This is a genomic window from Pseudomonas sp. S2_A05, from assembly GCF_054668485.1.
Genome location: NZ_CP162775.1, coordinates 5,896,030 through 5,953,700, shown reverse-complemented (window position 1 = coordinate 5,953,700; position 57,671 = coordinate 5,896,030). Strand labels below are relative to the sequence as shown.

Annotated in this window: 45 protein-coding genes and 3 pseudogenes; 17 read left to right on the top strand and 31 right to left on the bottom strand. The window is 58.2% G+C overall.

What is annotated here, in order from left to right; all coding sequences use genetic code 11:
* Positions 1 to 91: 91 nt before the first annotated feature.
* On the bottom strand, positions 92 to 2,722 hold the full coding sequence (ppc, locus tag AB4O12_RS26805) for a phosphoenolpyruvate carboxylase (protein ID WP_150636285.1): 2,631 nt from the start codon (positions 2,720 to 2,722) through the stop codon (positions 92 to 94).
* A 213-nt stretch (positions 2,723 to 2,935) separates the two neighbouring features.
* On the opposite strand from ppc, the gene AB4O12_RS26800 reads away from it, so the two are divergent.
* From AB4O12_RS26800 to AB4O12_RS26785, 4 genes are all read left to right on the top strand, one after another.
* Positions 2,936 to 3,280: a hypothetical protein gene (locus tag AB4O12_RS26800; RefSeq protein ID WP_016771500.1), complete on the top strand. Its 345-nt coding sequence runs from the start codon at positions 2,936 to 2,938 to the stop codon at positions 3,278 to 3,280.
* Positions 3,281 to 3,658: 378 nt separating this feature from the next.
* Entirely contained in the window at positions 3,659 to 4,063 is a 405-nt protein-coding gene (locus AB4O12_RS26795) for a DUF4398 domain-containing protein (protein WP_024011747.1), read from the top strand.
* A 55-nt stretch (positions 4,064 to 4,118) separates the two neighbouring features.
* Complete coding sequence (locus AB4O12_RS26790; protein WP_024011746.1) at positions 4,119 to 4,907, top strand: OmpA family protein; 789 nt, start codon at positions 4,119 to 4,121, stop codon at positions 4,905 to 4,907.
* Positions 4,908 to 5,108: 201 nt separating this feature from the next.
* The gene (locus tag AB4O12_RS26785; protein ID WP_460060013.1) at positions 5,109 to 7,352 is read left to right on the top strand and encodes a metallopeptidase domain-containing protein; all 2,244 of its coding nucleotides are present in this window, start codon (positions 5,109 to 5,111) and stop codon (positions 7,350 to 7,352) included.
* Positions 7,353 to 7,591: 239 nt separating this feature from the next.
* On the opposite strand, the gene AB4O12_RS26780 is transcribed toward AB4O12_RS26785, so the two are convergent.
* The 13 genes and pseudogenes from AB4O12_RS26780 to AB4O12_RS26720 all read right to left on the bottom strand — a co-directional run bounded on the left by AB4O12_RS26780 (position 7,592) and on the right by AB4O12_RS26720 (position 22,684).
* Complete coding sequence (locus AB4O12_RS26780) at positions 7,592 to 7,921, bottom strand: hypothetical protein (RefSeq protein ID WP_095180465.1); 330 nt, start codon at positions 7,919 to 7,921, stop codon at positions 7,592 to 7,594.
* The gene (locus AB4O12_RS26775; protein ID WP_406228365.1) at positions 7,918 to 8,823 is read right to left on the bottom strand and encodes an alpha/beta hydrolase; all 906 of its coding nucleotides are present in this window, start codon (positions 8,821 to 8,823) and stop codon (positions 7,918 to 7,920) included. The genes AB4O12_RS26780 and AB4O12_RS26775 overlap by 4 nt, the downstream gene beginning before the upstream one ends.
* A gap of 152 nt (positions 8,824 to 8,975) precedes the next feature.
* Positions 8,976 to 10,226 (bottom strand): flavohemoglobin expression-modulating QEGLA motif protein, encoded by a 1,251-nt coding sequence (locus AB4O12_RS26770; RefSeq protein WP_166554750.1) that lies wholly within the window; start codon positions 10,224 to 10,226, stop codon positions 8,976 to 8,978.
* A gap of 221 nt (positions 10,227 to 10,447) precedes the next feature.
* Entirely contained in the window at positions 10,448 to 11,161 is a 714-nt protein-coding gene (locus AB4O12_RS26765) for a TetR/AcrR family transcriptional regulator (RefSeq protein ID WP_056783159.1), read from the bottom strand.
* Positions 11,162 to 11,266: 105 nt separating this feature from the next.
* Complete coding sequence (gene lysS / locus AB4O12_RS26760; RefSeq protein WP_024011743.1) at positions 11,267 to 12,769, bottom strand: lysine--tRNA ligase; 1,503 nt, start codon at positions 12,767 to 12,769, stop codon at positions 11,267 to 11,269.
* Between the two features lie 79 nt (positions 12,770 to 12,848).
* Positions 12,849 to 13,944 (bottom strand): peptide chain release factor 2 gene (gene prfB / locus AB4O12_RS26755; protein WP_099758102.1). Its coding sequence is split into 2 segments (ribosomal slippage): positions 12,849 to 13,871 and positions 13,873 to 13,944, totalling 1,095 coding nucleotides; the frame shifts between segments, so codons are not numbered across the junction.
* 307 nt (positions 13,945 to 14,251) lie between these two features.
* Positions 14,252 to 15,253 (bottom strand): response regulator, encoded by a 1,002-nt coding sequence (locus AB4O12_RS26750; protein WP_041478162.1) that lies wholly within the window; start codon positions 15,251 to 15,253, stop codon positions 14,252 to 14,254.
* A gap of 48 nt (positions 15,254 to 15,301) precedes the next feature.
* The gene (gene cheB, locus AB4O12_RS26745; protein WP_095180462.1) at positions 15,302 to 16,312 is read right to left on the bottom strand and encodes a chemotaxis response regulator protein-glutamate methylesterase; all 1,011 of its coding nucleotides are present in this window, start codon (positions 16,310 to 16,312) and stop codon (positions 15,302 to 15,304) included.
* Positions 16,309 to 18,579 carry a response regulator gene (locus tag AB4O12_RS26740; protein WP_460060010.1) on the bottom strand — a complete coding sequence of 757 codons (2,271 nt, stop codon included), beginning with the start codon at positions 18,577 to 18,579 and terminating at the stop codon, positions 16,309 to 16,311. Before AB4O12_RS26740 ends, cheB begins: the two co-directional genes overlap by 4 nt.
* On the bottom strand, positions 18,576 to 19,259 hold the full coding sequence (locus AB4O12_RS26735) for a chemotaxis protein CheW (protein WP_236168080.1): 684 nt from the start codon (positions 19,257 to 19,259) through the stop codon (positions 18,576 to 18,578). The genes AB4O12_RS26740 and AB4O12_RS26735 overlap by 4 nt, the downstream gene beginning before the upstream one ends.
* A pseudogene (locus AB4O12_RS26730) lies at positions 19,256 to 20,529 on the bottom strand (CheR family methyltransferase). Before AB4O12_RS26730 ends, AB4O12_RS26735 begins: the two are co-directional and overlap by 4 nt.
* Positions 20,526 to 21,062 carry a chemotaxis protein CheW gene (locus tag AB4O12_RS26725; protein WP_305382287.1) on the bottom strand — a complete coding sequence of 179 codons (537 nt, stop codon included), beginning with the start codon at positions 21,060 to 21,062 and terminating at the stop codon, positions 20,526 to 20,528. Before AB4O12_RS26725 ends, AB4O12_RS26730 begins: the two are co-directional and overlap by 4 nt.
* The gene (locus tag AB4O12_RS26720) at positions 21,062 to 22,684 is read right to left on the bottom strand and encodes a methyl-accepting chemotaxis protein (protein WP_460060008.1); all 1,623 of its coding nucleotides are present in this window, start codon (positions 22,682 to 22,684) and stop codon (positions 21,062 to 21,064) included. The genes AB4O12_RS26725 and AB4O12_RS26720 overlap by 1 nt, the downstream gene beginning before the upstream one ends.
* A 439-nt stretch (positions 22,685 to 23,123) precedes the next feature.
* Here AB4O12_RS26720 and AB4O12_RS26715 point away from each other — a divergent pair, with 439 nt between their 5' ends.
* The 9 genes and pseudogenes from AB4O12_RS26715 to AB4O12_RS26675 all read left to right on the top strand — a co-directional run bounded on the left by AB4O12_RS26715 (position 23,124) and on the right by AB4O12_RS26675 (position 34,635).
* The gene (locus AB4O12_RS26715) at positions 23,124 to 23,639 is read left to right on the top strand and encodes an Hcp family type VI secretion system effector (protein ID WP_007949952.1); all 516 of its coding nucleotides are present in this window, start codon (positions 23,124 to 23,126) and stop codon (positions 23,637 to 23,639) included.
* Positions 23,640 to 23,773: 134 nt separating this feature from the next.
* Positions 23,774 to 25,816 (top strand): type VI secretion system Vgr family protein, encoded by a 2,043-nt coding sequence (locus AB4O12_RS26710; RefSeq protein ID WP_460060006.1) that lies wholly within the window; start codon positions 23,774 to 23,776, stop codon positions 25,814 to 25,816.
* The gene (locus AB4O12_RS26705) at positions 25,806 to 26,543 is read left to right on the top strand and encodes a DUF4123 domain-containing protein (protein ID WP_323621863.1); all 738 of its coding nucleotides are present in this window, start codon (positions 25,806 to 25,808) and stop codon (positions 26,541 to 26,543) included. The genes AB4O12_RS26710 and AB4O12_RS26705 overlap by 11 nt, the downstream gene beginning before the upstream one ends.
* A complete protein-coding gene (locus AB4O12_RS26700) occupies positions 26,543 to 26,974 on the top strand; it encodes a hypothetical protein (RefSeq protein ID WP_460060005.1) in 432 nt (143 codons plus the stop codon). Before AB4O12_RS26705 ends, AB4O12_RS26700 begins: the two co-directional genes overlap by 1 nt.
* Positions 26,975 to 27,105: 131 nt before the next feature.
* Positions 27,106 to 31,209, top strand: coding sequence for an RHS repeat-associated core domain-containing protein (locus AB4O12_RS26695; RefSeq protein WP_460060004.1), 4,104 nt, complete (start codon positions 27,106 to 27,108; stop codon positions 31,207 to 31,209).
* 3 nt (positions 31,210 to 31,212) lie between these two features.
* Positions 31,213 to 31,545: a hypothetical protein gene (locus tag AB4O12_RS26690; RefSeq protein ID WP_039759068.1), complete on the top strand. Its 333-nt coding sequence runs from the start codon at positions 31,213 to 31,215 to the stop codon at positions 31,543 to 31,545.
* Between the two features lie 22 nt (positions 31,546 to 31,567).
* Positions 31,568 to 32,300: pseudogene (locus AB4O12_RS26685) on the top strand (RHS repeat-associated core domain-containing protein); the annotation flags it as partial.
* A gap of 607 nt (positions 32,301 to 32,907) precedes the next feature.
* Positions 32,908 to 33,321, top strand: a complete 414-nt coding sequence (locus AB4O12_RS26680) for a hypothetical protein (RefSeq protein ID WP_305382281.1) — start codon at positions 32,908 to 32,910, stop codon at positions 33,319 to 33,321.
* Between the two features lie 1,008 nt (positions 33,322 to 34,329).
* Entirely contained in the window at positions 34,330 to 34,635 is a 306-nt protein-coding gene (locus AB4O12_RS26675; RefSeq protein ID WP_305382280.1) for a hypothetical protein, read from the top strand.
* Positions 34,636 to 35,629: 994 nt separating this feature from the next.
* Here AB4O12_RS26675 and AB4O12_RS26670 read toward each other — a convergent pair.
* The gene (locus AB4O12_RS26670) at positions 35,630 to 36,361 is read right to left on the bottom strand and encodes a tellurite resistance TerB family protein (protein WP_375123175.1); all 732 of its coding nucleotides are present in this window, start codon (positions 36,359 to 36,361) and stop codon (positions 35,630 to 35,632) included.
* Positions 36,362 to 36,540: 179 nt separating this feature from the next.
* Positions 36,541 to 36,726 carry a hypothetical protein gene (locus tag AB4O12_RS26665; protein WP_041478186.1) on the bottom strand — a complete coding sequence of 62 codons (186 nt, stop codon included), beginning with the start codon at positions 36,724 to 36,726 and terminating at the stop codon, positions 36,541 to 36,543.
* A gap of 403 nt (positions 36,727 to 37,129) precedes the next feature.
* Between AB4O12_RS26665 and AB4O12_RS26660 the strand changes: the two genes are divergently transcribed.
* Positions 37,130 to 38,758 (top strand): glucan biosynthesis protein D, encoded by a 1,629-nt coding sequence (locus tag AB4O12_RS26660; protein ID WP_095180451.1) that lies wholly within the window; start codon positions 37,130 to 37,132, stop codon positions 38,756 to 38,758.
* Positions 38,759 to 38,936: 178 nt separating this feature from the next.
* Here the strand turns inward: AB4O12_RS26660 and AB4O12_RS26655 are convergent, their stop codons facing one another.
* The 3 genes from AB4O12_RS26655 to AB4O12_RS26645 form a co-directional block, all read right to left on the bottom strand.
* Positions 38,937 to 40,043, bottom strand: a complete 1,107-nt coding sequence (locus tag AB4O12_RS26655; RefSeq protein WP_039759093.1) for an NADH:flavin oxidoreductase/NADH oxidase — start codon at positions 40,041 to 40,043, stop codon at positions 38,937 to 38,939.
* Positions 40,044 to 40,309: 266 nt separating this feature from the next.
* Positions 40,310 to 42,019 carry a single-stranded-DNA-specific exonuclease RecJ gene (gene recJ, locus AB4O12_RS26650; protein ID WP_258707645.1) on the bottom strand — a complete coding sequence of 570 codons (1,710 nt, stop codon included), beginning with the start codon at positions 42,017 to 42,019 and terminating at the stop codon, positions 40,310 to 40,312.
* 54 nt (positions 42,020 to 42,073) lie between these two features.
* A complete protein-coding gene (locus AB4O12_RS26645; protein WP_007908961.1) occupies positions 42,074 to 42,616 on the bottom strand; it encodes a YaeQ family protein in 543 nt (180 codons plus the stop codon).
* A 146-nt stretch (positions 42,617 to 42,762) separates the two neighbouring features.
* Here AB4O12_RS26645 and AB4O12_RS26640 point away from each other — a divergent pair, with 146 nt between their 5' ends.
* A complete protein-coding gene (locus tag AB4O12_RS26640) occupies positions 42,763 to 43,962 on the top strand; it encodes a CaiB/BaiF CoA transferase family protein (protein ID WP_310214378.1) in 1,200 nt (399 codons plus the stop codon).
* 221 nt (positions 43,963 to 44,183) lie between these two features.
* Here AB4O12_RS26640 and AB4O12_RS26635 read toward each other — a convergent pair whose 3' ends face one another.
* The 12 genes from AB4O12_RS26635 to ffh all read right to left on the bottom strand — a co-directional run bounded on the left by AB4O12_RS26635 (position 44,184) and on the right by ffh (position 55,350).
* Positions 44,184 to 44,465 (bottom strand): DUF3509 domain-containing protein, encoded by a 282-nt coding sequence (locus AB4O12_RS26635; protein ID WP_016771530.1) that lies wholly within the window; start codon positions 44,463 to 44,465, stop codon positions 44,184 to 44,186.
* Between the two features lie 162 nt (positions 44,466 to 44,627).
* Complete coding sequence (locus AB4O12_RS26630; RefSeq protein WP_041478191.1) at positions 44,628 to 45,035, bottom strand: response regulator; 408 nt, start codon at positions 45,033 to 45,035, stop codon at positions 44,628 to 44,630.
* 117 nt (positions 45,036 to 45,152) lie between these two features.
* A complete protein-coding gene (locus AB4O12_RS26625; protein ID WP_056783127.1) occupies positions 45,153 to 46,526 on the bottom strand; it encodes a transporter substrate-binding domain-containing protein in 1,374 nt (457 codons plus the stop codon).
* 120 nt (positions 46,527 to 46,646) lie between these two features.
* Positions 46,647 to 48,056, bottom strand: coding sequence for a threonine synthase (gene thrC / locus AB4O12_RS26620; protein ID WP_460060000.1), 1,410 nt, complete (start codon positions 48,054 to 48,056; stop codon positions 46,647 to 46,649).
* Between the two features lie 106 nt (positions 48,057 to 48,162).
* Entirely contained in the window at positions 48,163 to 49,467 is a 1,305-nt protein-coding gene (locus AB4O12_RS26615; protein WP_252885418.1) for a homoserine dehydrogenase, read from the bottom strand.
* A gap of 131 nt (positions 49,468 to 49,598) precedes the next feature.
* Entirely contained in the window at positions 49,599 to 50,330 is a 732-nt protein-coding gene (gene dsbC / locus AB4O12_RS26610; protein ID WP_252885417.1) for a bifunctional protein-disulfide isomerase/oxidoreductase DsbC, read from the bottom strand.
* Between the two features lie 365 nt (positions 50,331 to 50,695).
* Positions 50,696 to 51,592, bottom strand: coding sequence for a site-specific tyrosine recombinase XerD (gene xerD / locus AB4O12_RS26605; RefSeq protein ID WP_460059998.1), 897 nt, complete (start codon positions 51,590 to 51,592; stop codon positions 50,696 to 50,698).
* Positions 51,593 to 51,779: 187 nt separating this feature from the next.
* Positions 51,780 to 52,130: a 50S ribosomal protein L19 gene (rplS, locus tag AB4O12_RS26600; RefSeq protein ID WP_041478196.1), complete on the bottom strand. Its 351-nt coding sequence runs from the start codon at positions 52,128 to 52,130 to the stop codon at positions 51,780 to 51,782.
* A gap of 45 nt (positions 52,131 to 52,175) precedes the next feature.
* The gene (trmD, locus tag AB4O12_RS26595; protein WP_231507574.1) at positions 52,176 to 52,886 is read right to left on the bottom strand and encodes a tRNA (guanosine(37)-N1)-methyltransferase TrmD; all 711 of its coding nucleotides are present in this window, start codon (positions 52,884 to 52,886) and stop codon (positions 52,176 to 52,178) included.
* Positions 52,887 to 52,930: 44 nt separating this feature from the next.
* Positions 52,931 to 53,467 (bottom strand): ribosome maturation factor RimM, encoded by a 537-nt coding sequence (gene rimM / locus AB4O12_RS26590; RefSeq protein ID WP_016771538.1) that lies wholly within the window; start codon positions 53,465 to 53,467, stop codon positions 52,931 to 52,933.
* Positions 53,468 to 53,472: 5 nt separating this feature from the next.
* Positions 53,473 to 53,724 carry a 30S ribosomal protein S16 gene (rpsP, locus tag AB4O12_RS26585; RefSeq protein ID WP_003185073.1) on the bottom strand — a complete coding sequence of 84 codons (252 nt, stop codon included), beginning with the start codon at positions 53,722 to 53,724 and terminating at the stop codon, positions 53,473 to 53,475.
* 249 nt (positions 53,725 to 53,973) lie between these two features.
* Entirely contained in the window at positions 53,974 to 55,350 is a 1,377-nt protein-coding gene (gene ffh, locus AB4O12_RS26580) for a signal recognition particle protein (RefSeq protein WP_252885415.1), read from the bottom strand.
* Positions 55,351 to 55,560: 210 nt separating this feature from the next.
* Between ffh and AB4O12_RS26575 the strand changes: the two genes are divergently transcribed.
* Together AB4O12_RS26575 and AB4O12_RS26570 are read left to right on the top strand one after the other, a co-directional pair.
* A complete protein-coding gene (locus AB4O12_RS26575; RefSeq protein WP_016771539.1) occupies positions 55,561 to 56,373 on the top strand; it encodes a cytochrome C assembly family protein in 813 nt (270 codons plus the stop codon).
* 12 nt (positions 56,374 to 56,385) lie between these two features.
* Positions 56,386 to 57,626: pseudogene (locus AB4O12_RS26570) on the top strand (CNNM domain-containing protein).
* The last annotated feature ends 45 nt before the right edge of the window (positions 57,627 to 57,671 follow it).

Below are 57,671 nucleotides of genomic sequence, written 5' to 3'. Positions count from 1 at the left end.
TACATTAACTGTCGCCTCGCGGCACTTTCCTACAGCAGGAGAAGCAGCATCCGACCCTTGTCGCGAATGCCGCCTGAGGTGCTCAGCAACCTTAGCCGGTATTGCGCAATCCGGCGGCAATCCCCGCCACAGACACCAGCAGCGCCTGTTCCACCGGGCTGCCCTGCTCGACATCCTGCTGCCGCGAACGCGCCAACAGTTCCGCCTGCAATAGATGCAGCGGGTCGAGGTAGGTGTTGCGCAAGCGGATGAATTCGAGGGTGTCCGGACTGTGCGCCAGCAGCTGCGACTGCCCGGTCAGACCGAGCACGACGGTGCATGCCTGCGACAATAGGTCGCGTAACTGCGCGCCCAATGGCAGCAGATCAGCTTCAACCAGACGCTCGTCGTAGGACTGCGCAATATCCGCATCAGCCTTGGCCAGAACCATTTCCAGCATATCGATACGGGTGCGGAAGAACGGCCATTGTTCGCGCATCTGCCCCAGCAACTCACCTTCGCCGCGCTCCAGCGCCTTGCTCAGCGCCGTCTCCCAGCCCAGCCAGGCCGGCAGCATCAATCGGGTTTGGGTCCAGCCGAAGATCCACGGGATCGCCCGCAGGCTTTCGATACCGCCGGCGCGACGTTTGGCCGGGCGACTGCCCAGAGGCAAACGTCCCAATTCCTGCTCCGGGGTCGACTGCCGGAAGTACTCAACGAATTGCGGATTTTCCCGCACCACCTGGCGGTAAGCGCTGACACCGTCCGCCGCCAATTCGTCCATCAGATGGCGCCATTCCGGAGTCGGCGGCGGCGGTGGCAGCAAGGTCGCTTCGAGCACGGCGGCCAGATACAGATTGAGGTTTTGCTCGGCGATGTCCGGCAGGCCGAATTTGAAACGAATCATTTCTCCCTGCTCGGTGGTGCGGAAACGTCCCGCCACCGAACCCGGTGGTTGCGACAGAATCGCCGCGTGCGCCGGACCGCCGCCACGCCCCACGGTGCCGCCGCGACCGTGGAACAACAGCAGCTCGACTTGCTGCTCACGGCAGATTTCCACCAGACGTTCCTGCGCCCGATATTGCGCCCACGCCGCAGCGGTGGTGCCGGCATCCTTGGCCGAGTCGGAATAGCCGATCATCACTTCCTGCGGGCCGTGCAAACGCGCGCGATAGCCCGGCAACAGCAGCAGACGTTCCATCACCGGCCCGGCGTTGTCGAGGTCGGCGAGGGTTTCGAACAGCGGCACCACGCGCATCGGCCGCAGTACGCCGGATTCCTTGAGCAGCAGTTGCACCGCGAGCACATCGGAAGCGGCGCCGGCCATGGAGATCACATAGGAGCCCAGCGACGCAGCGGGTGCGGCGGCGATTTCCTTGCAGGTGTTGAGCACTTCAGCGGTGTCCGCCGACGGTTTGAAATGCGCGGGCAGCAACGGACGACGGTTGCTCAGCTCCTCGGTAAGGAAGTCGATGCGCTGTTCTTCGTCCCAATCCTCATAGCGGCCGAGGCCGAGGTAATCGGTGATTTCTGTCATCGCCGAGCTGTGCCGGGTCGAATCCTGACGCACATCGAGGCGCACCAGGAACAGGCCGAACGTCACCGCCCGACGCAGGCAATCGAGCAACGGCCCGTCGGCGATGACGCCCATGCCGCATTCGTGCAGCGAGTTGAAACACAACTGCAAAGGCTCGAGCAGGTCGCGATTGTCGTGCAGCACATCGGCGGTTGCCGGGGTCGGCGCGGTCAACGCGGCATGCGCCCAGTTGCGTGTGGCGCGCAGGCGTTCGCGCAATTGCTTGAGCACCGCGCGATAGGGTTCGGCGCTGTCGCCGGCCTTGGCCTTCAGCGCATCGCTGGCCTGCTGCATCGACAGTTCGGCAGCGAGATGATCGACATCGCGCAGGTACAAATCAGCGGCCATCCAGCGCGCCAGCAGCAAGACTTCGCGAGTGACAGCGGCGGTGACATTGGGGTTGCCGTCACGGTCGCCGCCCATCCACGAAGCGAAGCGGATCGGCGCGGCTTCCAGCGGCAAGCGCAGGCCCGTGGCGGCGAACAGCGCCTGATCGGCCTTGCGCATATGGTTGGGGATTGCCTGCCACAACGAATGCTCGATCACCGCGAAGCCCCACTTGGCTTCATCGACCGGCGTCGGGCGGGTGCGGCGGATTTCTTCGGTGTGCCAGGCTTCGGCGATCAGCCGTTGCAGTTTGCTCTGGATCTGCTCGCGCTCGGCGCTGGTCAGGTCGCGATGATCCTGAGCGGCCAGTTGCGCGGCGATCGCGTCGTACTTCTGGATCAACGTGCGTCGCGCCACTTCGGTCGGATGCGCGGTCAGCACCAGTTCGATTTCCAGCCGCGCCAGTTGCCGGGCCAGAGATTCGGCGCTGTGCCCTTCGCTGCGCAGGCGCGCGAGCAGTTCCGGCAACACCCGCGACTCGAACGGCGCCGGTTGCGACTCCTCGCGGCGATGGATCAACTGATACTGCTCGGCAATGTTCGCCAGGTTGAGAAACTGATTGAAGGCCCGCGCGACCGGGAGCAATTCGTCTTCACTCAATTGATTGAGGCTGGCGCTCAGTTCAGCGTCCATCGAGCCGCGCCGGTCGGCCTTGGCGCCTTTGCGAATCTGCTCGATCTTGTCGAGGAACGCCTCGCCGTACTGGTCTCGAATGGTGTTGCCCAACAGCTCTCCGAGCAGGTGAACATCTTCGCGCAAGCGTGCATCAATATCGGTCATCAGCAGTTCTCCAGCGGTAATCGGGGACAGCGCAGAAACGAATGCTTTGCCAGAGAGTGCCGCTCTGCGCCGCTTCTTACAAGCAGGCGACGAATTGACTTTAAACCTTGCCGGCGAAAGCTAGTCTCAACAGTAAGCCGTACGACGGCCCGCCGCCGGCGCTGCCGGACACTCACCCAGGCCTGCCATCAGCAGGCGCTAAATGAGGTCATCATGAAAATTCGTGAACTCGCCCAGCATTGGGAAGAAAACGCCAAAGGTCGCCTGACCGACACCGGCTACACGATTCATCTGGACGTCGAAGCCGCCGCAAGGCTGGCGGCGATTGCCGAAATGTACCCCAAGCGTCACCCCGAGGAACTGCTCGGCGAGCTGATCGGCGCCGCGCTTGAGGAGTTCGAAGCGAGCCTGCCGTATGTGAAGGGTTCAACAGTGGTGGCGACGGATGAGGAAGGTGATCCGTTGTATGAAGATGTCGGCCCGACGCCGCGTTTTCTGGCGTTATCGCGGCGGCATTTGCATGATTTGTCCTCGGCTGAGAACAAACAGAAGCACTGATTCGACACACATCAAAACCGTGGGAGCGAGCCTGCTCGCGAATGCGGATTTTCATTCAGCATTTGCGCTGACTGACACATCTCATTCGCGAGCAGGCTCGCTCCCACATAGGCTGTATTCCAGTTCGCAAATTAGTTTATCAACAGACAAAATACACCCGCGCGTACCGCTCCAAAGCCCCAAAGTTCCCGCCCCAGAGCCTTGTCCAAACGGTCAATTAAATTTTTGGCGATAGGCCATCTTTTCTGAACTTTTCAAAAATGCCGCCGGTCGGAACAGGTAACCACGCCTGGAACGAGCGTTTCAATTCGCGTCTACAAGCGATGCTTTCGCCTCCTCTGCCAGGATGGATTCAGTTGTATTTTCAGGAGATGCCTAATGGAGTTGAAGACCATGAAAACCCAAACCTCGTTTTCCCACCTGCGCGGTCTGAAACTGGCCGCTCTGGCCATCGGCACCAGCTTCGTACTGGCCGGTTGCGCCGGTAACCCACCGACCGAGCAGTACGCCGTGACCCAATCGGCTGTGAACAGCGCCGTCAGCGCTGGCGGTACCGAATTCGCTGCGGTGGAAATGAAGCAGGCTCAGGACAAACTGAAACAAGCTGAAATCGCCATGCACGACAAGAAGTATGACGAGGCCCGTCGCCTGTCCGAACAGGCTGAATGGGACGCTCGCGTCGCTGAACGCAAGGCTCAGGCCGCCAAGGCCGAACAGGCTGTGAAGGATTCCCAGAAAGGTGTTCAGGAACTGCGTCAGGAAAGCCAGCGCACTGTGCAGTAAGCGCGCATCCCGACCGCAAAGCTGAAACTCTTACCGATAGAAAGGACGAAAAATTATGCGTAAGCAACTGATGATTCCCGCTCTTCTGGCCGCAAGCGTTGCACTGGCTGCCTGCTCCACCCCGCCTAACCCGAACCTGGAACAGGCGCGCACCAACTACGCCGGCCTGCAGGCCAACCCACAGGCGAGCAAAGTCGCGGCACTGGAAACCAAAGACGCCAGCGATTACCTGGACAAGGCTGACAAGGCCTATCTGGACAAAGAAGACGCAGCCAAGGTTGACCAACTGGCTTACCTGACCAACCAGCGCGTGGAAGTGGCCAAGCAGACCATCGCGCTGCGCACCGCTGAAAACAACCTGAAAAACGCCGCTGCGCAACGCGCCCAGGCTCGTCTGGATGCCCGTGACCAGCAGATCAAACAGCTGCAGGACAGCCTCAACGCCAAGCAGACCGATCGCGGTACGCTGGTGACTTTCGGTGACGTGCTGTTCGCCACCAACAAGGCTGATCTGAAATCCAGCGGTCTGGTGAACATCAACAAACTGGCGCAATTCCTCCAGGAAAACCCGGATCGCAAAGTGATCGTCGAGGGTTACACCGACAGCACTGGCACCGCGAGCTACAACCAGTCGCTGTCCGAGCGTCGCGCGACTTCCGTGCAGATGGCCCTGATCAAGATGGGCGTCGACCCTTCGCGCATCGTCGCTCAGGGTTATGGCAAGGAATATCCGGTAGCGGATAACGGCAGCGTCTCGGGCCGTGCGATGAACCGTCGTGTGGAAGTGACCATTTCCAACGACAACCAGCCAGTAGCACCGCGTTCTTCGGTGAGCTCGAACTAAGCTTCAGCCGGTAACGCAAAAGCCCCGCCTGAGTTGATCTGGCGGGGCTTTTTTTGTGGAAGTGTGAAAGTCGGTTGACTCAATTCCCATGACCGTTTCGTCTTCCGAAGGCGAAGTCCACTGTCAACTATGACAGTGGACGAGGATCGGTACATGGAAGAGGCTGTTACCTGTCAGCCTGATCCTCACAAGGATTCCCCGATGAAACGAGCAATCATCGCAGTCGGATTTTTGTCGACACTTCTCCATGCAGCGATGAGCTGGAGCAACGCGGCAATCCCACCAGAGCCTTTGTATGATCCCGATGACATGGTCATCAGCACCGATCCCGAACTACTGACTCCCTCGATAAAACGCCCCATCACAGGCGTTCAAAAGGTATTGCTGGTGGTCGGGCACTGGTCAGGCGAACCGGGCCTGGACTCCGGAAAAATTGCTGAGCAAACTTTCTCAACGCACTGGAATTCATTGCGCTCCTACATCCTCGCTGCCTCCGGCAATAAACTGAAACTGGAAGGCACACAGATCGAGGCAGATTTCGGTCCAAAACCTGCAACATGCTCCGCTTCAGGCAGTCTCGACGCAGGACGCAAAGCGGCCCGTGCACAAAACATTGATCCCGCAGGTTTTCCATTCCTCTTTGTGGCGGTCCCCTGTGGCGGCGGCGCAATCGCTACGGTGCCGGGAAACTGGATTTGGGTTAAAGGTATGCCGGGCTCACCGCATACATGGAAGCACGAATTCGGCCACAATCTGGGATACCCACATGGCGGCACTTATACCAAATGTCCGGTGAGTAACGACGTTGTTCAGGCTCCTGAAGAGTGCAGCCCGGTCGGGTATGGTGATACTGGAGACTCGGTATCGGGTGGCGGAACACTCTATCCGGCAATCAACCGGTGGTTTTCCGGCTGGCTAGATGACTCGCAAGCCGCCGTGATCAGTAAGACAGGTCTGTACCGCCTGGGGGTATTGGGTAAGGAAGGGCCTCAACTTTACATGATCAATCGGCCCACAGAACCTCAGTTGATAGCGCTTGAGTACCGCCAGCCCACACCATTCGACGAATTTTCTCCCAACGATAATCGCGTGACCGGCGTCTGGATCAGGTACTCGTCACTGAACGGGACGGTGCGCAACGTGCAATTGGATGCCTCGCCAGAAACTGCCACAACGAACGATCCTACCCTGCAGCCAGGACGGACGCTGGAAGACGCGACGGCAAAAATCAAAATCAAAGTCTGTGCGACGGATAAGGCTGGTGCATCGCTCGCAATTGCAATAAACGGACAAGGCCTCCCATATTGCACAACGACAGTCGTGCCACCGCTGGTCATGACACCCGAGCAGAACGCTACAACAACGCTGAAACCTTTGATCACTGGAACGGCGCGACCGGGAGCAACGATCAAGGTAGCAGAAGCCGCAACCCCGGAGACTTTCTTCGCAACAGCTATCGCGGATGTACAAGGCAGGTGGTCAATAACCCCTCCTACCGATAGGCCATCAGGCCCCAATGCACTTGTGCTTCGGCAGTACTTTGGCGACAGAGTCTCGGGGCCGTCCGAGCAGCGTTTATTCAACGTTGTTGATATCGTGAATGTGCCTCCCCCGGTTATCTCCAGGCCAGTGGAAAACGCTGACTCCGGTTACAACCCTTTGCTTTCAGGCACAGCATTGCCTGGCGCCCATATTCGCGTAACCCGCGTTTACGGCCCTTACGAAATACTGGCGGAAACAGACGCTGATGCCTATGGCAAATGGTCAGTGCGAAGTGTCTGGACATTACCCTCAGGGCCTTTTTCCATGACAGCCTGGCAAAGCATTGATGGTAAGCGCTCGCCGTGGAGTGCCAATAGAACAATCAAGGTAATTGATACGCTCGAGGCGCCAGTCATAGAAACCCCACTAGAGGGTAGTGACAGTGGTCAAAACCCTCTGCTCTCCGGCAAAGCTGTTCCGCGCGCACATATCCGTGTGTCCAAGGTCTACGGCCCTTACGAGGTACTGGCGGAAACAGACGCCGATGACTATGGCAACTGGTCGGTGCGAAGTGTCTGGACTTTACCCGTCGGCCCGTTTTCCATGACTGCATGGCAAAGTATCGATGGCCATCGCTCACCTTGGAGCGCCAATCGAAAAATCACGGTAACTGACGCACCCGCAGCGCCTGTTATCGACACACCGGTGGAGGGCAGTGAAAGCGGCCAAAATCCGCTGCTCTCGGGAAAAGCGCTGCCGGGTGCCCATATCCGGGTCACCAAGGTTAACGGCCCTTACAACATACTGGCGGAAACAGATGCCGATGCTTACGGCAACTGGTCGGTGCAAAGTGTCTGGAGCTTACCCGTCGGCCCGTTTTCCATGACTGCATGGCAAAGCATTGACGGTAAGCGCTCGCCGTGGAGTGCCAATCGAAAAATCACGGTGACACCCAGCCCTTAGCTGTAAAAGCTCCTTCGTTCAAATGGAGGGGCTCTTTGTTTAGTTTCATACTGTAGCCCCTCACCCCAACCCTTCCCCGAGGGAGAGGGAGCCGATTGGGGGATGCTCTAGAGATACATCGATCTGAAAGTGCTTTATTGAATCCATAATCGACACGGTCTCTCAGGTCGATGTATGGCGGAATACACCTCGGTCAGTCCCCTCTCCCAATGGGAGAGGGGGAAAGTGATCCAGCAGAATCACTGCTCCAGCTTCTGCGGCGTCTCCTCCCCCATGCAGCGCACAGCCTTTTTCTGGCCATTGATCAACACACCGGTCAACCCTTTCTGCTCGGTATCAAACAACACCAGCACACCATCAATGCACTGCGCCACTTGCGGCGCGGGGGTCAGCGAGACTTTGTAGTCCTCGCCCGGCACCGTCTTGAGCATGGTGAATTCGCTGAGCAGCAATGCATCCTCCGGCTTGGCAAAGTGCAGGTAGCCGTAGTACCACAGCGCCCCGACGGTGCCGAGGATGCTGCAGATACCGGTGATGATCAGCGGGATGGCATTACGTTCTTCACTCATTGCGGGCTCTCATCTTCAGAATTCGGGGGCGGCGGATAGTTGGGGATTTCGCCGAGGCGGCGCAGGCCGTCGAAGTGTTCGGGATCATCAAGGTAGCGCAGCATGACCTGACGCCACACCGGGTCGCCGAAGGTTTGCACATGACCGCCACGGGTCAGCTGCAACACGCGCGGCGGCGGCGCCGCTTGATACAGGCGAATGCCGTTGGCCATCGGCACCAGCGGATCGTCGATGCTGTGGAAGATCAGCTTGGGCACGCCGGTCAGCTGCGCCATCGAGTTGATCGCGCTGTCGCCATCCGGCACCAGCCACGACAGCGGCACCTGCAACGGCCAGGTCAGCCACGAAGTGCTGAGGGCGAATTGGCCGACACTGCGATAACTGGCCGGCACACCATCCAGCACCAGGGCCTTGAGTTGTTTTTGCCGTTCCGGGTGCTGCGCCAGCCAATGCACCGACATCGCGCCGCCGAGGCTCTGCCCGAGCAGCACCAGCGGTTTGCCTTTGACCTCGGGCGCGTTGTCGAGCCAGGCGAACGCGGCGTCGATGTCCTGATAGATCGCCGGCAGGCTCGGCTTGCCCTCGGACAAACCGTAACCGCGATAGTCGACCAGCAGTACCTGATAGCCATTCTTCGGCAACCACCAGCTGCCGCCCAGATGCATCGGCAGATTGCCGCCGTTTCCGTGCAGATGCAGGACCGTGCCTTTGACCTCGACGCCTGGTTTGGCCGGTAGCCACCAGGCGTTGAGCTTCAAGCCATCAGCGGTGATCAGAGTGACAGTGCGGTATTCGAGTTTGGCTTTGTCCGGGGTGAAGATCTGGCCCGGTTCAGGGTAGAACAGCAGCGAACTGCAACCGCCGAGGGTCAAGAGCAGGCAAAGGATGCCGAGGATTCTCATCCGGTGAAACCTCGCAAAGAAGAGAACTGAACACAAATCAAACCTGTGGGAGCGAGCCTGCTCGCGAAAGCGGTGTATCAGCCGACATCAATGTTGAAGGTGAAATCGCATTCGCGAGCAGGCTCGCTCCCACAAGGGGTTCGGTGGTGGGTCTAGAGGATATTGGAGTAATCCGCCTCAATCCGGTCCAGGCTCAAATGGTTGAGGAAGTTGGAGAAACACATCCACGCCGACAACGCATTCAAGTCACGGAACTGATCCGGTAGATATTTCGGCGGCACCACCAGCCCTTCATCCACCAGTTGCCGCAAGGTTCGCATGTCTTCCAGTGTGGTCTTGCCACAGAACAACAGCGGAATCTGCTCGAGCTTGCCCTTGCGCACGGCCAACTGAATGTAGTTGTAAACCATGATGAAGCCCTTGAGGTAGGACAAGTCTTTGGTGAATGGCAGACCGGTGGGCGTCGAGCCACGGAACACCCGGCTGGCATTGCCGTAGCTTTCGGCCATCTCGAAACCCTGCTCGCGGAAGAATTCGTAAATCTGCAAAAAGTCGGCGCCCTCCTCGACCATATGAATCGCACGGGTGCGGTTGGTCAGTTTGCGCAGGCGACTCGGGTAAGAAGCGAAGGTGATGATTTCCATCAGGATCGCCAGCCCTTCCTGGGTGACCGTTGACGAGGGCGGGCCTTTGGACAGGAAAGTGCAGATAGGCTGGTTCAAGCCATTGAGCGTAGTGCCGACGTGCACCAGACCTTCGTGGACTTCCAGTGCGCGCACGTCGCGGTCGTTGAACAGCGCATCCGTGCGGATCTTGATGTAGTCGGCGCCCGCCGCGGCGTCGGCGACGATGCCGTCGGACTCGAACACGCGAATGGTTTCTTCGGCCTCACCGAATACCTTGTTCAGTCGGGTTTGCAGCAGGTGCACCGCGTCTTTGGCGGTAAGGATCTTCGGCTCGTCCTTCAGATCGCCGCGCCCGTCGATGTTATTCAGGTAGTCGGACATCATCAGGCCGAGGTCGGCCAATGTCGGGTCACCGGCGTGGAAGGCATCGGACGCCGCGCCGTACAGCTCCTGCGAGATCAGTCCGAAGTCCTCGGTGCCACGCGCTTCGAGCATGCGCACCACCATGCGGTATTCCTTGCACATGCGCCGCATGATCTGCCCGACCGGGTTGAATTGGCCGAGCTGGCGGGTGATGTCGCGCTCGATGTTCTGGAATTCCAGTTTGACCTGGCTCGAATCGAACGACAGCGGGCGGTTGAGGTAGTAGTCGCGATCCACCGCCGGCATTTCCTTGCCTTTGGCCTTGAGAAAACCCTTGCGCACGTTGTCGTCCCACTTGACCGCATCGAGCACGCGGATCGGCGTCTGCGCCAGCACAATGCGATCGGACAACATGCGTATCGTCTGCTGGTAATCGTCCACCCGAAACTCCTGTAGAAAACGTGACGTGCTGAAACTCAGACTCTTGATCGTTCCCACGCTCTGCGTGGGAATGTAGCCCGGGACGCTCCGCGTCCCTTTTTGCTGCGTGACGCAGAGCGTCACAGGATGCATTCCCACGCGGAGCGAGGGAACGATCATCAACGGCTCGCTCCCGCAGGGTGTAGCGTGAAATGCTAGACCGACGCCAGCACCAGGTGCATATACCGCGTCAGAATCCCGAGCATGTCCTCTTCGGCCAGAGGCTCGGCGTCATTGAGCAGGCCCTGATATTCCATCCGGCCGATAATCGCCGTCAACACCTTGGCATCCTGCTGTGGTTCGCGCGAGCCCAGTACCTGGAACAACTGGCAGGTGCCCTGCAACAGAATCTGCTGATGGGAGCGCACCAGAATGGCCAGACGCGGATTGAGCAGCGCTTCCTGACGGAACGCCTGCTCGGCCATCAGATGCTCGCGGCGGTTGATCAGTTGCCGGTGCACGTAATCGGCCATCAGCCGCGCGATGTCATCGGCCAGTTGCGAGCGCGACTCCGGGCTGCCGTCGGCGCTGACCACCATTTCGCGCAGCAGACCTTCGTTATTGATCCACAACTTGGCCATGTACGCCGCGCTGCGTTCAACGTATTGGGCGAAGGTATCGGTGAGCAGGTCATCGATGTCCTTGAAATAATACGTGGTCGCCGACAGCGGCACACCGGCCTCCGCCGCGACCGCACGATGGCGCACGGCTCGCACGCCGTCGCGCACGACAATGCGCATCGCTGCGTCGAGAATGTCCTGGCGACGCTGCTCACTGCCCTGTCGGCTGGCCTTGCGGCCCTGGTACTGAACACTTTCAGCGACCGCAGTGGCGATACCCGCTGCACCTTCTTGAGCTATTGCACCCATCACGACAGCACTTCCTCTGCTATTTGCAAATTAACCAATTGATACATTTGTACCAGACAGGCAATAAAAAGCCGCCTGTTTTAGGCGGCTTTTCAACTGAAACGTTTACGCTTGCGGTCGCATGTGCGGGAACAGGATCACATCACGGATCGACGGCGAGTTGGTCAGCAACATCACCAGACGATCGATGCCGATACCTTCACCGGCTGTTGGCGGCATGCCGTACTCCAGCGCACGGACGAAGTCGGCGTCGTAGTGCATGGCTTCGTCGTCACCGGCGTCCTTGTCGGCCACCTGCGCCATGAAGCGCTCGGCCTGGTCTTCGGCGTCGTTCAGCTCGGAGTAGGCGTTGGCGATTTCACGACCACCGATGAACAGCTCGAAGCGGTCGGTGACGTTCGGGTTCTCGTCATTGCGACGGGCCAGCGGCGACACTTCGAACGGGTACTGAGTGATGAAGTGCGGCTGCTCCAGCTTGTGCTCGACCAGCTCTTCGAAAATCATCACCTGCAATTTGCCCAGACCTTCGAAGCCCAGCACCTTGGCGCCGGCCTTCTTGGCGATGGCGCGAGCCTTGTCGATGTCGTTCAGATCATCGGCAGTCAGCTCAGGGTTGTACTTGAGGATCGAGTCGAACACCGACAGCCGCACGAACGGCTCGCCGAAGTGGAACACCTTGTCGCCGTACGGCACGTCGGTGCTGCCCAGCACCAGCTGCGCCAGCTCGCGGAACAATTCCTCGGTGAGGTCCATGTTGTCTTCGTAATCGGCGTACGCCTGATAGAACTCCAACATGGTGAATTCAGGGTTGTGACGAGTCGAAACGCCTTCGTTACGGAAGTTACGGTTGATCTCGAAGACTTTCTCGAAACCACCGACCACCAGACGCTTCAGATACAGCTCTGGCGCGATACGCAGGAACATTTCCATGTCCAGCGCGTTGTGGTGAGTTTCGAACGGCTTGGCCGCAGCGCCGCCGGGAATGGTCTGCAGCATCGGTGTTTCGACTTCGAGGAAGTCGCGCTTCATCAGGAAGCTGCGGATGTGCGCGATCACTTGCGAACGCACGCGGAAGGTCTGGCGCACGTCTTCGTTGACGATCAGGTCGACGTAACGCTGACGGTAGCGCTGTTCGGTGTCGGTCAGGCCGTGGTGCTTGTCCGGCAGCGGACGCAGCGACTTGGTCAGCAGACGCACGTTGGTCATTTCAACGTACAGGTCGCCCTTGCCGGAACGCGCCAGGGTGCCTTCGGCAGCAATGATGTCGCCCATGTCCCAGGTTTTCACCGCAGCCAGGGTTTCTTCGGACAGCGTCTTGCGGTTGACGTAGACCTGGATGCGCCCGGTCATGTCCTGGATCACCATGAACGAGCCACGGTTGAGCATGATGCGACCGGCAACCTTGACCGGGATTGCAGCCTCTGCCAGCTCTTCCTTGGTCTTGTCCGCGTACTGTTTCTGCAAGGCATCGCAGTAGTTGTCGCGGCGGAAGTCGTTCGGGAAGGCATTGCCCTTGGCGCGCTCGGCAGCAAGCTTTTCCTTGCGCAGGGCGATCAGGGAGTTTTCTTCCTGTTGCAGGGCTTGCGGGTCGAGTTGTAGGTCGCTCATGTCTTTAAGTATTCCATCAGGTTCGTTGCCCCCAGCCTTCGGCTGGGGATCGCGGGCGAGCCCGCTCCCACAGAGGGTGTTACAGGCCGGATTTCAGGCTCGCTTCCAGGTACTCATCGATGTCGCCATCGAGCACCTTGTCGCAATCGCTGCGTTCGATGTTGGTACGCAGATCCTTGATCCGCGAGGCATCGAGCACGTAAGAGCGGATCTGGTGACCCCAGCCGATATCGGACTTGGTGTCTTCCAGCGCCTGCGAGGCCGCATTGCGCTTCTGCATTTCCTGCTCGTACAACTTGGCCCGCAGCATTTTCATGGCGGTGTCCTTGTTGGCGTGCTGGGAACGTTCGTTCTGGCAGCTGACCACGGTGTTGGTCGGTACGTGGGTGATACGTACGGCCGAGTCGGTGGTGTTTACGTGCTGACCACCGGCACCGGAGGAACGATAGGTGTCGATCCGCAGGTCTGCCGGGTTGATTTCGATTTCCACCTTGTCATCGATCTCTGGCGAGACGAAAACAGCGGAGAACGAGGTATGGCGACGGTTGCCGGAGTCGAACGGGCTCTTGCGCACCAGACGGTGCACGCCGATCTCGGTACGCAGCCAGCCAAAGGCGTATTCGCCCTTGATGTGCACGGTCGCGCCCTTGATCCCGGCGACTTCACCGGCGGACAGTTCCATGATGGTTGCGTCGAAACCGCGTTTGTCAGCCCAGCGCAGGTACATGCGCAGCAGGATGTTGGCCCAGTCCTGCGCTTCAGTACCGCCGGAACCGGCCTGGATGTCCAGGTAGGCGTTGTTCGGGTCCATTTCATGGCTGAACATGCGGCGGAATTCCAGCTTGGCCAGATTTTCCTCGAGACGGGCCAGCTCGGCGACGACATCGCCCACTGCGCCTTCGTCGTTCTCTTCGACGGCCATGTCCAGCAGGTCGCGGCAATCGGCCAGACCGCCGTTCAGTTCGTCGAGCGTGTCGACGATCTGCGCCAGCGCGGCACGCTCGCGGCCCAGCTCCTGGGCGTATTCAGGTTTGTTCCAGACACTCGGATCTTCAAGCTCGCGATTGACCTCGGTCAGACGCTCATGCTTTTGATCGTAGTCAAAGATACCCCCGAATAGTTTCGGAGCGCTCGGACAGGTCCTTGATGGTGTTCAGGATCGGGTTGATTTCCATGACGGGCAGCACTCGTTGGCGAACTTTTGAAAGCCGGCGAGTATAACGTAAACAGGCTGTCGCGGCAGCCCGTCTGGCGGTGAATGGGCCGAGATTGCTGCCCTCACCCTAACCCTCTCCCGGAGGGAGAGGGGACCGATCGGGGGATATTTGAAACATACGCAGAATAGAATGGCTTCACCGAATCCGTGATCGCCAAGCCTGAAGATCCATAATCGCTGCGATCTCTCAGGTCGATGTCTGGCCCGAGACACCTCGGTCGGCCCCCTCTCCCTCCGGGAGAGGGCTGGGGTGAGGGCAACGGCCGTTACTCGATCCCGACCTGATTGCGCCCATTGTTCTTGGCCAGATACAAGCCGCGATCCGCCGCCGAAATCAGCAGCCGGCAATCACTGCCCGCCTGCGGCACCATGGTCGCCAGACCAATGCTGATGGTCAGACTGGAGCCCTCGGCCGGCGTGTTATGCGGAATTTTCAGCGCCGCCACGGTCTGGCGCAGTTTCTCGGCCAACAGCCGCGCGCCGCCCGGCGAAGTGTTCGGCAGCACCAGCACAAACTCCTCGCCGCCGTAACGCGCCGGCAGGTCCGACGGTCGCGCACTGGCCTCGCGGATCGCCGTGGCGACCTTGCGCAAGGCTTCGTCGCCTTCAACGTGGCCAAAACTGTCGTTGTACGACTTGAAGTAATCGACGTCGATCATCAGCAATGACAGCTGCGTCTGATCACGCAGCGAACGGCGCCACTCCAGTTCCAGGTACTCGTCGAAGTGCCGTCGGTTGGACAGCCCGGTCAGGCCATCGGAGTTCATCAGCCGTTGCAGCACCAGATTGGTGTCGAGCAATTGCTGCTGGCTGACCCGCAACGCTCGGTACGCGGCGTCGCGTTGCAGCAATGTCATGTAGGACCGCGAGTGGTAGCGAATGCGCGCGACCAGTTCGATGGTGTCCGGCAGTTTCACAAGATAGTCGTTGGCGCCAGCGGAGAACGCCGCGCTTTTGATCAGCGGGTCTTCCTTGGTCGAGAGAACGATGATCGGGATGTCCTTGGTCGCCGGATGATTGCGGTATTCGCGCACCAGGCTCAGGCCATCGAGGCCGGGCATCACCAGGTCCTGGAGAATCACCGTCGGTTTGATCCGCACCGCCTGGGCGATGGCCTGCTGCGGGTCGGAGCAGAAGTGGAAGTCGATGTTTTCCTGATTCGACAGCCCACGGCGCACCGCTTCGCCGATCATCGCCTGATCATCCACCAACAACACCATGGCGGCGTTTTCGTCGGTTTTAATGTCGTCGATCTGTAAATCATTCATGAGCGGTCACCTGAGTACTGCGGGGGCCTGGATTGCCGATCAACCTGTTCATTTGGGGAAAATCTCCAGCAATCGTGGCGCTATCTTTTCCAGCGGACGGATTTCCACCGCGGCATCGATCGCCGCGGCAGCCTTGGGCATGCCGTACACCGCACTGCTGTGCTGATCCTGCGCAATGGTCAAATAACCCTGCTGGCGCATGAGCTTAAGCCCTTGCGCGCCATCGCGCCCCATCCCGGTCAATAAAACCCCGACCGCGTCACCGTTCCAGTAACTGGCAACGCTCTCGAAAAACACGTCGATCGAGGGGCGATAGATCTCGTTGACCGGTTCGGCGGTGTAGGCCAGCGTGCCGTTTTTCAACAGGCGAATATGGTGATTGGTCCCGGCCAGCAGCACCGCGCCACTTTGCGGCGGCTCGCCTTCACGGGCCAGACGCACATCGAGGCCGCTGGCGCTGGCCAGCCATTCGGCCATGCCGGCGGCGAACACCTGATCGACATGCTGCACCAGCACGATCGCGGCGGAAAAATCCTTCGGCAGGCCTTTGAGCAACACTTCCAGCGCCGCCGGCCCACCGGCAGACGAACCGATCGCCACCAGCCGCTGACGTGACGGCGAACTGCGCGGCGAACTCGGCGCCGGGCGCGAACGTGGCGCCTTGTCGCCGATCAGCCAGCCGATGTTGAGGATCTTGCGCAACAACGGCGCCGCCGCTTCCTGGGCATTGCCGGCGCCGATCGCCGGCGTGTCGACCACGTCCAGCGCGCCGTGGCCCATGGCCTCGAACACGCGGTGCACGTTCTGCTGGCGGTCGACGGTGACGATGACGATCGCGCATGGGGTCTCGGCCATGATCCGCCGCGTGGCTTCGACACCGTCCATGATCGGCATGATCAGGTCCATCAGAATCAGGTCTGGCGTGCACTCGGCGCAGCGTTGCACCGCCTCGGCGCCGTTGCTGGCGACCCAGATCACCTGATGCGCCGGCTCGAAGGCCAGCGCTCGGCGCAGGGCCTCCACCGCCAGGGGCATGTCATTGACGATTGCGATCCTCATGCCCGCGCTCCCCCGATGAGCTCGACCACTGCATCGAGCAGGGCGTCGTCATGAAAACTGGCTTTGGCCAGATAATAGTCGGCGCCGGCGTCCAGTCCACGGCGGCGGTCTTCTTCGCGATCCTTGTACGACACGACCATCACCGGCAACGATTGCAAACGGTTGTCGCGGCGCAGCAGCGTAACCAGCTCGATGCCGTCCATGCGTGGCATGTCGATGTCGGTGATCAGCAGATCGAAGTTCTCCGAACGCAGCGCATTCCAGCCATCCATGCCGTCCACCGCCACCGCGACGTCATAGCCGCGATTGAGCAGCAGTTTGCGTTGCAGCTCGCGCACGGTCAGCGAATCGTCGACCACCAGCACCCGCTTGCGCGCCACTTCGGCAGCTTGATTGCCGTGGCGGGCAATGCGCTCCAGACGCCCGGTGTTGAGCAGCTTGTCTACCGAACGCAGCATGTCTTCGACATCGACGATCAGCACCACCGAACCATCATCGAGCAAGGCCCCGGCGGAAATATCCTGAACCTTGCCCAGACGCTCGTCCAGCGGCAACACCACCAGCGTGCGCTCACCCACGAAGCGCTCGACAGCCACCCCATAAATCGCCTCGCGCTCGCGGATCACCACGACTTTCAGGGTAGCGCCATCGTTCTGACTGGCCGGGCGATTGAGCAACTGGCTGGCCGCAACCAGCCCGACATGCTGGCCTTCGTGCCAGAAATGCTGGCGTCCTTCGACCTGCACGATGTCTTCGGGGGCCAGATCGCACATGCGTTCGATGTGCGCCAAGGGGAATGCGTAAGCCTCTTCGCCGACTTCCACCACGAGGCTGCGTACCACCGAAAGCGTCAACGGCACCTCCAGATGGAAACGGCTGCCCTCGCCCGCCGTCTGCTCCAGCACCACGGCCCCACGCAATTGGCGGACCATATGCTGAACAGCGTCCAGGCCGACGCCACGCCCGGACACTTCGGTAACCTTGTCGCGCAGGCTGAATCCCGGCAGAAACAGGAAGGTCAGCAGTTCTTCTTCGCTCAATTGCGCTGCGGTTTCGGCTGGGGATAACTGCCGTTCGACGATGCTGCGGCGGACTTTCTCCAGATCGACGCCACCGCCGTCATCGCTGAGTTCCAGCACCAGCAAACCGGCTTGGTGGGAGGCGCGCAGGCGAATCAGGCCTTCTTCGGGCTTGCCCTTGAGCAAGCGTTGTTCCGGGGTTTCGATGCCGTGATCGACGGCGTTGCGCAGCAGATGAGTCAGCGGTGCTTCAAGCTTTTCCAGCACGTCGCGATCGACCTGGGTTTTCTCACCTTCGATCTCCAGGCGCACTTGTTTGCCGAGGCTGCGACCGAGATCGCGAACCATGCGCGCCTGCCCGCTCAACACGTCGGCGAACGGACGCATGCGACAGGCCAGCGCGGTGTCATAGAGCACTTGTGCACGCTGGCTGGCCTGCCAGGCGAATTCGTCGAGTTCGGCGTTTTTCTCGCTGAGCAATTGCTGCGACTCGGCGAGCAAGCGCCGCGCATCTTCCAGTGACTCGAGCGCTTCCAGGCTCAGTGCGTGGTCCTTCAGGTGCACATTGAGATTTTCCAGTGCGCGCAGGCCATTGTTCTGCATGCGCTTGAGACGCTGCATGGTGGCCAGATGCGGCTTGAGACGCTGGGTTTCCACCAGCGATTTGCTCGACAGATCGAGCAGGCTGTTCAGGCGTTCGGCAGTGACGCGCAAAACGCGCTCGCCGCCTTCGGTGGTGCGTTTGTTTTTGCGCGGGGTCGGTTCGGCGGGCTCGTCCATGATCGGCGCTGTCGCCGTTGGCGCGGGCTCGATCTGCAACTCGGCCATTGGCGGCGTGGCAACCACAGCGGCTGGCGCCGAAGGATCGAGCAGACGCCCCATCAACGCGACGTAGGCTTCAATGTCCGTGGGTTGCGGCGCATTGGCCGGCGTGGCGATGCGCATCAGCAGGTCGGTGCCCTGCAACAACGCGTCGATGTGTTCGGGACGCAGCAACAAACGGCCTTCCTGCGCACTGACCAGGCAATCCTCCATGACGTGGGCGACGCTGACGCCGCTGTCGATGCCAACAATGCGCGCCGCACCTTTGAGCGAGTGCGCCGCACGCATGCACGACTCCAGCTGATCGGCCTGGGTCGGATTGCGCTCCAGCGCCAACAGCCCGGCGCTGAGCACTTGGGTCTGGGCTTCGGCTTCGAGACTGAACAGCTCGAGCAGAGAGGCGTCGCGCATTTGCTCGGGGGTCATGTCAGGCTCCGGGTCACGGCGGACAACAGCTGTTCTTCATCCAGCCAGCGCAGGCTGCGACCGCGATATTGCAGAACGCCACGGGTGTACTTGGCACTGTTCTGCGCACCGGACTGCGACGCGGCGTCGAGGATGCGCTCGTCGATGGCATGGATGCCGTCCACCTCATCCACCGGCACCACCACCGGCCCGCCGTGCGCGGCGATGATCAGCATGCGCGGCATGACGCGTCCGCCGCTGGCCGGCGCAACGCTGGCGCCGAGGTCGAGCAGCTCCACCAGCGACAGGCACGCGACCAGTGCGCCACGGACATTGGCCACACCGAGCAAGGCCCGCGAGCGCTGGTGCGGCAGCGAATGTATCGCCTGCAACGGCGCAACTTCGACAAGCGTGCGCGTGGCCAGTCCGAGCCATTCCTCGCCGAGGCGGAACATCAGCAGCGAGCGGGTCTTGACGTCGGTTTCGACTTTGCTGACCACTGCTTCGCGCTGGTTCTGCTGCAACGAATAACGGTCGAGCAGGCGTGTGGCGGCGGCGGAATACACCGAGCAGTTGCGGCAATGAATGTGCTCTTCCAGCAACGGGCAGGACTTGTCGCCATGAATGCCGATGCGGTTCCAGCAATCGTCGATGGCGCGGGCGTCTTCGTGGGTAACGTTCAAGGTGTCGGACGCGCTCATCGTTTACGCTCACTGTCGGCGGTGCGCCCGCTGCGGGCGGCGCGCTCCTGCAATCGTCGGGCACCCGCCGTATCGCCCTGAGCCTGCAGCAATACGGCCAGGTGCATCAGCGCTTCGGGGTGTTGCGGTTCGAGGTACAACGCTTTGCGGTAATACCCCTGGGCTTCGAGGCTCAACCCGGCGACATCGCTGAGCAGGCCCAGCCAATAGAACACCTGCGCCACGGGTTCATGGCTGCGCAGATAGTGTTCGCACGCGGCACGGGCCTCGGCGCTTTTGCCTTCGTTGGCCAGTGCAGCAATCTGCGCCAACAGCGTTGCGGCGTCCGGGTCGGCAGTTTTTTCGTCACCGGCAAAGCCGTCACGGCAGCGAACGGCCGATTGCGCACTGGCGCTGGCGGCGGCGCGCTGCGCAGTGGTTGGCTGATCGGCACGGCGACCGGTTTGGGCGTCGGCAGCGGTTCGGGGTGCGGCTCGCTATGGCGGCTGAAAGCGAACGACTGCGGGATGCCGATCGAGCGCATGCCCAAGCGCCCGAGCAGACTGCCCTCCGCCGGGCCGATAAACAGCACGCCGTCGACGTGGGTCAGGCGCTTGAGCACTTCGAACACCTGCTTTTGCGTCGGCTGGTCGAAATAGATCAGCAGGTTGCGGCAGAACACGAAATCGAAGGCTGGCTCGCTCGCCAACAGCGTCGGATCGAGGACATTGCCGACCTGCCAGCGCACTTGTTCGCGAACGTATTCGTTGACCCGGTGGCCGTCCTGCTCAGGCATGAAATGCCGATCGCGAAACTGCAGATCCTGCCCGCGAAACGAGTTCTTGCCGTAAACAGCGCGGCGCGCCTTGTCCACCGACAACGGGCTGATGTCCATGCCGTCGACCTTGAATTGATGCGGCTGCAATCCGGCATCAAGCAAGGCCATGGCAATCGAGTAGGGTTCTTCGCCGGTCGAGCACGGCAGGCTCAGAATTCGCAGCGCGCGCATATTATTGAGTTCTTTAAGCCGACCTCGCGCCAGTTTGCCCAGCGTCGCGAAAGATTCCGGATAACGGAAAAACCACGTTTCCGGAACGATCACCGCTTCGATCAGCGCCTGCTGCTCGTCCCGCGAGCCTTGCAACAGCTGCCAATATTCGTCGGCGTGGGCGGCCTGGGACAGGGTCGTGCGCTGGCGCACGGCACGCTCGATGATCGCCGCGCCCACCGACGCGACATCAAGGCCGATGCGTTCCTTGAGGAAATCGAAAAAGCGCTGCTCACTGCTCATGGCTGCGCCTCAAGCTGCGCCGGATCACGCGGCGGATCGGGGAACAGCAAGCTGCGCACGGCGTCATCGAGCAAGTCATTGACCCGCACCCATTGCAGCAATCCCTGCGCATCTTCGCGCACCGGGCCGAGGTACGGCGCCTCACGGTTGTCGAGGCCGTAAGGCTGGAAATCTTGCGGATGACAGCGCAGCGTGTCGGTGGCCTGCTCGAGAATCAGCCCGAGCCATTGCGCTGCTTGCGATTGATCCGGCTGATAATTGACCAGCACCAGCCGCGTGCTGGTGCGCGCCTCGGCGGGCTGGCCAAAAGTCAGCGCACTGAGGTCGATCACCGGCACCACCGCCCCGCGATAGGCGAACACCCCGGCCACCCAGTGCGGCGCCCGGGCAATCGGCTTCAACGGCAGGCGCGGCAGCACTTCGGCCACTTCCGTGGCGCGCAGGGCATAGCGCTCGTTGCCGATGCGAAACAGCAGAAACAGCGCCTGCTTCGCCACTGGCGCGGCGCCACGTTTGGCGATGATTTCGCTCATCAGACTTTGAATCGCGAAACGCCGCTGCGCAGGCCGACGGCCACCTGGCTCAGTTCGTCGATAGCGAAACTGGCCTGACGCAGCGATTCGACGGTCTGGCTGCTGGCATCGCCCAACTGCACCAGCGCATGGTTGATCTGCTCGGCGCCAGTGGCCTGGGCCTGCATGCCTTCGTTGACCATCAGCACGCGCGGCGCCAGCGCCTGCACCTGATGGATGATCTGCGACAGCTGCTCGCCGACCTGCTGCACTTCCGACATGCCGCGGCGCACTTCTTCGGAAAACTTGTCCATGCCCATCACCCCGGCCGACACCGCCGACTGGATCTCGCGAACCATCTGTTCGATGTCGTAGGTGGCCACGGCGGTCTGATCGGCCAGACGCCGGACTTCGGTGGCGACCACGGCAAAACCGCGACCGTACTCGCCGGCCTTCTCGGCTTCGATCGCTGCGTTGAGCGACAGCAGGTTGGTCTGGTCAGCCACTTTGACGATGGTCACCACCACCTGATTGATGTTGCCGGCCTTCTCGTTGAGGATCGCCAGTTTGGCGTTGACCAGATCCGCCGCGCCCATGACCGAGTGCATGGTGTCTTCCATGCGCGCCAGGCCTTGCTGGCCGGAGCCGGCGAGCACCGAGGCCTGATCGGCAGCGGTGGACACTTCGGTCATGGTGCGCACCAGATCCCGCGAAGTCGCGGCGATCTCACGGGAGGTTGCGCCGATTTCGGTGGTGGTCGCTGCGGTTTCGGTGGCGGTGGCCTGTTGCTGCTTGGAAGTGGCGGCGATCTCGGTCACCGAGGTGGTCACCTGCACCGAGGAGCGCTGGGCCTGGGACACCAGCGACGTCAGCTCGGTCATCATGTCGTTGAAGCCGGTTTCGACCGCGCCGAATTCGTCCTTGCGATCGAGGTTCAGGCGCGAGCTCAGATCACCGGTGCGCATGATGTCGAGGATGGTCACGATGCGGTTCATCGGCGCCATGATCGCGCGCATCAACAGCAGACCGCAGAGGCCGGCGGCCAGCACCGCAACCAGCAGGGAAATGACCATGCTGACTTTGGCCGTTGCCACCGCGTCGTCGATATTGGCCATGGCGGTATCAGCGACGACTTTGTTCTCGCCAATGATGTCGTTGAGTTTCATGCGCCCGGTGTACCACGCCGGGGTCAGTTTCTCGTTGAACAGCTTGATGGCATCGGCTTCCAGATTGCGCTTGTGCAGGTCCAGCACGGCATCCTGAATCTGCATGTAGGTATCGTGGTACTTCTCGAACAGGGCGAATTCGGAACGGTCTTCATCCGTGGCCATGGTCTTGCGATAGTTGGCCATCTGCTCTTGCAGACGCGCCTCGAACGCCTTGTAGTCCGCTTCGTCTTCGCTGGAAACGCCCTGGCCTTCCTTGAGGCCGAGCAGCTCCTGGGTCTGCAAATAACTGTCGACCCAAGCGCCGCGAATCATCGAGCTGTAATAGACGCCGGGGATGGCATCGTCGCGCACGCTGTTTTCACTGGCCTCGATTTTCAACAACCGCGAGTAGGACAGCACCACCATCAACAGCATGATGGCGATAATCACCGCAAAGCTCGCCAAAATGCGTTGGCGCAACGTCCAGTTCTTCACAGTGAATCCTCGTGCCTGATCGAAATGCGGGGAGTATAGCCGAGGGCGGTGTTTCATTTATAAGACGCTTTCGCTGGCAGTACTGTCCTTGTGGGAGCGAGCCTGCTCGCGAAGGCAACACCGCGATCCCGGCAAATCCCCAACTGCGCAAGAAGTTGCGCAGTAGGTCGTAATATTCCAGGGCCTAAATCCTCTGCAGCTCAAGCGGCGCAAGCCCTGCAGCCAAGTGCGCAAGAAGTTGCGCAGTACTGCGCAACTTCTTGCGCACTTTCTCCCGACTTTCCCGCTGAAAATCGCCCCGAATGATCACCGACTACCGTGGCGCCCCCCGCCATCCGGGCACCGCGCAAAACCTGGCACGCTCCTTGATAACTCTCAGCCACCCACCGGGCGATTTCGCCTCCGGGCACCCTAACTTTATCCGCAAGGAGAGCACCCCATGGCAACACCAGCGTACATGTCGGTTACCGGCGAAAAACAAGGCCTGATCACTGCCGGCGCTTTCACCGCCGACTCCGTTGGCAACACCTACCAGGAAGGCCACGAAGACCAGGTTATGGTTCAGGCTTTCACCCACGACGTGATCATCCCGCGTGACCCGCAATCCGGTCAGCCAACCGGTCAGCGCGTACACAAGCCAGTTGTGATCACCAAGGTCTACGACAAGGCTTCGCCACTGCTGCAAGCAGCTCTGACTTCCGGCGAGCGCATGAGCGAAATCGTTATCCAGTGGTACCGCACTTCGGCCCAAGGCACCCAAGAGCACTACTACACCACCAAACTGGAAGACGCGATCATCGTCGCCATCAACAACAAAATGCACAACTGCCAGGATCCAGGCAACGCGCACTTCACCCACCTGGAAGAAGTGCAGTTCACCTACCGCAAAATCACCTGGACCCACGAAGTATCCGGTACTTCGGGTTCCGATGACTGGCGTGCTCCAGTCGTTTAATTACGGCTGACCGTTACACGCATCGGCCAGCTCTGCTGGTCGATGTTGTTTACGCCCCTCCAGAATTTCGCGTACGTTGAGCCGCTTTTTTGCGGCCGTCGACGAGCGCCGCTGTACAGCACGAGGAACAAGGGATGTTCGCGCCGGCCAATGAAACCCACTTTGCCCTGACCATCGAAGGGCTTTCCGCCGACTTTCAGGTGTTTACCCTCACCGGCCGGGAAGCCATCAGCCAGCCTTTTGTCTTTGAGGTGGAGCTGGTCAGTGAGCAGCCGTCGCTGGACCTCGAAACCCTGCTGCACAAACCGGCCTTCCTGCAGCTGTCGCCCGACGGCAGCGGCATCCATGGCCAGATCTACCGCGCCGCGCAAGGCGATTCCGGCAAGCGTCTGACCCGATATTCGGTGACGCTGCGCCCACAACTGGCGTACCTGGCGCACCGCATCAACCAGCGCATCTTCCAGAACCTCAGCGTGCCGAAAATCATCGGCCAAGTGCTGGAAGAGCACGGTATTCAAGGCAACGCCTACGAATTCAAGACCGGCTCGATCTATCCCGAACGCATCTACTGCGTGCAATACGACGAGTCGGATCTGCACTTCATCCAGCGCCTGTGCGAGGAAGAAGGCATTCACTTCCACTTCCAGCACAGCGCCAACGCGCACAAGCTGGTGTTCGGCGACGACCAAACGGTATTCCCGAAACTGGCACCTGTGCCCTATCAGCAAGACTCCGGCATGGTCGCCAGCAACCCGGTGATCAAGCGCTTCGACCTGCGCCTGGAAACCCGCACCAGCCGCACCACCCGCCGCGACTACGACTTCGAAAAACCGCGCCTGACCCTGGAAAGCGAAAACCGTGGCGACGCCCTGCCCGACCTCGAAGACTACGATTACCCGGGCCGCTTCATCGACCGCGAGCGCGGCAAACATTTGGCCAAACGCGCCCTCGAACGCCACCGCAGCGACTTCCAGCTCGCCGAAGGCAAGAGTGATCAGCCACTGCTGGTCAGCGGCCATTTCCTCGCCTTGACCGAACACCCGAAAGCCAAGTGGAACGACCTCTGGCTGCTCACCGAAGTCCTGCATGAAGGCAAGCAGCCGCAAGTGCTCGAGGAGTCGGTGATCAGTGACACCACCGCACTCAAAGACGATTTCCACCAGGGCTACCGCAACCGCTTCCAGGCCACGCCATGGGACGTACCCAACCGCCCGCCGCTGCGCCACCCGAAACCGCGCATCCTCGGCAGCCAGAGCGCAGTAGTCACCGGCCCGAAAGGCGAAGAAATCCACTGCGACGAATACGGCCGGGTCAAAGTCCAGTTTCACTGGGATCGCGAGGGTCAGGCCGACGACAAGACCAGCTGCTGGCTGCGCGTCTCCAGCGCCTGGGCCGGCGCCCAGTACGGCGGCATCGCCATCCCGCGCATTGGCATGGAAGTCCTCGTCACGTTCCTTGAAGGCGACCCCGATCAACCGCTGATCAGCGGCTGCCTGTACCACAAGGAAAACACCGTCCCCTATCCACTGCCGGCGAACAAGACCCGCAGCACCTTCAAGACCCTGAGTTCGATGGGTGGTGGAGGCTACAACGAACTGCGCATCGAAGACAAAAAAGGCCAGGAACAAATCTACCTGCACGCCCAGCGCGACTGGGACGAAAACATCGAGCACGACCAGAAAATCCGCGTCGGCAACGAACGCCACGACACCGTCGAGCAAAACAGCTACAGCGAATTCAAGGCCGAAGAACACCACACCGTCTACGCCGACCGCAAAGTCGAAACCCGCGCCAACGACCACCTCACCGTCGGCGTGAATCAGCACATCAAGATCGGCACCGGCCAGTTCATCGACGCAGGCCAGGAAATCCACCTGAGCAGCGGCATGAAAGTGGTGATGGAAGCTGGTGCAGAGCTGACCTTGGTCGGCGGCGGCAGCTTTATCAAGATTGATGCTGGTGGCGTGACCATGAGCGGGCCGGTGATCAACATGAACTCCGGCGGCAGCCCGGGCGTTGGCACGGGCGCCGCGCCGTTGATGCCCGGCGTGCTGAAACAGGCGGATGCCGACAAGGCTGGCCAAGTCCTGACCCCGGCGCAGATCAACACCCTCAAACGTAACGCGCCGTTCTGCGAAGAATGCGAAAAATGCAAGGCAGGTGCCTGTGCCATCTGAACGAATCACCCCCAAAGACTGGCTGGCGCAACAGCCGCTGCAAAGCGGCGAGCGCTTGTATCTGGTCGTCAGCGCGGCCAGCGATGCCGACGCCCTGAAAACCCTGTACCTCACCGAACCCACCGCCCAGCTCATCCCGATCTGGGGCGGCACGCCCTACTCCACCTGGCAACCGGTGATGCCCTACCTCACCGAACTCAAAGCCAACTCCGCCTTCCTGCCATGGATCGCCGAAACCGACGCCCTCGACTGGGGCTGGCTGGCCGTATCGCGCTCAGAGCCAAACGAAGTGTTCGAACATCTGCGCAGCCTGACGCAGGTGAAAATGCCGGATGGCACCGAGGTGTTTTTCCGGTTTTGGGATGGCCGGCATATTTATCCGATTCTGCGGGGGCTTGGGGAGAAGGCTGGAGAAGTGCTGCCGGTGTTTGAGCGGTATCTGATCAATGGGCAGGCGCTGGAAGTGGGCACGCGAGTTGTGCCGAAGGTGCGGGACTGGCCGTGGTGGGAGGTGCCGAAGGGGTTGTTGGAAGGGTTGAGCAAGGACAATCCGGCGACGCTGGTCAGCAACCTGATGCAGTGGCTGGAAGAAGACCGCCCGGACCTCTACACCGCATGGCCCGAGAACAATCTGAAGCTGAAAATCACCCGCTTCGTGCGCCGCCCGGATGCGCCGCAAAATCTTAAAGAAGCATTGATAAACCACCTGATTCTGGAGCAAGGCTGATGGATCGCGTTGCCTTTGTTGACACACAACTCTCTGCCTTCCCCGACAGTTTGAATGATTATCGCAAACTGACCGAAAGCAAATATGCCGAATGGCTAGACGCAGGACCCCAATTCTTCGATAAACCAGCTTTCTTTGGATTGAGCAGAACCATAAAGCTTGGCAGCGCAAATGCTACCGTCAGCGTAAAGGATAATGAATTTGAATCCACGGTCGCACAGTGCCCTAAAGACGGAAGACTGTTAATTGAAAGTAAGTTTGTTTCCGTAAACGACATTCCCGTAGGCAACATAACGGTTGAGGTCACTCCAAAGGAAGGTGGTCCGTCAACCTCAATCACGCTCGACGCTGAAGGCAAAGGCGTTTACAAGGGTATACCAGGAAAAAGTACTACGTCCGCGTACAAAGCTCAGTCACGAAAAATCAGCTGAACGAATTGTTTAATTCTTATGAAAGTTTAACTGAGCACCTGAACCGGTGGCTGAATTCCGAATGGAGTAAATATAGACCACTCTGGCCAAACGAGACATTCACTTCCTCTTACATTGCCCAGCAAAAGGGAATGATCATAGGCAGCTGGGAGGCAATAAAGTCAGCGTTTGACGGAATTAAACGTATATTCGAGATACTGAAAGATCCAAAAAAATTCGCGGAAGAATTAGGAGACAGCGCGCAAGATCTCCTAAAGCTGGCCAAAGAAACACCAGCTGCAATGGAAAAGCTGATGTTGTTAGCTAGCGACCAAGCCGCACTATTCCTAGTTCTCAAGGCGTCGGGAATCTGGTTAGCACAGCTTCCTCCGAGCTTGATTTCAGGAAAAACAGCTGAGCAGCTGTCCAGCGCTATTGTAACAGTCCTGATCGATATACTGTTGGCGATAGTCTTAACTTTTGCAGCGGAGGGCTCGGGGATTGCATACCTGGGCGTCCGCCTTATCAATTATGGCAGCAAAGTCGTCGAAGCTGTTTCTGGGTTCGTAAGATCAATATTCAGCATCCTCAAAAAATTCATGGAAGCAATCGAGGGTTACAAAAAACTTGCTACGAGAGCTGCTGCTGGAACGTTTGCCAAAGGCAAGGTGAGACTTGGTTGGGATCGACAAGATCACGCGAAGGTAGCGAGTACCGAACACGTTGACGACAAATCAAAACAATCGACGAACCATGATGACAAAGCTGTTGCATGCACCCAAGACACTTGTGTTAACGGATGCCCTGTATCAATGGTTACCGGAGAAGAGCTTCTAACTCTTACTGACGGACAGTTAAACGGAACCCTTCCATTCGCATGGACCCGCCTATACCGTACCAGTTCAGTAGAGGTGGATTGTGGGCTTGGCTACGGATGGAGTCATGCTTTGGCGCAAAGACTCCAGGTTAATCAAGATGGGATAGTTTGGACGGATCATGAAAACCGTGTTACTCATTTTCCGCACCCTAGCAGTCAACGACCAGCTATTACCAACAGCCTAGCCAAAGCTGCCATTTTTTTAGGTGATGATCCCTCTGAACTAATTCTCACCCAGGCCGGGGAGCGCCCACTGTTCTATCATTTTAAGTACGACAACATGGGCGCAACCCTTATCGCAATAACTGACCGGTATCACAATCGGCTGCATATTGGCAGGGATATTCACGGAAGAATCAAACGGGTAGATAACGGAGCAGGACGAGGCCTGCTATTAAGATATGATCGACAACATATCGTGTCTGTGGATATTCAACAATTCACTCCTGCAGACAATCTGGAAGACGCTTGGATTACCATTCAGACACTTGTCACCTACAAATACGACGAACGCAATCGCCTTATAGAAGTAAAAAATGCCGCTGGTGAAAGTGAACTATATAGCTACGACCATCTGAACGTGATTCAGGAGCGACAACTTGCGGGCGGGGCAAGCTTCTTTTGGGAATGGGAAAAGGAAGGTAAATCCGCTCGATGCATTCATCACTGGGCAAATTTTACTCAAATGGATGCCCGCTATTCTTGGGATGACGACGGAAGCGTTACCGTCACTAATGTTGACGGGAGTGAGGAAGTCTACACTCATGATGATCATGCAAGGCTCATAAGTAAGATCGAGCCAGATGGTGCTGAACACATCAACGTTTATGACGACAAAGGGCGATTGATTGCCGAAAAAGACCCGATGGGTGCAGTCACCGAATACCAATACAATGACGCGGGCCGAATGGAAGCGCTCATTCCTCCTGAGGATACACCCACTCTCTACGATTACTCCTTTGGATTTCTGTCTGAGGTTCGTCGAGGCGATTCGATCTGGAAATATACCCGAAATAAACAAGGGGATATCACTCAACAGATTGATCCTAATGGGAACACTACACATTACTCCTACGACAGCCGTGGTCGCCTGCTGGAAATTCGGCAGTCAGATGGCAGCCGCCATAAACTAACCTGGAACAATCTCGGCGAATTGTTAGAGGAGCAACTGCCAGACGGTGGCAAACGAAAATACCGCTACGATGCACTTGGGCGGCAAACCATTCGTCAGGATGAAACTGGCGCGATCACACAATATCAATGGGACGCGGTCGGCCGCCTGAATCAGGTCACTTTGCCCGGCGGCACCACCCGTGCTTTTACCTACAATCCGTATGGCCGTGTCACCGCCGAGCGCGACGAGCTCGGCCGCATCACCCGCTACGAATACGCCGATAATCTGCACCTCGTCAGCCGCCGCATCAATCCCGACGGCAGCCAACTGCGCTATCGCTACGACAACTCGCGCCTGCTGCTCACTGAAATTGAAAACGAGCGCGGCGAGCACTACCACCTCGAATACTACGCCAACGGCCTGATCCAGCAGGAAACCGGCTTCGACGGCCGACGCACCGCGTACGAGTACGACCTGAACGGCCAACTGCTCAAGAAAACCGAGTTCGGCGATGACGGTAGCGAACTGACCACCGAATATCAGCGGGATGCCGCTGGCCGTTTGCTGGTCAAGACGCTGCCCGATGGCGAAGAGATTCATTACAGCTACGACGCGCTTGGTCGCCTCGTTAACGTCGACGACGGCCACTGGCCGCTCGCCTATAAATACGACCTGCAAGACCGACTCATCGAAGAACACCAGGGCTGGGGCACTCTGCGCTACGAATACGACAGCGTCGGCCAGCTCAAGCACTGCCGATTGCCCGATGGAAGCAAACTCGATTATCGTCACCAGCCTGGCGGGCAACTCAGCAGCATCGACCTCAACGGCTCACGCCTGACCAGCCATCAGTTCAACGCCGGTCGCGAACAACAGCGCCAACAAGGCTTGCTGCTCAGCCAGTACCAATACGACGAACAGGGCCGACTTCAAGCACACAGCGTCAGCCAGCGGGACATACACCTGTTCCAGCGCCGCTACCAATACGACGCCAATGGCAACCTCGCCGGCATCGACGACAGCCGCAAAGGCAACCGCAGCTATCACTACGATCCACTCGACCGATTGATCAGCGTACGCGGCGCCATGCCAGAGAGCTTCGCTCACGACCCGGCGGGCAACCTCCTCGGACAAAATGACCTGCCCGTTGCGAACCTCGCAAACGTCAAAGGCAACCGCTTGCTGATGCAAGGCGACCGCCATTACGATTACGACGCCTACGGCAACTTGATCCGCGAGCGTCGCGGAACCGGCCAAAAGCTCGTCACCGAATACCGCTACGACTGCCAACACCGCCTGATCGGCGTCAGCCTGCCGGGTGGCAGCACCGCAAGCTACAAATACGACACCTTCGGCCGCCGCATCGAGAAAACCGTCGACGGCCACACCACTGAATTCCTCTGGCAAGGCGAACGTCTGATCGCCGAAAGCGCCGAAAACCGTTACCGCAGCTACATCTACGAACCGGGCACCTTCCGCCCGTTGGCAATGCTCGAAGGCGAAGGCCCGCTAAAAGCGGCCCCGTTCTACTATCAACTCGACCACCTCGGCACACCGCAGGAACTCACCGACTACAGCGGCGAGATCATGTGGTCAGCGAAGTACCAGGCCTACGGCAACCTCGCGGCGCTGGATGTGAGCGAAATCGATAATCCGCTGCGTTTTCAGGGTCAGTATTTCGACGCCGAGACAGGGTTACATTACAACCGCCACCGCTACTACAATCCGGGGACTGGCCGGTTCTTGACGCCGGATCCGATCAAGCTTGCGGGTGGGTTGAACAGCTACCAGTACGTGCCTAACCCTACGGGGTGGGTGGATCCTTTAGGGTTGAATACTTGTCCTGGAGGCGAAAACTGTACGCCTAGCATCGGCGCTGATGATTCCGCTATAAAACCAAAAGTAGATGAAGGCGACCAAAAAGCGCCCGAAACAGGGGGAGCTGCCCGCGCGGCTCTATATTCCGCGAATTGGCCTAAAGCAAACTTAAACAGTGCCGTTGAAAAATTCGCTGGAAGCAATCCAATCGTCAGCACTACGGACAAGGGCAAAAGAATATATAAAAACCCCCAAAACGGGATAGAAGTGGTTGAAGACATGAACGGAAATTATTTCAGAATTTATGATCCTTCCTTGCCTGGAAAGCGTAAGTATTTAAACCTTGAAGGAATTATTCCGAGCAATAAAACGCTTCCAAACGGTAAGCAAGCCGGAAGAACACAAAGCGAATATAACGAAGTCACGCACTTCAACAAGGAACCATAAAAAATGAAAACAATTTCAGTACCCTTATCTAGAGATGCAATGCATCGCTTGGACTTGGATGAATGCATACCCGGCGACTTAGAAGAGCTATCAGTCTCAGAAGAAGAATTTCTAGCCCTTTCAAAAACGGGGGTACTTGAGGAAATAAACTCGACGCTGAGCAAACTCATCGATGAATATGAAGACGAAAGCATCCAAGGACAAACCGAGTTAGAATCAGCTCTCAAGATATTTCAAAAATTATTTGCCACTACAAATTCCGACACACTAAGGAAGATCATACATCTCAACGAAATGGCGATGAAATACGATACAGGTATGTTTTTTTACTTCTAATCCTCATACTCGACGGCGAAAGCCAATTAAAGCTACGTCGTTCCACAACGAGCTTGGCTACCTAGCACGCCGCAGGAACTTATCGACTACAACATCGAATAATGTAGTCGGTGAAGTCCCGCGCCTACGACAACCTCGCAGCGCTTGATGTCAGCGAAATCGATAATCCGCTGCGTTTTTAAGGGCAGTATTTCGACGCCGAGACAGGGTTACATTACAACCGCCACCGCTACTATAATCCGAGCACTGGGCGGTTCTTGACGCCGGACCCGATCAAGCTTGCGGGTGGGTTGAACAGCTACCAGTACGTGCCTAACCCTACGGGGTGGGTGGATCCGTTGGGGCTGAACGGGTGCCCAGGCCAAACAAAATTTACGAGAAAAGACAAATTCTATGGTTCGCGCAGAGCTGCATTTCAAGACGCAAAACGTGATGCGAGAATACCCACGTCAGCTGAACCAATGGAAGTCAACCATGTTGCCCTTACAAAAATAGGTGAACATGGAGTAGGAAAGCAAAATGTTCTCGATGCAGATGGCAATATTGTTTATACAAGGGAATATCATTATAAAAATATTGACAATGAGCGCGTGGTAATTCAGGAACACTCGTATGGGCATGAAGATTTCCCAAGCGACCATGCTTCGCATAAACCGCATTTCAATGTAAGAGAGTATGACCCCGAAACCGGAAATGCAGACCGCAACAGGACCTTCCACCTAAAAAGTGTCTCCACCCATTATGTTTTCGAGTAACTAAAATGTGGACAGATTTCATTTCAGACAAGAAACAATGGCTAGCCATCTTCGGAAATGGTTATACACCAACAAACCTTAGTATCTCTCATGCCATATTTAGCGACAACGCAATAACCTTAAAGCTATTCAGCCATCTCACAGGCAACAGCTATCCAGAGAAATGGATGAAAAACGGATATAACGAATACACATTTGACCTAATCATCAACGGTGTAACAACGGTGGAGATTATAAATTTCAGCTTCTACGGACCGCTAGAGCTAGAAATAAAAAAACACAACAACAATTACGAGATAAAGACAACGATCAACACGCTATGCAACTTTGCCTGCAGTGCTAGCGCAATATTCATAACTAATATCAAAGCCTACCACAATGACGGAGCAGTTTAGAGCTTCAAAACCCCAAGCTGACATAATTTATACACGGAAACCATAGAACAAATGGGGACAGGACAGATGGAGACGACCGATGGGGACAGATTTATTTTCTAATGAAATAAATCTGTCCCCATCGGTCATTGACCAGCCACAAAACATAGTATCGACGACATAAAACTTTAGGATAACGCCCCATCCGTACCATCCGGGTATTTTGAAATCAAATGAAAGTCAAATGCATAACAAATAGAATAGACGAAAGGTTTACGCTAGACACTGCAGCAAGACTGAAGCGCTATATCTCTGTCGGCGACAGTGAACTAGATATAGAAATTGGAAAAGAATATATAGTTTACGGTATAGAGCTCTGGGACAATTACCCTTGGGTTTATATATGCTCAGAGTCATATGATGAATACCCTAAACCTTTCGCATTAGATTTTTTTGAAATCACTGAAAGAAAAATCTCGTCTCACTGGGTCCTTAAGTCACAACACACATATAACAAAAAAATCAAAACACAGCTCGTTTTTTGCGAATGGGCTGATGACGACAGCTTTTATGAAAAACTGGTCAACGAAGATGAAAGATGCATCGAGGCATTTGAAAGCTATAGAAAAATTATGAACGCTGAATAGAGCATAAAAAGCGCACCTAGTATTTTAGTGCGCAAGTAGAAAACCGTCATTCTTTGGTGCATGACAAAGGTTCTTCTCAATGTCGCTACAGCTAAGATGCCAATGGCAACTTTCGTGGAGTCGACGTCAGCCGCAACTGAGCATGGAAAGCGCCGAGAACCGTTACTTTCAGAAACTCAACACCCAAAAATTCCCGGGCTATCTGAAATAACTTACGGACGAGACTCGTTGGATCGTACAGGCCAAGCAGTCGGCATAAAAGAGGTTGGCAGCCCAAAACTATGTACGATCCATCTATAATTTCTACAGATAAAATGTTCAACACAGGCAGAGAAGCGGCCGCCAAGGACTACCACTAAGCCCGATCCGGTGGCAACCGAGCTTACAGTGCTTCTTATGACGGAATAACCTTCAGAATCTATCTTGATGAAACTTTGACCACAGTCACCCACTTCCACCCAACAATGAAATAACTATGAATATAAATATTAGCAGCTCTCAAGAAAACATAATTCACAATTGCTTGTTAGATCTCTTAGAGTCCTCTTCAAGCAACCACTCCAGCTTCCTACTCAAAGCGCTCCATAGCCTTCTTCATTCACAAGGATTCGGAATAGAGATGTCTGGTATATACATCAGCACCGATGCCGACCGAGAAAACATACCCACCTATTTAACTACAGGTATTGCATTCGAGTTCATGGATAATCACGTCACTTTACCATTCAGAGATGCGATCGCATGCATCACCAATTGGTACAACCATCACGACAATATCAGAAACCCTGAACTAGATAAGATTATTGAGGACTTAAAAGTAAAGTTTTTACAATATGGTATTTAACCACGAAAATGCGTCATTTTTCATTACAGCCTTTAGTAGAAATGAGAACGAGCACAAGAGGACCGAGACAAGGAGTAAAAGCGCTGTGAAAGAGGACAGACTTATTTATACAAACCGAATATAGCCCCCCTTTTCTTACTCTCGCAATTAAAAGCAAAAAAAACATGAAATTTAAAAAAATAATACGTCTCGGCGGAAAAGTAATTTTCGACGAACTATCCAACCTAATCGATTACGACATAGCACTCATCTCAGAGAACCTGAAAGAGGATCTCTTACAGGCAGCATTCCCAAACGAACAAATATTAGACATCGGATGGTATCCTGAATTTGACAAAAATGGTGCCTTTAGAATTTCATTAATTGCAAATCGAGATTGGGAATCTCCGATATACACCGACACCGCCAAAACGTGGAGCGACCTTGGCAAAATCTTAGATCACACGCTGCATAAAGTTAAACAAATCTGATGCAGGCTTCACATATTAGGAGTATATGGGGAAAGCAGTGGACCTGACATTGGCTAAGCCATAGGGTGTAGCGGCGCTGCCAATCGATGACAAAATTTGTTAGAGCAACCCACTACGCTAAAGCAGTGCGCAGTCGCTGCCTAATGCCTATGCCTATGCCTATGCCTATACAATTAATTTGGGAAAAGCCTCAGACCTGTAGTACAAGGGAGTTTCTTTCGGGTAAAAAAATCTCGACAACCAAACTTATAACAGCGAAAGCAAAACCATGATATTTAAGTGCTCGGGCAACGCAGTCAATCCAAATACCGTATCTTATAGAAGCTTGAGATTCGGAGAGGCGGTTACGATCAAGACTCAGCCCTACATACTGCAAATCAAACCCGGCGACTTTCCAAGAAAGTTTGAAATTATTGCAGATACGTTTATTTCGGAATGCAGGATTGACGATACCGTGCAAGGCTATGCGGACATCCCCGAGCTTGCGACAGTTGATTACCCGACTTTCAATGAACTTCTGAACACCCATCCAAACCTAGCAGCAAGTTTGATCGAAGATTATCTTTACTTCGAACTCTTCTATCATCTTTTTCAAAACCCAACCAACCTACAGCTGGTTATCAACAACATCAACAACGTATATACAGAAAAAGATTCAATAATAATCACGGGAGACACATACCCATTCAAATACTTCTAGCAGAAGGAAACTTGCTCGTCGGCAGGCCCGCCGACTCAGACCTCAACGGTCGACTGCTGAATAACACCGATCTGGCGACGAAGTCAGTGCTCTAATCACCGATTGCTAGTGATCTATTTGCCAGCTCTATTACGCGGATAGTACCAAAAGTATGTACAGAGCCAGCCGCAAGAGCAATGTCCGCCATCGGGACAAAGATCGATTCAACGCCGTTACGAGAACGACTGAAACGCATGAAGTCTAGCTAACGTAAAAGGGCAACCGCCTGCTGATGCCCGGCGATCGCCACTACGATTACACGCTATCCGCCCCCGCCAACCGCACCTGCCTCTCCAACTCCACCTTCAACCCCGGCTCCAATTTCAACTGCCGTGCCAGTTCATCCAGATAGCTCTTCTCCATAAAATTCTCCTCATCCACCAGCATCACACTGGCGATGTACATCTCCGCCGCCATTTCCGGCGTGCTGGCCGCGCGGGCGACGTCGGTGGGGTCGAGGGGTTTGTTGAGTTCGGCGTGGAGCCAGTGTTGCAGCTCCTGGTCGTTGTCGAGTTTGGTGAATTCGCCTTCGATCAGTTCGCGTTCGCGCTCGTCGATGTGGCCGTCGGCCTTGGCGGCGGCGACCAGGGCTTTGAGGATCGCCTGGCTGTGTTCTTCGACTTGCGCGGGTGGCAGGCGGTCGAGGGTTTGTGGTTCGCGTTGGGGTGCGCTGCCTTTTTGGGCGTTGTAGTTGCCGTAGGCCTTGTAAGCCAGTACGCCCAGCGCGGCGAGGCCGCCGTAGATGGCGACTTTGCCGCCGACCTTGCGGACTTTTTTGTTGCCGAGCAGCAGGCCCATCGCGCCCGCGGCCAATGCGCCGCCGCCCGCGCCGGACAGCAGGCCGCCGAGGCCGCTGGAGCCAGACGAGCCACCGAGCAAACCGCCCAGTCCGCTGGCAGCCGACTTGTTGGAAGCGCCACCAGTCTTGTTCTGCAGCATTTCCTGCCCGGACTTGAGCAGTTGATCGAGCAATCCACGGGTGTTCATGTTCCGTCTCCAAACAAGGGTTATCCGGATCTAAGGCCCTCAGCCTAGTTCGAAAGTGCCCGACCCCGACCTGCGAGTGTGCTTCGAGATGTTGCTCGCCACTCAGAAGGGCATGTTTCGAGCGTTACGCAAATGAAAAAGGGGCAGGCTTCTCGGCCGGCCCCCTTCTCCCCTCCCCCTTAGAATCGCGAAACACTCCGCATCGCATCCACCAGATAGCGCATGGCAATCCGGTCGCTTTCCGATAGTTCTCGATAACGCTCCACAAGTTTCAATTCTTCGGAATTGAGGCGGCGTCTTCTGCGCCCGCCGCCCAAGCAAGGGAAGATGCCCAACATTTCGGTGATGCTCTGTATTTTTGCCATGGACGATGTCCTTCTCTATTGAGTCAAGAAACTGCTGAACCTCACATCGCCCTGCCTCTTCGAGCAGCGTCGTGTGCCCCGCCGGCACGAAGGCTTGTATCCGGTCTTGCCCATAGAATAGGAATTAAATCGGCGTTGAAAAGCGGTTTTTAGAGTAATTAATCGAAAAAAGCAGATATGCCCTCTAAATCAGAGAGCCCTGTCAGAAAAATTACAGACATGTCTTGTTTCATTGCCAGGTGACGCAACGCAAACAAGCCTTTTTGCCCGACAATCGAACCGATTAAGCTAGCGGGCATCTGTTTATAGTCCGTTGCGTTTGGCCGAAGGCATGACCGAACCGTAATTTCCGATCCGACAGGTGCCAGGAACGGCGCTGGATTGCACACGACAGGTTGTATTTATGCACCGCAGGAATTTGCTCAAAGCGTCCATGGCCATTGCGGCCTATACCGGTCTTTCCGCGTCGGGCCTGTTGGCCGCCCGCGCTTGGGCAGCCAATGGCGGCGCCGCCGATGGCGAGGCCCAGGCCTTCGATTTCGAAGCATTGAAGCGTCAGGCCAAGCAGCTCGCCGGCAGTGCCTATCAGGATACGAAACAGGTGTTGCCGCCAACCCTGGCGACCATGACTCCGCAGAACTTCAACGCGATCCGCTACGACGGCGAGCATTCCTTGTGGAAGGAAAACAAAGGTCAGCTGGACGTGCAGTTCTTCCACGTCGGCATGGGTTTCCGTCAGCCGGTGCGCATGTACAGCGTTGATCCGAAGACGCGCATGGCGCGCGAGGTGCATTTCCGTCCGGCGCTGTTCAATTACGAGAACACTTCGGTCGACACCCAGCAGCTCAAGGGCGACCTGGGTTTTGCCGGCTTCAAACTGTTCAAGGCGCCGGAGCTGGATCGGCATGACGTGGTGTCGTTTCTGGGCGCCAGCTATTTCCGTGCGGTCGATGCCACTGGCCAATATGGCCTTTCCGCGCGCGGCCTGGCCATCGACACTTACGCGAAGAAACGCGAAGAGTTTCCCGACTTCACCAAGTTCTGGTTCGAGACGCCTGACAAGAACGCCACGCGTTTTGTGGTCTACGCCCTGCTCGACTCGCCGAGCGCGACCGGCGCCTATCGCTTTGACATCGATTGCCAGGCCGAGCGCGTGGTCATGGAAATCGACGCGCACATCAATGCTCGTACCACCATCGAACAACTCGGCGTGGCGCCAATGACGAGCATGTTCAGCTGCGGCACCCACGAACGGCGCATGTGCGACACCATTCATCCGCAGATTCACGACTCCGATCGCCTGGCAATGTGGCGCGGCAATGGCGAGTGGATCTGCCGGCCGTTGAACAACCCGGCGACGCTGCAATTCAATGCATTTGCCGACAAGGACCCGAAGGGTTTCGGCCTGGTGCAGACCGACCACGAATTCGCCAACTATCAGGACACTGTCGACTGGTACAGCAAGCGCCCGAGCCTGTGGGTAGAACCTACAACCGCCTGGGGCGAAGGCTCTATCGATCTGCTGGAAATTCCTACGACCGGCGAGACGCTGGATAACATCGTCGCCTTCTGGACGCCGAAGAAACCCGTGGCTGCCGGTGATTCGCTGAACTACGGGTACAAGCTCTACTGGAGCGCGCTGCCACCGGTCGGCACGCCACTGGCCCGGGTGCACGCGACGCGTTCGGGCATGGGCGGCTTCACCGAGGGCTGGGCGCCGGGTGAGCATTACCCGCCAGTGTGGGCGCGGCGCTTTGCCGTAGACTTCACCGGTGGCGGCCTTGAGCGCCTGCCACAGGGCACCGGGATCGAGCCGGTGATTACCTGTTCCAACGGCAAGGTGCAGGACTTCAGCGTGTTGGTGCTGGATGACATCAAGGGTTACCGGATCCTGTTCGACTGGTACCCGACCAATGACAGCGTCGAGCCAGTGGAACTGCGCTTGTTCATTCGCACCAATGACCGCACGTTGAGCGAGACCTGGTTGTACCAGTATTTCCCGCCGGCGCCGGACAAGCGTAAATACCCTTGAGGTTATAAGGCGGCTGTTCTGGCGTCATTCGCGAGCAGGCTCGCTCCCACAGGGGTCCGCATTCCTACTGTGGGAGCGAGCCTGCTCGCGAAGAGGCCCGCCTGACAACGCAAACTTGTGCCGAATAGAAAAAGCCCCGACCATCACCGGCTCGGGGCTTTTGCTTTCCAGCCTTCAATCAATCACGCAAATCCGACTCATGAATCGGCTGGTCGCGATGGGTAGCACGTTGATACTGCGCCGGCCACACCGCTTTGCGCCCACCCAGATCATCGTCGGCATGCAGCGGCCAGTACGGATCGCGCAGCAGCTCTCGGGCGAGGAAAATGATATCGGCCTGACAGGTACGCAGAATGTGCTCGGCCTGGGCCGGCTCGGTAATCATTCCGACAGTACCGGTGGCGATGCCTGACTCTTTGCGTACCCGCTCGGCAAAGCGCGTCTGATAACCGGGTCCGACCGGAATTTCCGCGTTTGCAGCTGTCCCTCCTGAAGACACGTCGATGAGATCGGCGCCCAGCGTGTGAAGGCGACGCGCCAGCTCCACGGTTTCGTCCGGGTTCCAGCCGTCTTCGACCCAGTCGGTCGCCGAGACGCGGACAAACACTGGCAATTCCTCCGGCCATACCGCCCTCACCGCTTCAGTGACTTGCAGCACCAGACGGATACGATTCTCGAACGAACCACCGTACTGATCGCGACGTTGGTTGCTCAGCGGCGAAAGAAACTGATGCAGCAGATAGCCGTGCGCGGCATGCACCTCGACCACGCTGAAACCCGCCGTCAGCGCGCGTTTGGCCGCGTCGACAAAGGCCTGGATCACTTCGGCGATCTGCCCCTCATCCAGCTGCTTCGGTTGAGTGTGCTGCGGGTCGAAAGCAATCGGCGATGGCCCGACCGGGGTCCAGCCGCCGTCCTCGGGCTTGACACTGCCATGCTTGCCGATCCACGGCCGGTGGGTGCTGGCCTTGCGCCCGGCGTGGGCCAGTTGAATACCGGCGACCGCGCCCTGGGCGGTGATGAAGCGAGTGATGCGTTGCAGCGGTTCGATCTGTTCGTCGTTCCACAGGCCAAGGTCTTCGGCGGTGATGCGTCCGTCGGCGGTAACCGCCGTGGCTTCGGTAAAAACCAGACCGGCACCGCCCACCGCGCGGCTACCCAGGTGCACCAGGTGCCAGTCGTTGGCCAGGCCGTCGACGCTGGAGTACTGGCACATCGGCGACACGGCGATGCGGTTGGGCAGGGTCAGTTGGCGAAGAGTAAAGGGTTCAAGCAGCAGACTCATGGGGCACCTCTCGAATCAGTGGGCAGGCTCCAGGGTTCTGTTTGAAAAGTCGACGAGTGACAGAAAAAGGGTGCAGCACCCGCCCCCGCGGGCAAAAATTCGACAAGACGTCACAAGGCCAATCAAGCAGTGCTTAGAGCCTAGTCGACAACCGGGAATGACGGAGGGTTCAGAGTAATTCAGTGTGTGAAAGGATGCTTTCGCGAGCAGGCTCGCTCCCACAAGACTGCACCGTACCTGTGGGAGCGAGCCTGCTCGCGAATGGCTTAACGCGGTTCGATATGAGCAATCATCAGCTGCACAGTCTCGTTGCCACGAAACTCGTTAACGTCGAGCTTGTAAGCCAGTTCAACCCATTGAATCGTCGGGTTCGGCCACACATCGCGATCAATGCCAAACGCGATGCCATCGAGCTTCACCGAACCGCATTCGCTTTTCAGCACCACTTTCAAATGCCGTTCGCCGACCACACGCTGCTCGACCAGTTGAAACACACCGTGAAACAGCGGCTCCGGAAAGTGCTGACCCCATGGCCCGGCGTGGCGCAAGGCGCGAGCCAGTTCGAGATGAAACTCTTCAACGGCCAGCGTGCCATCTGAAAGCATCCGCCCAGTGAGGTCTTCTTCGCGAAGTTGCCTACGCACTTCAGCGTCAAATGCCTCGGCGAACAGCTGAAAATTCTCCTGCGGCAAGGTCAGACCAGCGGCCATCGCATGACCACCGTACTTGGCGATCAGGTTCGGATGCTGCGCCGCGACCACACTCAGCGCATCGCGAATATGGAAGCCCTGCACCGAGCGACCGGAGCCCTTGAGCAGACCGTCACCGGCATCGGCGAAGGCAATGGTCGGGCGGAAATAGCGCTCTTTCATGCGCGAGGCGAGGATGCCGATCACGCCCTGATGCCACTCCGGATCGAACAGGCACAGACCAAACGGCATCGACTCGACCGGCAGATCCTTGAGCTGCGCCAGCGCTTCACGCTGCATGCCCTGCTCGATGGATTTGCGATCCTGGTTCATGCCGTCCAGTTGCGCAGCCATTTCCCGCGCCAGATTGGCGTCGGCCGTGAGCAGGCATTCGATGCCCAGGCTCATGTCGTCCAGACGTCCGGCGGCGTTCAGGCGCGGGCCGACGATGAAACCCAGGTCGGTGGAAGTGATCCGCGCAGCCTCTCGCTTGGCGACTTCGAGAATCGCCTTGATCCCCGGCCGTGCCCGGCCGGCGCGAATCCGCTCCAGCCCTTGATGCACAAGAATGCGGTTGTTGGCATCCAGCGGCACCACGTCGGCGACGCTGCCCAGCGCCACCAGATCGAGCAGTTCGCCGATGTTCGGTTGTGGCTTGCTCTCGTACCAGCCGAGGCTGCGCAGACGCGCGCGCAACGCCATGAGTACGTAAAAGATCACCCCGACGCCGGCCAGCGCTTTGCTCGGAAATTCGCAGCCCGGCTGATTCGGATTGACCAGCGCATCAGCCTGCGGCAGTTCATCGCCGGGCAAATGGTGGTCGGTGATCAACACCTTCAGTCCGGCGCGCTTGGCCGCCGCGACGCCTTCGACACTGGAAATACCATTGTCGACGGTGATCAATAATTGCGGTTCACGGGTCAGCGCGACTTCGACGATTTCCGGCGTCAGGCCGTAGCCGTATTCGAAGCGGTTCGGCACCAGGTAATCGACATGCGCCGCGCCCAACAGGCGAAGACCGAGCACACCGACAGTGCTGGCGGTGGCGCCGTCCGCATCGAAGTCGCCAACAATGAGAATGCGCTGACGCTGCTCCAGAGCCGTCACCAGCAGGTCGACTGCCGCATCGATGCCTTTGAGCTGCTGGAACGGGATCAAGCGCGCCAGACTCTTGTCCAGCTCCGCCTCCGACTGCACGCCCCGCGCCGCGTACAGGCGGGTCAGCAGTGGCGGCAGATCACCGAGGAAAGGCAACGTGGCAGGCAATTGACGAGGTTCGATACGCATGGGGCGACGGAGGCTTCTCTTTGATTCGTGGGAAATATCAGCGGTGTCGCGACCTCAGCCGCGCTCACCTTGCAGCCATTGCAACTGGACTTCGTGCTGACCGCGATCGTCGGTGACGAAAATCGTGCCTTCGCTGATCATCACGTCCCACTTGATGACGCGCGGCATGTCCTTGGCCAGGGTCTCCAGCACTTCTTGCGGGACGGCGGCGATGTTGACGTTTTTCAGGTTCTTGATCGCCGGGATCACCTTGGTTTCCCACACACGCAGGCTGCCGTAGGCCAGCAGGCTGGTGCGTTCGGTGCGGCGCGAGCACCAGGTCAGGCGATCGGCATCCGGCTGGCCGACTTCGATCCAGTGCAGGACACGGTCGTCCAGGCTCTTTTCCCACAAGGCCGGTTCATCCACGTCTGACAGGCCACGGCCGAACGACAGCTGCTCGTTGTACCAGAGCGCGTAGGCCAGCAGCCGCACAGTCATGCGTTCTTCGGTCTCCGAAGGGTGACGGGCGATGGTCTGCTTGACGCTTTCGTAGACGCTGCGGTCGAGGTCGGTGAGGTTCAGTTCGAATTTGTAGGTAGTGGACGGCTGGGCCATGAACGGGCTTCTTGATACGAGGAAAGTCGGCAAGTCTAACCGATGCCACAGGCAATCATCGAATTGATGGCAATCAAGCTGCGGCGTCTGACAGTCGGCTATGTTAAAACCCTGTATCCGCTCAGCCTTGTCCTACAGGATTTCGCATGCCGTTCACCAGCAAACCGCTCTCGGGTCTGAAAGTCATTGAATTGGGTACGTTGATTGCCGGGCCGTTTGCCTCGCGCATTTGCGGCGAATTCGGCGCCGAAGTGATCAAGATCGAATCGCCTGACGGCGGCGATCCCCTGCGCAAATGGCGCAAGTTGTACGAAGGCACCTCGTTGTGGTGGTTTGTCCAGGCGCGCAACAAGAAGTCGCTGACCCTCAATCTGAAACACCCCGACGGCTTGGCGATCCTGAAACAGCTGCTTAGCGAAGCCGACATCCTCATCGAGAATTTTCGCCCCGGCGTACTGGAAAAACTCGGTCTGAGCTGGGAAACCCTGCACGCCCTGAACCCGAAACTGGTGATGGTGCGCCTGTCCGGTTTCGGTCAGACCGGGCCGATGAAAGATCAGCCCGGCTTCGGCGCGGTCGGCGAATCCATGGGCGGCCTGCGGTACATCACCGGTTTCGAAGACCGGCCACCGGTGCGTACCGGGATTTCCATCGGCGATTCGATTGCCGCGCTGTGGGGCGTGATCGGTGCACTGATGGCGCTGCGTCATCGCGAGGTCAATGGCGGACTGGGCCAAGTGGTCGACGTTGCGCTGTACGAAGCTATCTTCGCGATGATGGAAAGCATGGTGCCGGAGTTCGACGTGTTCGGTTTCATCCGCGAGCGCAGCGGTAACATCATGCCGGGCATCACGCCCTCTTCGATCCACACCAGTGCCGACGGCAAACATGTGCAGATCGGCGCCAATGGTGATGCGATCTTCAAACGCTTCATGCTCGTGATTGGCCGCGCAGATCTTGCCAACGACCCGGTGCTGGCCAGTAACGACGGACGTGACAGTCGCCGGGACGAGTTGTATGGCGTGATTGATCGCTGGGTCAATTCCTTACCGCTGCAGACCGTTCTCGACTTGCTCAATCAGGCCGACGTACCGGTCAGCCGGATCTTCAGCGCCGAGGACATGTTCAACGATCCGCAATACCTGGCGCGGGAGATGTTCCTGCATGCCAAGCTGCCGGACGGCAAGGATTTCAAGATGCCCGGCATCGTGCCGAAGCTGTCGGAAACGCCGGGCTCGTCCGAATGGGTCGGACCGCAGCTTGGCGAACACAATGCGCAGGTGCTTGGCGATCTGGGCTACGACGCGGCGCAAATCGCTCGGCTGCGCGAAGACGGGGCCATTTGAGCACCGTTGCGCGCTTCGGTTTTCTGGCACCAAGCCGTGCGCTGAGCAAACGCCGGGCAAAAGAAACCCCGAGAAGTGGGGAGACAACTCGGGGTTAAACGGGGTCTGCTTCGAGACCCGTAGCAGCAAGCGACAAGCACCGGAGCACAATGCTTGATCCTGCTGTTATGGGGTCTGACTGACAGGGATGCAGGAAGGTTCCCACAAAAAATATTTCATCTTTACAGGGCCGGACGCTTGTCCAGAGCTGCATTGCGCAACGCCGCAATGACGCAGGGTTCCAGCCGCCCTTCGGCGATCATCACGTCACGGTGCAGGCCGTCCACCACGTCGGTCAGCAAGCGCTTGTCGCTCAACTGGGCCTGATTGAATTCGCGTTCCACCACAATGGCGCCGCTGCTGTTCTTCAGCGTCACCAGACATTCACCATGGCTGCCGCGAGGGGTCAGCGTCACCTGATACGGGCTCAGAGCCTCACCGAGCAATAGACTGATACTTTCCATCTCGATCTCCACTCAATAGTCCGAAAACACAGTGCCTGGGGCGTGTTCACATTAAATGACCACCGGCCCGAGAAGAAAGTTCTGCCTGTCACGTTCCGACCTTGCAGGACCGTGTCTGACAGAGCATGCATGGCGAAGATGACAGAAAAATATTCGCCGGTATCAGGCCTCGATGAGTGCCTGCGCAGTGATCAGATAACTGTCCAGCAGACCTCGCATCAACACCGCCGAAACCGGTGTCTGCAGACGCCCCAGCAGGCGCAGGCGTTGTTGACGAAGCACCGGCTCCAGGTCACTCAACAAACTCTGCGCGACCGAGCCCAGCAGAATCAGGGCACGCGCCTCATGGTGCGCCGCCAGGTGATGAATCAATGCCAACCCATCGCCACCTTTGAGCTGCGGATCGCAAATGGCGATATCGACCGCACCGCGATGCCCCAGTGAAGACAGGGCTGACGCCAGCGAAGGCGCGGTCAATACGTCGTAGATGCCGATGGCATTGAGCATTTGATGCAATGCCATCAGCTGGAACGGGTTGGGTTCAAGAATCAGGACTTTAAGCGAGCGCATGGGCGACCTCTGGAGCGATCATCGCGGACTCTCACCGCAGGTGTCGTTCACTCTAGGGCAGGCGTCTTAAGCCTCCCATCAGAAAAGTAGCCGCGTCTTGCAGGACATTTCCCTTCTTTACTGCAGACAGCGACACCCGCTCTCGGTCCGACGCTGGGTGATGTCGGTCCAGCCGCCCAACAAGCCGCGCAATTTGCCGTCGCCGCTGTAAAACGGCACGGTCCACTGATAAACCTCGCGAGGCCCGCCCTTGAACAGCAGTTGACGTTTGCTGAAGCGCGACTTGCGGGTTTGCAACTGGGCGATGAATTCGTCGTGGAGCATCCGCGCGGTGGTTTCCGGAAACGCATCGACTTCGATCAGCAAGCGTCCCTGCATCTGGTCCTGGCGCACCGACAGCGCTTCCTCGTAACTGCGATTGCAGATGATCAAACGCCCGTGCAGATCACGGACAAACACCGGATCCGGCATCGAATCGATCAGGGCATGCTGAAAGGCCAGTTGATCGCCCAACTCCTTTTCCGCCGCGCAGCGCAGCTTGATCACGGCCGCCAGGCGCCGGTTCCACACCAGCGACAGCATTCCGAAAACGCCGATTCCCCCCATCGCCCAGCATGCCCACTCGACCAGGCGCTTCCACACGGAGGGCACGGGCGGCGGCGAAACGCCTGCCAGCCACTTGAGACGAATCGCCCGCAACTCCGCAGCAGGGAAAGCTTCCAGCGCCTTGTTAAGAATACTCAGTAGTTGCGGCATGCCTTTTCGTACAGCCAGATGATCGGCTTCCCACTTGCCCTCTACCAGAGCACCGACCTTGAGCATGCCCAACGGATAGAGCTGCGCGCCGATTTCGTTTTCGATGGTTGCGTAGGCTTCCCCACTCTCGACCAGCGCCCGCGCTTCGGCGTAGGTTTTCACCGAGCGTATTTCAATCGACGGATAATCGCGCCGAATCGCATCCTCCAGGGCATGACGGGCGGGCAGCACCAGAACGCGCTTCGCCAGTTGCTCGAAAGACTCCACCCTCGGGGCATTGGCATGTCCGACAAACACCCAGCCAGCCCCTCCGAAAGCATGACTGAAATCGAGAAACGCCTTGCGTTCATCGCTCATGGCCAACGTCGTACTGATGTCCGCGACCCCGCTTTGCAGGCGATCGAGCATATGGTCGGTAGAGAACGATTCCTGGTGCTCGAATTGCAGTCCGGTCATTGCGCTGACCCGCTTGAGCACATCGTTGTTCAGACCGCTCCACTGGCCGTGTTCGTCCTGAAACAGGTACAGCGGATATTGCACCGATGCCACCGTTACTCTGGGGTTGTCACGGATCCATTGCCGCTCGTGCGCATCCAGTTCGACAACCGGCACAGTGCCCGACGCATTGGCCTGATCGAGTGCCATCTGCGCTGCCACGCCGCTGTGCATCCACCCCAGCACCGCCAACAAAAACAACCAGCCCAGTGCCGGTTTCAAACCTCTGTAAAACAGCATTGCCATTTCCTTCGTGATCGACTCACCCGTCCTTCGTGGGTGAAAACCCGAGCAGTGTGGCAGCAGAAACAAAAAAGCCCGTCAGGAGACGGGCTTCAAAATGTGACAGCTTTTACTGGCTTAGAGTGGCTTGCCGCGGTTGCCATGCTGGCTGACAAAGGCTTGCACGGCTTTCAGGTCGTTTGGCAGAACCGTGCAACGCTCGTTTCGCTCAAACAAATCAGAAAGATGTGCAGGTAGTTCGAGCGCTTTTCCTACACCCGCTTTCTCCACTGCCTCAGGAAACTTGACCGGATGGGCAGTGCCCAGAATCACCATCGGGATATCCAGACTGCGACGGCATTCGCGCGCAGCTTTCACACCGATGGCAGTGTGCGGGTCGAGGACTTCACCGGTTTGCTCGTAGACGTCGGCGATGGTTTCGCAGGTCTGCGCATCGTCCACCGCCAGCGAATCGAACAGCTTGCGTGCTTCGGTCCAGCGTTCTTGTTCGACGCTGAAACTGCCGTCCTTTTTGAACGAGTCCATCAGGCCGGCAATCGCCGCACCGTTACGCCCGTGCAGGTCGAACAGCAGGCGCTCGAAGTTCGACGAAACCATGATGTCCATCGACGGCGACAGCGTTGCGTGCAGGGTTTCCTTGACGTACTGGTTGCCGCTCATGAAGCGGTGCAGGATGTCGTTGCGGTTGGTTGCCACGATCAACTGATTGATCGGCAGGCCCATGTTGCGCGCCAGGTAGCCGGCGAAGATGTCGCCGAAGTTGCCGGTCGGTACCGAGAACGACACCGAACGCGCCGGACCGCCCAACTGCAGGGACGCATGGAAGTAGTAAACGATCTGGGCCATGATCCGCGCCCAGTTGATCGAGTTCACCGCCACCAGACGCGTGCCTTTGAGGAAGCTCTGGTCGGCGAAGCTGTTCTTGACCATTTCCTGGCAGTCATCGAAGTTGCCTTCGATGGCGATGTTGTGGATGTTCTCGCCGAAGATCGTCGTCATCTGCCGACGCTGCACTTCCGATACACGCTGATGCGGGTGCAGGATGAAGATGTCGACGTTTTCGCAGTGCTTGCAGCCTTCGATGGCCGCCGAACCGGTGTCACCAGAGGTGGCACCGACAATCACCACGCGCTCGCCGCGCTTTTCCAGCACGTAATCGAGCAGGCGACCGAGCAGTTGCAGGGCGAAGTCCTTGAACGCCGGGGTCGGGCCGTGGAACAGCTCAAGCACCCATTCATTACCGTTCAACTGACGCAGTGGCGCCACGGCGCTGTGGGCGAACACGCCGTAGGTTTCTTCGAGAATCTTCTTGAAATCGGCGTCCGGAATGCTGCCGGTGACAAACGGGCGCATCACCCGGAACGCCAGTTCGTGATAAGGCAGGCCGGCCCAGGAAGCGATCTCTTCCTGAGTGAAACGTGGCAGGTTTTCCGGGACGTACAGACCGCCGTCGGTCGCCAGACCGGCCAGCAGGACCTCTTCGAAATTCAGGGCCGGGGCCTGGCCGCGAGTACTGATATAACGCATTTTTTTCAAACCTTCGGTTTGAGCTGCAAGCTGCAAGCTGCAAGTCGCAAGTAAAAGCCAGACTGCTTCTCTCTTGCCGCTTGCAGCTCGAAGCTTGCCGCTGCTTTTAGTTCAAATGTTCGACACGGATCCGTACAACCGGGCCGTCGACGCCAGCCAGTGCTTCCAGCGCGGTGATCGCATCGTTGATGCGCTGCTCGACCACGCGGTGGGTCAGCAGGATCATCGGCACCAGGCCGTCATGTTCTTCGACTTCCTTCTGCATGATCGATTCGATATTGATGCCGCGCTCCGACAGGATGCTCGCCACCTGAGCCAGTACGCCCGGATGATCCTTGGCGTGAATGCGCAGGTAGTAAGCGCTTTCGCAGGCTTCGATCGGCAGGATCGGATGCGCCGACAGCGAGTCCGGCTGGAAGGCCAGGTGCGGCACACGGTTTTCCGGGTCGGAAGTCATCGCGCGAACCACGTCGACCAGGTCGGCGATCACCGACGAAGCGGTCGGCTCCATGCCAGCGCCGGCGCCATAGAACAGCGTCGAACCGGCGGCGTCACCGTTGACCATGACGGCGTTCATCACGCCGTTGACGTTGGCGATCAGGCGATCGGCCGGAATCAGCGTCGGGTGCACGCGCAATTCGATGCCGGCGTCAGTGCTGCGCGCCACACCCAAGTGCTTGATGCGATAGCCCAGCGCTTCAGCGTAGTTGACGTCGGCAGTGGTCAGTTTGGTGATGCCTTCGGTGTACGCCTTGTCGAATTGCAGCGGAATACCGAAGGCGATAGACGCCAGAATGGTCAGCTTGTGCGCGGCATCGATGCCTTCGACGTCGAAGGTCGGATCGGCTTCGGCGTAACCCAGCGCTTGCGCTTCGGCGAGCACGTCTTCGAACGTACGACCTTTTTCGCGCATTTCGGTGAGGATGAAGTTGCCGGTGCCGTTGATGATCCCGGCAACCCAGTTGATGCGGTTGGCGGAAAGGCCTTCGCGGATCGCCTTGATCACCGGAATGCCACCGGCCACCGCCGCTTCGAATGCCACGATCACGCCTTTCTCGCGTGCCTTGGCGAAAATCTCATTACCGTGAACGGCTATCAGCGCCTTGTTCGCGGTGACCACATGCTTGCCATTCTCGATGGCCTTGAGTACCAGCTCGCGGGCAACGGTGTAGCCGCCCATCAGCTCTATGACGATGTCGATCTCAGGGTTCGTGGCCACTTCGAAGACATCGTTGGTAATCGCAATACCGGTCGTCTGGAACTGAGGCTTTGGCGTGCGCATGGCAATTTGTGCCACTTCGATTCCACGCCCGGCACGACGAGCAATTTCCTCGGCGTTGCGCTGAAGTACGTTGAAGGTACCGCCACCGACGGTCCCTAACCCACAGATGCCTACTTTGACCGGATTCACTGTGAACTCCCCATGAAACGGCCGACACAGGGTCGGCCGGAAAACAACCGCGTGCTCGCGGCTCTCTGTTGATGGCCCGGCACTGTTGCTGCCGGACCACGATCGTCAACAGTTGCCCGTGACGATGCGAATTACTTCGCGCCCAGCGCCAGTTTGGCGACTTGTGGCGCCGGCTGGTAGCCCGGAATGACCTGGCCGTCGGCCAAAACGATGGCCGGTGTGCCATTCACGCCGATCGACTGACCTAGCGCGAACTGTTTGGAAACCGGGTTATCGCACTTGGCGGCTTTGATTTCCTTGCCATCGACCATTTTGTCCATGGCAGCTTTCTTGTCTTTCGAGCACCACACTGCTTGCAGCTGCTCGTCACCCGGCGAATTCAGGCCCTGGCGCGGGAACGCCACGTAGCGCACTTCGATGCCGCGCTTGTTCAGCTCCGGCACTTCGGCATGCAGTTTGTGGCAGTACGGACAGGTGGTGTCGGTGAACACGGTGATGTGCGATTTGGTCTCGCCCACGGCCGGGTAGACCACGGTTTCGGCCACCGGGATGGCATTGATCAGTTTGGAAATGCCCAGGCGTTCGGTCTTCTCGGTCAGGTTGACCGGTTTGCCATTCGCGAGCTGGTACAGGTTGCCCTGCACGATGTACTGGCCATCGGCACTGGCGTACAGCACGCGGCTGCCTTTGAGTTTGACTTCGTACATGCCAGGCAACGGGCTGGCATTGATGCTTTCGACCGGAACCTCGAGTTCGAGTTTTTCCAGGCTTTGACGAATGGCTTTGTCGGCCGCGTCGTCGGCGACGGCAAAGGTGCTCACCAGCGCGACAGCGGCGGCAGCGAAAATCTGGGTCAGACGCATGAGTACTCCTGAGGGCGGGCGGATGAAACGATCAGAACGCCCGTGCGAAACACCGGGTCATAACCGTCCATCGTGCAAACCGGCAAAGCCTAACACATAAGGCCGCGAGGGCCGAATGCGCCTGTCGCCACACACTCATGTGCAACTGACACATCTTCATGCTTGTACAACTGACCCACAACCACATGTGGCTGACACACATTATTGTGGCGAGGGATTTATCCCCGCCGGGTTGCGAAGCAGCCCTAAACCATCCACCGCGATCTTTCAGTCAAAATCGAGCCAGCCGGGTTTGCGACTGCTGCGCAGCCGAACGGGGATAAATCCCCTCGCCACAGGTCAGTATTTCAACATTATGGGATGTGTCAGCCGCGTGGGTGGTGTTTGGCGTGCAGATCCTGCAAGCGGGCGCGGGCGACGTGGGTGTATATCTGCGTCGTAGAGAGGTCGCTGTGCCCGAGCAGCATCTGCACCACGCGCAAGTCCGCGCCGTGGTTGAGCAGGTGCGTAGCGAACGCGTGACGCAAGGTGTGCGGCGACAGCGATTTGCTGATCCCGGCGACCTTGGCCTGATGCTTGATCCGATGCCAGAACGTCTGCCGGGTCATCTGCTCGCCGCGCTGGCTGGGGAACAGCACATCGCTGGGGCGGCCACCGAGCAACTCGCCACGAGCATCACGCATATAGCGCTCGACCCAGACAATCGCCTCCTCGCCCATCGGCACCAGACGCTCCTTGCTGCCCTTGCCCATCACCCGCAATACGCCTTGGCGCAGGTTGACCTGCTCCAGTGTCAGGCTGATCAGTTCGGTCACGCGCAGGCCACAGGCATACAGCACTTCCAGCATCGCGCGGTCACGCTGACCGATGGCTTCACTCAGGTCCGGTGCCTTGAGCAGCGCTTCGACATCGGCTTCCGATAGCGATTTGGGCAACGGCCGGCCCAGTTGCGGCATGTCGACGCGCAACGTCGGGTCGACGCTGATCAGCTTTTCCCGCAGCAGATAGCGATAAAAGCCACGCACCCCGGAGAGAAATCTCGCGGTGGAGCGTGGCTTGTAGTTTTGCTCCAGCCGCCACGCCAGGTGATCGAGGATCAATTCGCGACCGGCATTGATCAGCTCGAGATTTTTCTCCTGCAACCAGCCGTTGAACAGCGCGAGGTCGCTGCGATAGGCGTCGCGGGTGTTGTCGGACAGGCCTTTCTCCAGCCATAAAGTGTCGAGGAATTGATCAATCAGCGGATGGTCGATGGCAGGCATGGGTGCTCAGGGCAGGGCTTTTTCAAGCTGCGTGCAAATAGAGAATAAAGGCGCGCTAGTCTTTCATAGCCGGCCAGATCAAGAAACAGGCAGCTTCATTGAATGAGGCGTGTCAGATTGATCCGGTAAATCGCAGGCAACAAAAAAGCAGCCCGTAGGCTGCTTTTTTCTGCATCGGAGGCTAGGCTTAAGCCAGTTTTTCCTTGATGCGTGCTGCTTTACCCGACAGGTCGCGCAGGTAGTACAGCTTGGCTTTACGTACGTCACCGCGACGTTTAACAGCCATGCTGTCGATCTGCGGGGAGTAGGTCTGGAAAGTACGTTCTACGCCAACACCGTTGGAGATTTTACGAACGGTGAACGCACTGTTCACGCCGCGGTTACGCTTGGCGATTACAACGCCTTCGAACGCTTGCAGACGGGAACGATCGCCTTCCTTCACTTTCACCTGAACGACAATAGTGTCGCCTGGGGCGAAGGTAGGGATTTCTTTGCTCATCTGCTCTGCTTCGAGTGCAAGGATGATTTTGTTGGTCATGCTGTGCTCCTAAGGTAAATCGTTCGATCTACCATCGATACGTTGTTAACTATCGTCCCGCTCGCGGATGTATTCCTCGAGCAGCTTCTTCTCTTCTCCAGAAAGCGAGCGGCTTTCCAGAAGATCGGCGCGTCGTTCATAGGTCCGACCAAGGGACTGCTGTAAACGCCAACGCCGGATATGCGCGTGATTGCCACTCAGCAACACGTCGGGAACACGCTGATCCGCATACACCTCCGGTCGGGTGTAGTGCGGGCAATCCAGCAGACCATCCGTAAAGGAATCTTCCTCAGCGGAATCCGCATGCCCTAAAGCTCCAGGCAGCAGTCGTGTAACCGCATCGATCAGGACCATGGCCGGCAGCTCGCCGCCAGACAGTACATAGTCGCCAATCGACCACTCTTCATCGACATGAGCCTCAATAAAGCGCTCGTCAATGCCTTCGTAGCGGCCGGCAATCAGGATCAATGCATCCGATTGTGCCAGCTCGCGTACCGCCGACTGAGTCAGTTGACGGCCTTGGGGGGACAGGTAAATCACCTTCGCCGCCTCCCCGGCTGCTGCCTTGGCCTGAGCCAGCGCATCTTCCAGGGGCTTGATCTTCATCACCATGCCCGGACCACCGCCAAACGGGCGATCGTCCACAGTGTGATGCCGATCCGTCGTGTAATCTCGCGGATTCCAACAGGTCAGCTGCAAGAGCCCCTGTTTGACCGCACGACTGGTGATGCCGTAATCGCCAATGGCGGAAAACATCTCGGGAAACAAACTGATCACTTCTACGCGCAAGTTAGCCACGTTCAGAAGTCCGCGTCCCAATCCACCTTCATCTCGCCCGCTTCCAGGTCGACAGCCAACACGCATTGCTCCGTATAGGGCAACAGGCGTTCGCGATCATCCAGGCTGCCAGCGCAAGGCTTGACGACCATTACATCATTGGCGCCGGTTTCCAGAAGATGATCGATTTTCCCGAGCAGTTGCCCGAGGGTGTCGATGACCTTCAGACCTTCCAGCTGGTACCAGTAGTACTCGCCTTCGGTCAATTCAGCGAACAGGTTGCGCGGCACGCAGATCTCATAACCGGCCAGAAGACGAGCTTCTTCACGATCATCGAGACCCTTGAGCTTGGCGACCAGGAACTTGTCGCTCCCGCGTCCACTGACCAGCTCGACCTGTTTGACATTGCCTTCGCGCTTGAGCGTCCAGGTTTTGTACTGCAACAGGTTTTCAGTCGGATCAGTAAAGGAATAAACCTTCACTTCGCCGCGAACGCCATGAACAGAATAAATTTTGCCAATAACGATCAAATCATCGGCAGGGGCTGGCGTCGCGTTCATATTGCTCAGGCCGCAGCCTTGGCAGATTCCTTCAACAACTGAGCAACGCGCTCAGAAGGTTGTGCACCAACGCTCAGCCAGTAGGCAACGCGCTCTTGGTTCACGGACAGACGGATTTCCTGACCACGGGCAACAGGGTTGAAGAAACCAACCTGTTCTTTGTGGGAGCCGTCACGCGGGTTACGCGAGTCGGTTACGGTCAGGTGGTAAAACGGGCGCTTTTTGGAGCCGCCAAGGGCAAGACGGATTGTTAGCATGTGAACATCGTTCCTGTAGTCGGTGCTGCAAATCTAAATGCACAGCGGGCATGGGTGCCCGAAAGGCCGCATATTCTAAGGAATATCCGGACTTTTGCAAATGACTTTTTCCGGCGCCCATGGCATGCCGTGCAGATTTGCATAGAGAGCCGTCGTTAAAAACGGCCAGTCAGCTCCCGCCGAGTGCGGGTTTGCTGTTGATCCTGCGTCCTTGCAGGGTCTGCGCCGGTGCGACGACCGGCGAAGTCTTTACATTTTCGGCATGCCGCCGCCGGGCAACATACCGCCCATGCCGCGCATCATTTTTGCCATACCGCCCTTGGCGGTGAATTTCTTCATCATCTTCTGCATCTGCTTGTGCTGCTTGATCAAGCGGCCGATGTCCTGCACCTGCGTGCCGGAACCCATGGCGATCCGGCGCTTGCGCGAACCGCTGATCAGCTCAGGGTCGCGGCGCTCGGCCGGGGTCATGGAATTGATGATGGCTTCCATCTGTTTGAATTGCTTTTCTGCGGCGTTCTGGGCATTGCCCATCTGCGACAGGTTGACGCCGCCGATGCTCGGCAGTTTGTCCATGAGCCCGCCGAGGCCGCCCATGTTCTTCATTTGTTGCAGCTGATCGCGGAAGTCTTCGAGGTCGAAGCCCTTGCCCTTTTTCAGCTTCTTGGCCAGTTTGTCGGCCTTGTCCTTGTCCAGCGTCGCTTCAGCCTGCTCGATCAGGCTGAGCACGTCGCCCATGCCGAGGATGCGCGAGGCGATACGCTCAGGGTGGAACGGATCGAGCGCTTCGCTCTTCTCGCCCATACCGATGAACTTGATCGGCTTGCCGGTGATGGCGCGCACCGACAGCGCGGCACCGCCACGGGCGTCGCCGTCGACCTTGGTCAGGATCACACCGGTCAGCGGCAGCGCATCGCCGAACGCCTTGGCGGTGTTGGCGGCGTCCTGACCGGTCATCGCGTCGACCACGAACAGGGTTTCAACCGGGTTGATCGCGGCGTGCAGCGCTTTGATCTCGCCCATCATCTCTTCGTCGATGTGCAGACGACCGGCGGTGTCGACGATGACCACGTCGATGAATTTCAGTCTGGCTTCTTTAATAGCCGCATTGGCGATGTCGACCGGCTTCTGGCTCAGGTCGGACGGGAAGAACGTCACGCCGATGTCGTTGGCCAGGGTTTCCAGCTGCTTGATCGCGGCCGGACGGTAAATGTCCGCAGACACGACCATGACCGACTTCTTCTTGCGCTCTTTAAGGAAGCGCGCCAGCTTACCGGCAGTGGTGGTTTTACCCGCGCCCTGCAGACCGGCCATCAGAATCACGGCTGGCGGAACGGCGCTCAGGTTGAGGTCTTCGTTGGCCGCGCCCATCAGGCTTTCGAGTTCGGCCTGGACGATCTTCACGAACGCCTGGCCCGGCGTCAGGCTGCGCGACACCTCGGTGCCGACAGCGCGCTCCTTGACCGAATTGACGAAGTCCTTGACCACCGGCAGTGCGACGTCAGCTTCGAGCAACGCCATGCGCACTTCACGCAGGGTGTCTTTGATATTGTCCTCGGTCAGCTTGGCCTTGCCGGTGACATGGCGCAGCGTCTGCGAGAGACGGTCGGTTAAGTTTTCAAACATTGCGCGATCCTTTCAGGCCCTGTACGAACCGGGATAATGGCGGCCCAGACCGGAATCAACATGTGCTCGGCGAGCCTGCGGCGTGGGCAGGTCGCGGATTATAGCGAAGACTGCGGCCGGCGGACACCTCGCCGTCAGCTTGCGGAGTCTTTCGTGCCGTGGCGGTTCTATGCCAAACTCAGCGCCTTTCGGGCTCGCCTAACAGGATTTATGCTCCCCTTGTCACCCAGTTTGCTGACCACCCTCGCCGCCGCCCTGCTCTATGCCGCTGCGACCGTCTATCAAAGCACTCGCCTGGCCACCGGCGCCAAGGCGAACAAGCGCCTGCTGGTCAGCCTCGGCGTCTTCGCCGTGCTCGCCCACGGCGCCAGCCTGCTTACTCATCTATTGACCCCGATCGGCCTCGGCCTGGACTTCTTCAGCGCGTCCAGCCTGATTGCCGCTGCGGTGATTGCCCTGACTCTGCTGGCCTGTTCGCGGATCCCGGTGGAAAACCTGCTGGTGCTGCTGTTCCCGCTCGGTGCGATCACAGTATTGCTGGCGCAGTTCGCGCCGACCGGCACAGTGCAGATCATCGACGAAGAGCCGGGCATCCTCGCGCACATTCTATTGTCGATCCTCGCCTACGGCATGTTCACCATCGCCGTGTTCCAGGCGTTGCTGCTGCTGGTTCAGGACCATCAGCTCAAGCACAAGCACCCGTCCGGACTGATCAAGAACTTTCCGCCCCTGCAAACCATGGAAAGCCTGCTGTTCGGCTTTCTCTGGGCCGGCTGGACGCTGCTGTCGCTGTCGCTGATTTCCGGCTGGCTGTTCGTCGAGAACCTGTTTGCCCAGCATCTGGTGCACAAGACCCTGCTGGCCTGTCTGGCATGGATCGTCTTCAGCGTGCTGCTTTGGGGTCGCAACCGACTGGGCTGGCGCGGCCACAAGGCGATTCGCTGGACCCTCGCCGGTTTCTGCCTGCTGATGCTGGCGTACTTCGGCAGCAAACTGGTTCGTGAATACATACTGCACATCTGACGGGCGGCATAAATGGACGGTTTGCCCATAGGGCCGATGCTCGCGGTATTTGTCCTGCTGATCTTATGGTCAGGGCTATTTACCGCCGTCGAAATCGCGCAGCAGCACCTGCTCGCGCAACGGATCGCCTCGCGCGCCAGCGACAAGCCGCTGGCGAAGCTGAGCTTCCCGCTCGACAGCCTGATCCTCTGCAACACCCTGTGCCGCGCCCTCGCGGTGATCCTCGCGACGCTGCTGGCGATTTTCTCTGCGAAGAAAATGGCCCGTGGGCGGCCTGCCCGGGCGCCGGTGCCATCCTGCTGGTGTTCGCCGATTATTTCCCGCGCACGGTGGCCCGGCGCTATCCCGACGCCGTGCTGGCGTTCGGCAATGCCCTGCTGGCGGTGCCGATGAAAATCGTCTACCCGTTCGCGTGGCTGTTCAGCCGGGTCAGCGCTTTGCTGCTGACCCCGTTCACGCGCAAGGCTCAGGTGGTGCAACAGAGCGAGGACGAGTTGCCGGCCGATCACGATGATGATCCCGAACATCCGGTCCGCGCCCACCCGGTGTCGGGCATTCATGCGCTGGACAACATCACGGTCAACGACATTCTGGTGCCGCGCAGCGATGTCGATGGCATCAACCTCGACGATTCGATCGAAGAGATCATCGAGCAACTGCGCGAGAACAAGCGCACGCGTCTGCCGGTGTTTCACAGTGACATCAATCAGGTCGAAGCGGTGCTCAACACTCGCCAGATCGGCCATTTGCTGAGCAACGGTGGATTGACCCGCGAGGCACTGCTGGCCGCCAGCTACGAGCCCTACTTCGTCCCGGAAAGCACGCCGCTGCAACTGCAACTGCTGAACTTCCACAAGCAGCAACGCCGTCTCGGCATGGTCGTGGACGAGTACGGTGAAGTGCTGGGCATCGTCACCCTTGAAGACATTCTCGAAGAAATCGTCGGCGAATTCGAAAGCGAGCACAGCCTCGACAATCCGCACATTCATCCCCAGGCCGACGGTCGCATGGTGATCGATGGCGCCGCGTCAATCCGCGACCTGAACAAGTGCCTGGGCTGGCACCTGCCGAGCGACGGGCCGAAGACCCTGAACGGCCTGGTCACCGAAGCGCTGGAAACCATTCCGGAAAGCGCGGTGTGCCTGAAGATCGGGCGTTATCGACTGGAAATCCTCGAGACCGAGGAGAACCGGGTGAGCAAGGTGCTGATCTGGCATACCTCTTCTGCTCCTGCTTTGGTGCCCGCCAGATAAAAGATCAAAAGATCAAAAGATCAAAAGATCGCAGCCTTCGGCAGC

What these genes read in the sequence shown, in the direction of transcription:
- trmD (WP_231507574.1), bottom strand. Translation starts at nt 52,886, where the DNA reads ATGTTTTCCGCCATTGGCGATTACGGCATCACCAGTCGTGCGGTCAAA.
- AB4O12_RS26690 (WP_039759068.1), top strand. Translation starts at nt 31,213, where the DNA reads ATGAAAACAATTTCAGTACCCTTATCTAGAGATGCAATGCATCGCTTG.
- AB4O12_RS26770 (WP_166554750.1), bottom strand. Translation starts at nt 10,226, where the DNA reads ATGTTGTCCGATCGCATTGTGCTGGCGCAGACGCCGATCCGCGTGCTC.
- AB4O12_RS26630 (WP_041478191.1), bottom strand. Translation starts at nt 45,035, where the DNA reads ATGCGCTCGCTTAAAGTCCTGATTCTTGAACCCAACCCGTTCCAGCTG.
- thrC (WP_460060000.1), bottom strand. Translation starts at nt 48,056, where the DNA reads ATGCGTTATATCAGTACTCGCGGCCAGGCCCCGGCCCTGAATTTCGAA.
- AB4O12_RS26750 (WP_041478162.1), bottom strand. Translation starts at nt 15,253, where the DNA reads ATGAATGATTTACAGATCGACGACATTAAAACCGACGAAAACGCCGCC.
- AB4O12_RS26575 (WP_016771539.1), top strand. Translation starts at nt 55,561, where the DNA reads ATGCTCCCCTTGTCACCCAGTTTGCTGACCACCCTCGCCGCCGCCCTG.
- recJ (WP_258707645.1), bottom strand. Translation starts at nt 42,019, where the DNA reads ATGCGTATCGAACCTCGTCAATTGCCTGCCACGTTGCCTTTCCTCGGT.
- AB4O12_RS26645 (WP_007908961.1), bottom strand. Translation starts at nt 42,616, where the DNA reads ATGGCCCAGCCGTCCACTACCTACAAATTCGAACTGAACCTCACCGAC.
- AB4O12_RS26775 (WP_406228365.1), bottom strand. Translation starts at nt 8,823, where the DNA reads ATGAGAATCCTCGGCATCCTTTGCCTGCTCTTGACCCTCGGCGGTTGC.
- ffh (WP_252885415.1), bottom strand. Translation starts at nt 55,350, where the DNA reads ATGTTTGAAAACTTAACCGACCGTCTCTCGCAGACGCTGCGCCATGTC.
- AB4O12_RS26700 (WP_460060005.1), top strand. Translation starts at nt 26,543, where the DNA reads ATGGATCGCGTTGCCTTTGTTGACACACAACTCTCTGCCTTCCCCGAC.
- lysS (WP_024011743.1), bottom strand. Translation starts at nt 12,769, where the DNA reads ATGAGCGACCTACAACTCGACCCGCAAGCCCTGCAACAGGAAGAAAAC.
- AB4O12_RS26740 (WP_460060010.1), bottom strand. Translation starts at nt 18,579, where the DNA reads ATGACCCCCGAGCAAATGCGCGACGCCTCTCTGCTCGAGCTGTTCAGT.
- rpsP (WP_003185073.1), bottom strand. Translation starts at nt 53,724, where the DNA reads ATGCTAACAATCCGTCTTGCCCTTGGCGGCTCCAAAAAGCGCCCGTTT.
- rimM (WP_016771538.1), bottom strand. Translation starts at nt 53,467, where the DNA reads ATGAACGCGACGCCAGCCCCTGCCGATGATTTGATCGTTATTGGCAAA.
- AB4O12_RS26670 (WP_375123175.1), bottom strand. Translation starts at nt 36,361, where the DNA reads ATGAACACCCGTGGATTGCTCGATCAACTGCTCAAGTCCGGGCAGGAA.
- AB4O12_RS26640 (WP_310214378.1), top strand. Translation starts at nt 42,763, where the DNA reads ATGCCGTTCACCAGCAAACCGCTCTCGGGTCTGAAAGTCATTGAATTG.
- AB4O12_RS26675 (WP_305382280.1), top strand. Translation starts at nt 34,330, where the DNA reads ATGAAATTTAAAAAAATAATACGTCTCGGCGGAAAAGTAATTTTCGAC.
- cheB (WP_095180462.1), bottom strand. Translation starts at nt 16,312, where the DNA reads ATGAGGATCGCAATCGTCAATGACATGCCCCTGGCGGTGGAGGCCCTG.
- AB4O12_RS26680 (WP_305382281.1), top strand. Translation starts at nt 32,908, where the DNA reads ATGAAAGTCAAATGCATAACAAATAGAATAGACGAAAGGTTTACGCTA.
- AB4O12_RS26785 (WP_460060013.1), top strand. Translation starts at nt 5,109, where the DNA reads ATGAAACGAGCAATCATCGCAGTCGGATTTTTGTCGACACTTCTCCAT.
- AB4O12_RS26725 (WP_305382287.1), bottom strand. Translation starts at nt 21,062, where the DNA reads ATGAGCGAAATCATCGCCAAACGTGGCGCCGCGCCAGTGGCGAAGCAG.
- dsbC (WP_252885417.1), bottom strand. Translation starts at nt 50,330, where the DNA reads ATGCGTCTGACCCAGATTTTCGCTGCCGCCGCTGTCGCGCTGGTGAGC.
- AB4O12_RS26715 (WP_007949952.1), top strand. Translation starts at nt 23,124, where the DNA reads ATGGCAACACCAGCGTACATGTCGGTTACCGGCGAAAAACAAGGCCTG.
- AB4O12_RS26800 (WP_016771500.1), top strand. Translation starts at nt 2,936, where the DNA reads ATGAAAATTCGTGAACTCGCCCAGCATTGGGAAGAAAACGCCAAAGGT.
- AB4O12_RS26625 (WP_056783127.1), bottom strand. Translation starts at nt 46,526, where the DNA reads ATGCTGTTTTACAGAGGTTTGAAACCGGCACTGGGCTGGTTGTTTTTG.
- AB4O12_RS26790 (WP_024011746.1), top strand. Translation starts at nt 4,119, where the DNA reads ATGCGTAAGCAACTGATGATTCCCGCTCTTCTGGCCGCAAGCGTTGCA.
- ppc (WP_150636285.1), bottom strand. Translation starts at nt 2,722, where the DNA reads ATGACCGATATTGATGCACGCTTGCGCGAAGATGTTCACCTGCTCGGA.
- AB4O12_RS26765 (WP_056783159.1), bottom strand. Translation starts at nt 11,161, where the DNA reads ATGGGTGCAATAGCTCAAGAAGGTGCAGCGGGTATCGCCACTGCGGTC.
- AB4O12_RS26655 (WP_039759093.1), bottom strand. Translation starts at nt 40,043, where the DNA reads ATGAGTCTGCTGCTTGAACCCTTTACTCTTCGCCAACTGACCCTGCCC.
- AB4O12_RS26695 (WP_460060004.1), top strand. Translation starts at nt 27,106, where the DNA reads ATGATCATAGGCAGCTGGGAGGCAATAAAGTCAGCGTTTGACGGAATT.
- AB4O12_RS26795 (WP_024011747.1), top strand. Translation starts at nt 3,659, where the DNA reads ATGGAGTTGAAGACCATGAAAACCCAAACCTCGTTTTCCCACCTGCGC.
- AB4O12_RS26660 (WP_095180451.1), top strand. Translation starts at nt 37,130, where the DNA reads ATGCACCGCAGGAATTTGCTCAAAGCGTCCATGGCCATTGCGGCCTAT.
- AB4O12_RS26735 (WP_236168080.1), bottom strand. Translation starts at nt 19,259, where the DNA reads ATGAGCGCGTCCGACACCTTGAACGTTACCCACGAAGACGCCCGCGCC.
- AB4O12_RS26635 (WP_016771530.1), bottom strand. Translation starts at nt 44,465, where the DNA reads ATGGAAAGTATCAGTCTATTGCTCGGTGAGGCTCTGAGCCCGTATCAG.
- AB4O12_RS26780 (WP_095180465.1), bottom strand. Translation starts at nt 7,921, where the DNA reads ATGAGTGAAGAACGTAATGCCATCCCGCTGATCATCACCGGTATCTGC.
- xerD (WP_460059998.1), bottom strand. Translation starts at nt 51,592, where the DNA reads ATGCCTGCCATCGACCATCCGCTGATTGATCAATTCCTCGACACTTTA.
- AB4O12_RS26710 (WP_460060006.1), top strand. Translation starts at nt 23,774, where the DNA reads ATGTTCGCGCCGGCCAATGAAACCCACTTTGCCCTGACCATCGAAGGG.
- rplS (WP_041478196.1), bottom strand. Translation starts at nt 52,130, where the DNA reads ATGACCAACAAAATCATCCTTGCACTCGAAGCAGAGCAGATGAGCAAA.
- AB4O12_RS26665 (WP_041478186.1), bottom strand. Translation starts at nt 36,726, where the DNA reads ATGGCAAAAATACAGAGCATCACCGAAATGTTGGGCATCTTCCCTTGC.